Source organism: Streptomyces canus, from assembly GCF_030815415.1.
In the GTDB taxonomy this organism is placed as follows: Bacteria; Actinomycetota; Actinomycetes; order Streptomycetales; family Streptomycetaceae; genus Streptomyces; species Streptomyces canus_F.
Map to the genome: position 1 here is coordinate 6027695 of NZ_JAUSWW010000001.1, position 57671 is coordinate 6085365.

The following is a 57671-nucleotide window of genomic DNA, read 5'->3' on the forward strand; positions in this document are numbered from 1 at the left end:
TCCTCGATGTTCGGCATCGTCGTCATGGTGATCCGGTCCGCCGGCACCGACTTGAGCTGCTTGCTGAGGTCGTACAGCTTCTTCACGCTGCCGATCTCCTCGGAGACGTCCAGCGACTTCGTGGCCGCCTCGGCCAGGTCCATCAGGCGCCCGCCGTCGGTGAAGACGTTCTGTTTCTTCAGCGTGCGGATCATCGAGTTCATGTACATGTGCTGGGCCCGCGCCCGCAGCGGGTCACTGCCCCACGCGTGCCGGGTGCGCAGCCACTGGAGCGCCTGCTCGCCCTTGATCTCCTTGCGGCCGGCCTTCATCTTGAGGCCGGAGCCGCCGGACACACCCGGCAGCGGGCGGTCGTGGACGTTCTGGTTCACACAGACCTCGACGCCGCCGACGGCGTCCGCCATGCGCACCACACCGGCGAAGTCGATCGTCATCCAGTGGTCGATGTAGACCCCGGTGAGGTTCTGCCAGGTCGCCAGCGTGCAGCCGGCCCCGCCGCGGGCCAGCGTGGTGTTGATGATCTCTCTGGTCGTCGCCGGGTAGACGTCGTCCGTGTCCGGGTCGGTGCACTCGGGGATGGGCACCCGGGTGTCGCGCGGGATGGTCACCACGGCGGCGCTCTTGCGGTCCGCGGCCAGGTGGATGAGCATCTGCACATCCCCCAGCGGCGGGTTGCCGCGGTTGTCCTTGCTGCCGCCGAGCTTCACGTTCTCGGCGGAGGCACGGCTGTCGGAGCCGATCAGCAGGATGTTCAGCGGGGTCTGCCCGGCCGCGTTCGGCGCGTTCTTCTTCGCCTTGGAGTCGCCGCTGCTGCGCTCACCCGTGCCGAGGTTGCCGTTGAGGTGCTGGTAGTACAGGTATCCGGCGCCGGCCGTGCCGAGTATCAGCACCGACAGCGTCGTCGCGGACCACCTCAGCACGCGGTGTTTACGGCGCGGCCGTGCCCGGCGTCTGCCGTGTCTGCTCCCGCTCCCGCTCCCCTCCGCGGCCCCCTCCCGAGCCTGCGGGACGCCCCCTCGCGTCTGTTCCCCCTGCACACTGGTCTGGGTCATCTCCCCGTCCCCTCCCCACCCTGACAGCACTGAACAGGCCTGTCGTACGTCCTGTTAGACGTACGACAGGCCTGTCAGGTCACACACTTCACACGGTCAACTCGCGCACTTGACCTCGTTCGCCGTGGTCTTGTCGACGTTCGCCGGCGCCGCCGAGGAGTTCATCTTCACCCCGGCGCCCTTGAAGTCCTCGCCCAGCGTCAGCGTCATGGTCGGCAGCCCCTGCGCGTTGGTGACGCTCTCGCCCGGCTTCAGCGCCGACCCGGACAGCCCCATGATCGCGGCCAGCCGGCGGGCCTGGTCGGCCTGGTCGGGGGCGTACTCCAGGGTCGTCTTCGTCTGCGTCTTGTCGGCGTTGCCCGCGTTCTCGGACTTGGTCACCCCCGCCTCGGTCTGGAGGTAGGTGAGCTCCTCCTGGGCGCTGCCGCCCGGGGCGCCGCCGTTGAGGATGCGCACCCGCACCTCGTCGGCGGCCGACTTGGTGCCCTTCAGCCGGGCGGCGACGGCGGCCTTCTCCTTCTTCTCCTTGGCCTTGACCGCGGTGAAGGAGGTGTCACTCTTGATCATGTTGAAGACCTGCGAGGCGTTCGGCTCAAGGGGCACGACGGTCGCCTTGACCACCTCGGCCGGGTTGTCCTTGACCGGGACCGTGGTGAAGGTGAGGTTCTTCATCGGCACCTTCTTCAGCTCCAGCGCCACTTCCTTGAGCGTGCTGGCCTTGCCGATGCCCTTGTCGACGGTGAGCGCCTTGGTGGCGGCGTTGGCCAGCTTGATCAGCTTGGTGGGGCTGGTGAGGGTGTCGCCCGAGGTCATCTTCCGCATCAGCGAACTCATGAACTGCTGCTGGACCTTGATGCGGTCCAGGTCGCCCTGGTTGCCGAAGCTGTGCCGGGTGCGGACGAAGGCGAGTGCTTCCTCGCCCTCGATGGTGTGCTTGCCGGCCGACAGGTTCAGATGCGAGTCGGGGTCGTTGACGTCCTTGGCGAGACAGACCTCCACACCGCCCACCGCGCTCGTCAGCGTCTTCACCGCGTTGAAGTCGGCCATCGCGAAGTGGTTCACGTCGATGCCGGTGAGCTCCTCGACCGTCTTCATGGTGCAGCCGGGGTTGCGTCCGTACTGGCCGAGGCTGGTGTTGAAGCGCTTGTTCTGGGTGCCCGGGATGACCGCGCCGTCCTTGCCGTCACAGTCGGGCACGTCGACGATCAGGTCGCGCGGGATGCTCATCGCGGTCGCGTTCGTACGGTCCTTGGAGACGTGCAGCAGGATGTTGGTGTCGGCGTGCCCGACGCTCCCCTTGTCGCCGTAGCCCTCGTTGCCCCCGCCGGTCCGCTTGTCGGTGCCGATGATCAGGATGTTGAAGGCCTCGTCCTTGCTGAAGCCGCTGTCGGCCACGGAGCCGACGTCCTCGGTGGTGACGTTGCCCTCGAGGTGCTTGAGGTACAGATAGGCGGCGCCGGCCGTGCCGATCAGGACGAACGCCATGACGCCGCCGGTCCACACGACGGCCTTCTTGGCCTTCGACTTCTTCTTGACCGGCCGCCGGTTGCGCCGGCCCGGCAGCGGTTCCTCGGGCGCGCCACGGCGTCTGCGAGGCGGCGGCACGTCACGGCCGGGCGCCTCGGCGGGTGCCGTACGGCCCGGGGCCGCCGACCTGCTGCGCGTCGCTCCGCCCGCAGAGCCTCCTCCGCCGCCGGAGCGGGGAGCGGATCTACGAGGTCCTGGCACCGGCGATTGCGGTGCGGAAGGAGTCAGTCGCAGTTCGTATTCGCCAGTGGTCGGATTGAGCACCCACTGGTCTGCGGGGTCGATGTCGTCCGCCCGCCCACGGCCTTGCGCGTCCACGGTTGTCTGAATCCTCCGTCGGGGCCACGCGGCGCCTTCCCCCTCAAAGGCGCTCGGGTCTCGGTCACCCTGTGCCCGACCTCAGGAAGACCTGATGGCCGGATGCACAGGACCGCTCACACTATCCGGCCAGTTCATCGTCAAGCGACGACGGTGACAAATTCCACGTCCCTACAACTGGTCAATCCGCCCCATTTCCTTGAACACCTGTACGTCGCCTTGGCAATCGCTTTACTTGCAGGTGTCCTCGGCGGCGGTGTTTCCGCGGAACGTCGGCGCGGGCGAAACGGCCGCGACGGGCTCATCGGGCCGCTTCGTGCCGGATTTGCCGTCGTAGCGGTCTCCGTACTCGGAGTAGTCGTCGTCGTGCGACTCCTCGTAGAAATCCGCTTCTTCTTGCGAACCGGCGCTCGAATTGGGGCCTTTTGTCGCGGAATCCTGTGGAACTTCCTCGGCGACCGCCACCGGCTGATCCTTGCGGAGCCGTTCGAACAGCTTCTCGGCTTCGGCCTGTACGAGTTGGTCGCGATTGGCGTCGTGGGCGTACGACTCCCTGGGGACGGTCAGAAATTGCACACGTGCGGTGGGGATGTCGCGCATCCCGCGGACAAGGTCGTACAAACCGTGCAAGTGAGCCAGATCCGGATCGGTGGTGAGCGACGAGGTCGCCGCGTCCAGCAAGGGATAGAGCTTCACCGGATTCAGCAGGACGTCATTGCTCTGCACCTTGTTGACGAGCGCCGCGAGGAACCGCTGCTGGCGGTCCATCCGGTCGGTGTCGCTGCCGTCGCCGAGCGACTTGCGGGCCCGCACGTACCCGAGGGCCTGCTCGCCGCTGAGTGTCACCCTGCCCGCCGGCAGGTTCAGCTTGGCGGCCTTGTCGTGGATGGGCTCGTCCAGACAGATCCGTACGCCGTCGATCGCGTCGACCATGTCCTTGAAGCCGTGGAAGTCGACGACCACGTGATGGTCGATGCGAACTCCCGTGAGGTTCTCGACGGTTCGGATGGTGCAGGCCGAACCGCCCTTCTGGAAGGCGGAGTTGAGCATCGCGAACATCGGCTCGGAGCGGCCGCCGTCCCGCTGCCGGCAGGCCGGCACGTCCACCATCAGATCGCGGGGGAGCGAGACCGCGGTGGCGCTGCGCCGCCCGGCGGCGAGGTGCAGCAGGATGGTGGTGTCCGATCGCTCGGTCCCCGAGTCCCGCCCGTACCGCGCGTTCCTGTCCCCGGACCGTGAGTCCGACCCGATCAGCAGGATGTTCTGCGCGTCCTTGACGAGTGCGGTGGGCCGCTCCTTCTCGTAGCGGGCGAGTTCGGCGGCCGCCGCGTCGTCCGGCGTGATGTTGCCGTCCAGCTTCGCGTACACCGCCCACCCGGCCCCTACGGCGGCCACCACCGTGACGGCCACCGCGGCCGCCCCGTACCGCAGCCACCGCCGCCGACGCCGTCGTATCAGCCCGTTCCCGGTCGCGGACGCCCCCGCTCCCGGACCGAGGGTGCCTGCCGAGGGCGTACCAGCGGTGTCGGTCACGTCCGGATCCACCCCTCATGGCGTACGAGCGTCGACTGCGGCTGCTCCTACGACCATGGCGTGGATGGGAGGGCTGGGGCGGATGGTGGTGGGCCGGACGGGGGAGTGAGGGCACTTTCGAGCGGGCGGCGCGGATGACTGCGCGACCGGCCACGAGGTGCCCGCGGACGAACGACCGCCCCGCTCAGCGCGCGGTCGCCGTCACCCGCTCGCTCTCGATCCGCTGGGCCAGCGACTCCTCACCCAGCCGCTCCAGATGCCGGCACAGCACCACCGACCCGCCGGTGGCCAGCGGGGAGTAGAGCCCGGCGCTGAGCCCCTCCCAGGTGTCGTACGGCATCCCCGAGAGCAGTCGCGCCCCCGGACCCGTCAGCCCCAGGCCGGGGGCTTCCGCGGCCGCCCGCTCGACGACCTCGGCGCCGCTGAACTCCCGCCCGGCCACGATGAGCGCCGGCTCCTCGGGGTCCACCGGCGCGAACGGCGCGAAGCGGTCGCCCTGCCCCGGCACCTCGACGGCGTAGTCGGCGAAGCCGTCCGGCGCCTGGGGGAACCGGCCGCCCAGCGGGCGCAGCGCGAGGGCGATGCGCGAGCCGGAGCAGGCCCGGGCGGCGTCCAGTGTGTCCGGGCCGCTCACCACGATGTCGGCGGCCTTGGGATCGCCGGCCACGTCCGCGACCACGCCCACCGACGAGCAGGCCAGCAGCCACACCGCCGTCTGCCAGTGCGCGGGCAGCAGCAGCGCGACCCGGTCGCCGGGTTCCGCGGACAGCTCGCCCTGGAGCAGATTGGCGGTCTTGGCCACCCAATTGGCGAAGGTGGCCACGGACAGTTCGACGCGCTCGCCGGTGGCGTCGTCGTAGAAGGTCACCAGGGGGCGTCCGGCGTCCGCGGCGAGCGCGGAACGCAGCAGGTCGGCAGGGGTGCGGTCGGTGGTGGTCACCCGGGCAAGCGTACGCGGGGGCGGCGCCGCGCAACGAGGGGCGGGGTCGCCGGTTCGGGGGAACGCGACCCGACGGTCCGTCAATTCCCGAATGGCGGGAATGTCGGGCTGTGTCCACGATCGTTGGCATGCGTGGATTCCTTGCTTCCTCGATCGGTGTCACGTGCGCGGCCGCTCTGGCTCTTCCGCCGGGCCCACCCGCCGCCGCGACCGTCGCGCGCCCGGCGCCGAACGCGGAAGTGTTCGTCCCCGGCAGCACCCAGTCCCTGCCCCTCGCCCCCCTGGGTCGCGACCGAGCCCTCGGACCCGCCGCCGAACAGGGCCTGCCGGCCCGCGATGTGCGCCGCTTCTCGATGGTCGGCGTCGTCTGGGACGACCCGGACACCGCCCTGCACGGCAGCGTCCAGGTACGCACGCGTGCCGTCACGTCCGGCACCTGGTCCGGCTGGCAGGACGTGGAGACGCACTACGCCGACGACGGCGCCGACCCCGGCACGGCCGAGCGCACCTCGGGCCGGGTGCGCGGGGCGACGGCGCCGCTGTGGGTGGGGGACTCGGACGGCGTCGAGGTACGCGTGCGTGCGGGCGGCGAAGAGCGTGCCGCGTCGCCCGGCGTCCTGCCGCCGGGGCTGCGTCTGGAACTCGTGGATCCCGGGGAGGCCTCGGCTCCCGAGGGCCCGCCGGTGAGCGGCGCGCGCGCCGGCTCGCTCGGCACCGGGTCCGTCACCGCCTCCGCCGCCGACGCCGACCTCGTCCCCCTCGGCGCCCCGGAGATCCCCGCCCTCGACCGTGCGCGGACCGAACGGGAACTGCTCGCCCTGCGGGCCGGTGAACTGACGGGGCAGCAGCGGGTCAAGCCGTACATCGGCCCGCGCCCGCGTATCGTCACCCGGCGCGGCTGGGGCGCGAACGAGGGCCTGCGCGAGAAGACCTTCGTCTACACGAACAAGGTCAAGGCGGCCTTCGTCCACCACACCGCCACCGGGAACAGCTACAAGTGTTCGCAGGCGCCCTCCGTCATTCGCGGTATCTACCGCTACCACGTCCAGAGCATGGGATGGCGTGACATCGGCTACAACTTCCTCGTCGACAAGTGCGGAAAGATCTACGAGGGCCGTGCCGGGGGAGTGGCGAAGGCGGTCCTGGGCGCCCACACGCTCGGTTTCAACACCAACAGCATGGGGATCGCCGTTCTCGGCAGCTTCGGCTCCACCCGTCCCAAAGCCGCCGCCGTGAGGGGGATCGCCCGGCTGACGGCGTGGAAGCTCGGTCTCTACGGCGCCAATCCGAGCGGCAAGACATACCTGAAGTCGGGTGGTGGCAATCTCTACCGAAAAGGCAAGAAGGTACGCCTGAACGTGATCTCCGGCCACCGGGACGGGTTCTCCACCGCATGCCCCGGCAAGGAGCTCTACCGCAAGCTCGGTTCGGCCCGTTCGAGCGCGGCCGACTACCAGGGGCGTTAGGGGAACCGGGGGGACCGCGTTCAGCCATCTCCACCGCCGTCGGGGGCCTGGGGCGGAGTACCGCACTGCCGCCGAAAGCGCCGCACAACGGTCTGCATACACTGACCGGTCGAAAGACAGTTCGGCCGGTCACCGGCAGGAAGCGGAGACTACAGGTGACAGAAGCGATCCTCCTGGTCGGCGGCAAGGGCACGAGACTGCGCCCGCTCACCGTGCACACGCCGAAGCCCATGGTGCGCGCGGCCGGGGTCCCCTTCCTCACACACCAGCTGGCGAGAGCGAGAGCGGCGGGCGTGGACCACATCGTCCTCGCCACGTCCTATCTGGCGGAGGTCTTCGAGCCGTACTTCGGCGACGGCTCGGCACTCGGCCTCCACATCGAGTACGTGACCGAGGACGAGCCGCTGGGCACGGGCGGCGCGATCCGCAACGTGGCGTCCCGGCTGCACTCCGCACCGGACGACCCGGTCCTGATCTTCAACGGCGACATCCTGACGGGCCTGGACATCAGGGCGCTGGTCGCCACCCACGAGTCGACGAACGCGGACGTCTCCCTCCATCTGACGAAGGTGACGGACCCCAGGGCGTACGGCCTGGTCCCCACCGACCCGTCGGGCCGGGTGCTGGCCTTCCTGGAGAAGCCGCAGACCCCCGAGGAGATCGTCACCGACCAGATCAACGCGGGCGCCTACGTCTTCCGCCGCTCCCTGATCGACACGATCCCGGCGGGCCGCCCGGTCTCGGTGGAACGCGAGACGTTCCCCGGCCTCCTCGCGGCCGGAGCCCACCTCCAGGGCATGGTCGACTCGACGTACTGGCTGGACCTCGGCACCCCCGCCGCCTTCGTACGAGGCTCGGCGGACCTCGTCCTCGGCCGCGCCCCCTCCCCGGCGGTTCCCGGCCGCTGCGGCGACCGTCTCGTCCTGCCCACGGCACGGGTGGCCGCCGACGCCAAACTGACGGGCGGCACCGTGGTCGGCGAGGGCGCCTTCGTGGCCGAGGGCGCCCGCGTCTTCGGCAGCACGATCCTCCCCGGCGCGGTCATCGAACCGGGCGCCGTCATCACGGACTCCCTGATCGGGACCCGGGCACGCGTGGGCGAGCGCTCGGTCCTCACCGGCACGGTCATCGGCGACGGCGCGGTGGTCGGCGCCGACAACGAACTGCGCGAGGGCGCCCGGGTGTGGTGCGACGCGCGGATCCCGGCGGGCGCGGTGCGCTTCTCCTCGGACCAGTAGGGGCCCCTTTCAGCCCGTCTGGGGGTGCCCCCTCTGGGGGAGCTTGAGGACGAGGCCTTTCGGGCCGATGGGGGGGCTGGGGGCGCAGCCCCCAGGGACCGGGGCCGAAGGGGCGGCGCCCCTGGAGGATGGGACGGGTAGGGGCGGCGGGGGCGAAAAACGCCTGGGGCCGGCCACCCCCCACTCACAGTCGCCCGATGTCCCCGCGCGGCATCCGCGGAGCCCGCCGCGCCGGCGTCCGCCCGCTCAACAGGATCAACCGCGCCGCCCGATGCCGCTGCCCCGCGTACGGTTCCAGCAGCGACAGCATCACGGAGTCGTCCGCGTCCCGGTCCCCGGCCAGCGCCCACCCGACGATCCCCGGCAGATGCAGATCCCCCACGGTCACCGCGTCCGCCGCCCCATGGCTGCGCTGCACGACCTCCGCGGACGTCCATGGCCCGATCCCGGGCACGACCTCCAGCCGGACCTGCGCCTCGGCCGGATCCATCGCCATCGCCTGCTCCAGCCGGGCGGCGACCCGGACCGCCCGCAGAATCGTCGACGCCCGCTTGTTGTCGACCCCGGCCCGATGCCACTCCCAGGACGGGATCAACGCCCACGTCCGGGGAGCGGGCATCACGAACAGCCGTCCACCGGCCGCGGGCCCCGGCGCCGGCTCGCCGTACTTCCGGACCAGCGACCGCCACGCCCGGTACGCCTCGTCGGTCGTCACCTTCTGCTCGAGGATCGACGGGATCAGCGACTCCAGCACCAGCCCCGTCCGCGTCAGCCGCAGCCCCGGCCGCCGATGCTGCGCCGAGGCCAGCAGCCGGTGCCGGGGCGCGAACGCGGACGGGTCGTCGGCCGCCCCGAGCAACGACGGCAACCCGTCGAGCAGCCACTCCGCCCCCGGCCCCCACGCCTCCCCGCGCACCTGGCCACCGGCCGCCGTGACCCGCAGCGTCCCCGGCCCGGCAGGCGTGAGACTGGCCCGCCACACCGACCCGTCCGGCATCGCCCGGAACGTCGGATCGGCAGGCCCCCGCCGCAACGGCCCGAGCACAAGGCCCAGATCCAGCGGCCCTTCGGGCACCCACGTCCGCACCCGCCCCGGCGCCGCCACCTGCCGCGGCACACCCCCGGGCACGGCGACATGCCCGCCGCGCACGGTCGTACGCGTGGGCCGCGGAGTGAACCGTCCAGCCACGAATGAAGTCCCGGGAGAGATGGGGAGGGCCCGCGAGAGTCCTACGAGGGTCCCCTCGAGCCTAGAGGTACGGGGGCCGCCCTCACCGCACCTCGATGAACATCCCCGCGTCCCGGTCCGGACGCGGCCCCGGCTCCCGCGCCGGATGCCCGACCGCGACCGCCCCCATCGGATCCCAGTCGCCGGGCAGCCCGAGCACCTCGCGCACCACGTCCCGGCAGAACATCGTCGAGGACACCCACGCCGACCCCAGCCGCTCGCCGGTCAGTGCGACGAGGAAGTTCTGCACGCCGGCCCCGGTCGCGACGACGAACATCTCCCGCTCGGCGCCGTCCCGCCGCGGATCGCCGTAGTCGTGCGAGCCGTCCATCACGAGACACGGCACCACCAGGTACGGCGCGTTGCGCAGCACATCCCCGCGCTTCACCCGCTTGGCGATCGACTCCTCGCTCTTGCCGTCCCGCCGCAGGTCCGCGATCCAGGCGTCCCGCATGGCGTCCAGCAGCCGGGTCCGCGACTCCGCGGACTCCAGCAGCACGAAACGCCACGGCGTCGTGTGGTGCGGCGCCGGAGCCGTCACGGCCGCGGCGACCGCGCGGCGCACCGCGCCGGGGTCGACCGGCTCGTCCGTGAAGGCCCGCACCGTACGGCGCTGGGTCACCGCCTGCCGGATCGCCTCGGAGGTGCCCAGCCGGAACATGTCGTCGCGCGCGTCGCGCACCATGGCGCCCGCCCCCTCCCCGTGCTCCTCGGCCACCACGTGCGCCAGCCCCCGCACGACCGCGACGGGCAGCCCGGCGGCCTTGCCCTTCACCAGGTCGCCGGCCGCGGCGAGTTCATCGGCCGTGGCGACGACGGTCGCGCTGAGCGGATTGCCGTACGCGTCCGTGCCGCCACGCAGGTCGTCGAGCACCCGCACACCCGCCGCGCCGATCGCCACATCCGTGAGCCCGGCGCGCCACGGCCGCCCGAAGGTGTCGGTGACGAGGACCCCGACGTCGACGCCGAGCAGGTCGCGCAGGCCCTCGCGGATCGCGCGGGCGGAAGCGTCCGGGTCCTCTGGCAGCAGCAGGACCGTGCCGGCGGGGGTGTTGGAGGCGTCGACCCCGGCCGCCGCCATGATCAGGCCCTGCCGGTTCTCGACGATCCGCAGGGCGCCGCGTCTGGCCACCACGCGGACCGTCTCGGCGTCGATCGCCGCCTCCCGGTCGGCCGCCTCGACGACCCGGCCCTCCGCCTTGGAGACGATCTTCGAGGTGACGAGGAGGACGTCCCCGTCGGCGAGGCCGGGCTCGGCGGCGGCGATGAGCTTGGCGAGGTCGTCGCCGGGCGCTATCTCGGGGAGGCCGGGCACGGCCCAGGCGCGGAAACCGTCCGTGGTCACGACGCGCGTACCTCCTCCGCCAGCGCGAGTGCCTCGCGGGCCATCTCGGCGCTCGCGTCGAGGTCCGTCATCATCAGCGGTACGGCCCGGCAACGGATGCCCGCCGTCTCGATCCGCTCCACGGAGCCCGCGTCCACGGTGTCGACGAGCCAGCCGTCCAGCAGCCCCGAGCCGTAGTGCTCGGCCACCGCCGCGGCCGTCGACTCCACGCCCACCGCGGCGAGCACCTTGTCGGCCATCCCGCGCACGGGCGCGTCCCCGACGATGGGGGAGAGGCCGACCACCGGCACCCCGGCCTCGGCGATCGCCTCGCGGATGCCGGGCACCGCGAGGATCGTGCCGACCGAGACGACGGGGTTGGACGGCGGGAAGAGGATGACGTCCGCCTCGGCGATGGACTCCAGGACGCCCGGTGCGGGCTTGGCCTGCTCCGCACCCACCGGCACGATCGCCTCCGCCGGGACCGAGGCCCGCAGCCGCACCCAGTACTCCTGGAAGTGGATCGCCTTGCGCTCGCCGTCCACCTCGACGGCCACATGCGTCTCCACCCGGTCGTCGGACATCGGGATCAGCCGCACGCCCGGCTGCCAGCGGTCGCAGAGCGCCTCGGTGACCGCGCTGAGCGGAAACCCGGCGCCGATCATCTGCGTCCGCACGATGTGCGTGGCGAAGTCCCGGTCGCCCAGTCCGAACCACTCCGGCCCCACGCCGTACGCCGCGAGCTCCTCCTTGAGATGGAAGGTCTCGTCGGCCCGGCCCCAGCCCTGCTCCTCGTTGATGCCGCCGCCGAGCGTGTACATCACCGTGTCGAGGTCCGGGCAGACCTTCAGCCCGAAGAGGTGGATGTCGTCCCCGGTGTTGCCGATGACCGTGATGTCCGCGTCCGGCGCGGCCTGCTTCAGACCGCGCAGGAACCGGGCACCACCGATGCCGCCTGCCAGAACCACAATGCGCATGGGAGCAAGTCTTGCAGGCCGGTACGACAACGCGTCAGGCGGTTACGACGTCCGCCTCGTGGTACGCCGCGGGGGCCGTGCACGCGCTGTGCATAGGCATCTCCGTCAGGCCCGGGTAGTACACGTGCAGGGTGACCGCCGGCTCCAGTGCGTCGTTGACGACCTCGTGCACATAGCCCGGCGCGAACACCCGCTGCGAGCCCGTCCCCAGCGCGCGCGTGCCGCGCTCCGTCCGCTCGGTCAGCTCGCCGTCCAGGACGGTCAGCACCCCGGAGGACCGGCCGTGGTCGTGCAGACCGCTGCCCTGACCGGGCACCCAGGACAGCAGCCACACCTCGTACCCCGGGCCGGTGCGCAGCCGGTGGTACCAGCGCGACGTGGCGTCGTACCGCACCAGGTGCTCCCACTGGGAGCGGTCGGCGGCGATGGAGCGGGCGAGGCCGACGAACTCGGCGACGGTGGCCGGGTGCTCGCGCGGAGCCTGGAGCAGGTGCGGTACCTCGAGGATGTCGCCGGCGATCTGGAGGTCGTTGTCGCTGTTCATGGGATGCGCTGGTTCCTCAGTGAAAGAAGGTCAGAGGGGAACAGAAGAGCCGAGTCGCAGGGCGACTCGGCTTCAGCCGGAGCGGGTGTCGCTCAACAGCTGGGACAGCAACAGCTACAGCGCGCGCGGGCAGCACCGTGGGACCCGGCGGTGCGGGTCGAGGTGAGTGCCGAGTTCGCGAGCATGCCCACAAGGACAGCGGCTCACACCCGGCACTGTCAACTCGACACCGACAAGTGGGACATGTTTCACCTCATCCGGTCCATCTGTGAGGTGAAAGGTTTGTTCAGAGGTCTACCGGGACACATGGCGCACAACCGGGCGCACGGAACGGGATCGAAGTTCTGGGCGTCCTTCTCCGTACAGGTCCTGCGCGGGTCGGAAGTTCCCCCGGGCCCTATCTGCTTGTCAAGGTTTATGACGATTTGAACACTTTCTGCTAGGCCTTGGTTCCGCAGAGTGAATAAGGGGCCCAATAGCAGATCTCGGCTTGACTCGCCCGGAGCAGCACACTTGTAATTTCACTCGTGTCGTTCAGCCGACATCGGTAACGGCTAGATCACGGGGACGCGAAAGACAGACGAGGGGCGCACATGACCGAGCTGGTGCAGCAACTGCTGGTCGACGACGCGGACGAGGAACTCGGCTGGCAGGAGCGCGCGCTGTGCGCCCAGACCGACCCCGAGTCCTTCTTCCCCGAGAAGGGTGGCTCCACCCGCGAGGCCAAGAAGGTCTGCCTGTCCTGTGAAGTCCGCTCCGAGTGCCTCGAGTACGCCCTCGCAAACGACGAGCGGTTCGGCATCTGGGGCGGCCTGTCCGAGCGGGAGCGCCGCCGCCTGAAGAAGGCGGCCGTCTGACCGGTCGGTGCCACATCGCACGCACATACGGGACTTACGGCCCGTCGCAGGTGGGTTGTCCACAGGCGGCGGGCCGTCCTCATGCCCAGCCGATAGTGTGGGCGCTCGTCCGAGACGCCCCGCTGTCCCCTGGGGGCACAGGCGTCCACCGCAGTCCACCGAACCGGGGCCCGTACCTCGATGTCCGTGCACAGCCACACGGCAGCTCACGACGCTGCCACTCCCGAGTTTCCGCGTCATGTGGTGACCGCGGTCCTCGTCTCCCACGACGGCGCCCGCTGGCTGCCCGACGCGCTCGCCGGGCTGCTCGGCCAGGAGCGCCCCGTCCAGTTCGCCATGGCCGCCGACACCGGCAGCGCGGACGAGTCCGCGCAGCTGGTCACCCAGGCCCTCGGACCGGACCACGTGCTGCACCTCGCCCGCCGCACCGGCTTCGGCCAGGCCGTCGAGGAGGCCAACCGCAGCGCGCCCCTCCTCACCCCCGAGGAGCTGCCGTACCTGAAGCGGCCCAGCGGCTGGGACCCCGTCACGCGCACGTGGCGCGACGACGCCTACGACCTGCCCGAGCTCCCGCACGGAGAGCCGGTGCAGTGGCTGTGGCTGCTGCACGACGACTGCGCCCCCGAACCCGACGCCCTGGCCCAGCTGCTGAGGGTCGTGGAGAACGAGCTGGAGCTCGGCCGGGACGACGTCGCCGTCGTGGGCCCCAAGCTCCGCGGCTGGTACGACAAGCGGCAGCTGCTCGAGGTCGGCGTCACCATCGCCCACTCCGGGCGCCGCTGGACCGGCCTGGACCGCCGCGAACAGGACCAGGGCCAGCACGACCACGTCCGGCCCGTGCTGGCCGTCTCCACCGCCGGCATGCTCGTGCGCCGCGACATCTTCGACCAGCTCGGCGGCTTCGACCGACGGCTGCCCCTGATGCGCGACGACGTCGACCTGTGCTGGCGTGCCACGGCCGCCGGCCACCGCGTCCTCGTCGCCCCCGAGGCGGTCGTACGCCACGCGGAGGCGGCCTCCCGCGAGCGCCGCGCCGTCGACTGCGTGGGCCGCACCGCGGCCTCCCCGCACAAGGTCGACAAGGCGGGCGCCGCCTACACCCTGCTCGTCAACAGCCGTACGGCCGTGCTGCCCTGGGTCCTGCTGCGACTCGTCGTCGGCACGGTGCTGCGGACGGTCGCCAACCTCGTCGGCAAGGTCCCCGGACAGGCCCTCGACGAGATCCGCGGCCTGCTCGGCACACTGCTGCGGCCCGAGCGGATCATCGCCGGCCGCCGCAGGCGCGGCACACCGGTGGTCGACAAGGGTGAGATGCGGCCGCTGTTCCCGCCACCCGGCGCGACCGTGCGGGCCACCGTCGAACAGGTCGCCGGCGACCTGTTCGGCAGCTCCGACCCCGAAGCCACCTCAGGAGCGGGACGGCACGGCGGCGCGGTCGAGTCCGGACCCGGCGGCGACGACGCCGACTTCCTGGAGATCGAGCAGTTCGCCCGCGTCAAGCGCATCGCCCGCAAGCCGGGACCGGTGCTCTTCCTGGTGCTGCTGCTCGTCTCACTGGCCGCCTGCCGTGCACTCCTCGGCGCCGGCGCGCTCACGGGCGGCGCCCTGCTGCCCGCCCCGGCCGACTCCGGCGAACTGTGGTCGCGCTACCTCGACTCCTGGCACGCGGTCGGAGCCGGAGGAGCCACGTCGGCGCCGCCGTACCTGGCGTTCGTCGCGATGCTCTCCTCCCTGCTGTTCGGGTCGACGGGCCTCGCCATCACGGTCCTGCTCGTCTGCTCGGTGCCACTGGCCGGCGTCACCGCCTACTTCGCCTCCCGCCCGCTCGTCGAGTCGCGGCTCCTGCGCGCCTGGGCGGCCGTCGTCTACGCCTTCCTGCCCGCCGCCACCGGCGCGCTCGCCGGCGGCCGCCTCGGCACCGCCGTCCTCGCGATCCTGCTGCCGCTCATCGCCCGCGCGGGCATCGCGGCATCCGGCCTCGCGAACACCTCGGACGCGCGCGGCAGTTGGCGCGCCACCTGGGCGTACGCCCTGCTGCTGACGGTCACCACCGCGTTCACGCCGATCATCTGGCCCCTCGCGCTGCTCCTCGGCCTCGGCGTCCTGGCCGTGCGCCGCGCCGACATCACCGCCTACGGCCTGCGTTTCCTGGCCCAGCTCGGCACGCCCCTGCTGATCCTCGCGCCCTGGTCGCTCACGCTGCTCCCGTTCGGGTTCTTCGACGAGGCGGGCCTCGCGTACGGCTCCTCGGCCGCCTCCGCCCTCGACCTGCTCGGCGCCAGCCCCGGCGGCCCCGGCACGGTCAGCGGGCTGATGCTCATCGGCGTCGTGCTGGCCGCGCTGGCCGCCCTGCTGCGCTCGGAGCGTCAGTTCGGCATCTGGACGGCCTGGACGGTCGCCCTGGCGGGCCTCGTCTTCGCGGTCCTGTCCAACGGCTCGGCCTGGGCGGGCCCGGCCACCCTCGTCTACGGCCTCGCCCTGCTGGCGGCCGCCGTGCTCGGCGCCGACGGCGCACGCGCGCGTGTCGCCGAACAGAGCTTCGGCTGGCGCCAGCCGGTCGCCGCGCTGATCGCCTTCGCCGCCGCAGCGGGCCCGCTGCTCGTCGCCGCCGGCTGGATGCTCGGCGGCGCCGACGGCCCCATCAAGCGACGCGACCCGGTCCAGGTGCCCGCGTTCGTCGCCGAGGACAGCAACAACCGCGACCGGGCCCGCACCCTCGTCCTGGACAGCGACTCCACCGCCCACGTCGGCTACATGCTGGTCCGCGGTTCCGGCGCCCGGCTCGGCGACGCCGAACTCACCGCCGCCGACGGCGAGAACAGCCGCCTCGACAAGGTCGTCGCCAACCTCGTCGCCGGTTCCGGCGCCGACCAGTCCGACCAGCTCGGCAAGTTCGCGGTGCGCTATGTCCTGGTCCACAAGGGCGCCCCGCGCGAGGTCACCCGCGTCCTGGACGCCACCCCGGGCCTGACCCGGCTCAGCGAGCAGAACCGCAGCGCGCTGTGGCGCGTCGACCAGGACGTCGCCCGCGCCACCATCGTCAGCGGCTCCGGCGCCCCGACGCTCGTCGCCGCGGGACCCGTCGAGATCCACACCACGATCCCGGCCGGCGCCGACGGCCGCACCCTGCGCCTCGCCGACACCGCCGCCGAGGGCTGGACGGCCACCCTGGACGGCAGGCCGCTGACCGCCAAGACGGTCGACGGCTGGGCCCAGGGCTTCGAACTACCGGCTTCCGGCGGCAGGCTGGACGTCGTCTACGACGACCCGATCACCCACACCGCCTGGCTGTGGGTGCAGGGTTCCCTCGCGGTCGTCCTCGTGGTGCTCGCCCTGCCGGGCCGGCGCCGCGACATCGACGACGACCTCCCCGAGGAGGAGCGCGCGATCCCCGCCCAGGCGGTGGAGGGCGAGGGCCGCCGCGCCCGCCGTCTGCGCGCCCAGGCCGAGGCCGAGGAGGCCGCCCAGGGCGACGAGCCCGTCTCTCCTCCTTCGGAGGAGACCCCGGTGCCCGTTCCGCAGCAGCAGGCCTACGGGATGGACCAGGCGAGTTACCAGGGCGCCGAGTACCACGCCTACGGCGGTGACCAGTACCAGGCCGCCCAGCAGTACCCGGCGGGCGGCTACGACCAGCAGAGCTACGCGGACCCCTACCAGGGCGGCCAGTACGACCCGTACGCGTACGGCGGACAGGCGCAGCAGCCGTCGTACGACCAGTACGGGCAGCCGTACGACCAGGGTTACGACGCGACGTACGACCCGGCGCAGCCGCAGCAGCACGGCGGCGAGCACCCCGACGGGAGCCAGCAGTGAACCGCACCACCGTGTCCCTGTTCGCCTGTGTGACCGCCCTCGCCGCCGTCACCGGGTTCGCCACGCTCACCTCGCCCGACGCGTCCGGCACGGACACCGCCACGACCGCCACCGAGCTGCCCGTGGAGCGCACGAGCCTGTTGTGCCCGAGCCCGAGCATCTCCGACCTCGCCGAGACGTCGTACACGTCCTTCACGCCCGTCACCAAGGGCGCGGGCAGCGACGGTGAGGCCGAACTCGTCTCCGCCGCGCAGGAGTCGCAGGACGGGAAGAAGTCCGGCAAGAAGAAGGCCGACAAGCCGGTCCTCACCCCGAAGGAACCCGGCACCCCGGTGACGGGCGACACCTCCGGCGGTGACTCCCCGGCGCTCATCGGGACCGCCGAGGGCCAGTTCGCGCCCGGTTGGACCGTGCAGGAGACCACCGAGGTCGCCGCCGGCACCGGACGCGGCCTGCAAGGCGTCAACTGCACCGCGGCCGACACGGAGTTCTGGTTCCCCGGTGCCAGCACCGACGCGGACCGCACCGACTACGTCCACCTGACCAACCCCGACGACTCGGCGGCCGTCGTCGACGTCGAGCTGTACGGCAAGGACGGTGCGCTGGAGGCCCCGGCCGGCGAGGACATCACCGTCCCGCCGCACTCCAGCGAGCCGATCCTGCTGTCCACGCTCGTCAGCGACAAGCAGACCAACCTGACCGTGCACGTCAACGTCCGCAGCGGCCGGGTCGGGGCCGCCGTACAGGCCCTCGACGACAAGATCGGCGGCGACTGGCTGGCGGCGTCCACGGACCCGGCGGGCAGTCTCGTGCTGCCGGGCATCCCCAAGGACGCCACCGATGTGCGCCTGGTCGTCTTCACGCCGGGTGACGCCGACGCCGACCTGAAGGTGCAGCTCGCCTCGCCGTCCGGGCTGATCACGCCCGCCGGGAACGAGACCCTGCACGTCAAGGCGGGCATGACGACCGCGGTCGACCTGGGCGACGTCATGCGCGGGGAGGCCGGTTCGCTGGTGCTGACGCCGACCGACGAGTCCGTGCCGGTCGTCGCGGCGGTCCGGGTCACCCGTGGCAAGGGTGACCAGAAGGAGACCGCTTTCATTCCGGCCACGCGCGCGGTGGGCACGCGCGCGACGGTCGTCGACAACAGTGCCAAGGGCACCACGCTGTCCCTCGTGGCCCCCGGCCGCGGCGCGCAGGTCGAGGTGACCGCGTCGGCGGGCAGCGGCGGTGGCAAGGCGGCCTCGAAGACGTACACGATCAAGGGCGGCACCACGCAGGACATCGAACTGCCGGTCCCGAGCGGTCTGAAGGGCACGTACGCGCTGACCGTCGAGCCGGTGTCGGGCGGCCCGGTCTACGCGGCCCGGACCCTGACGGACACGCAGGACGGTGTCCCGGGCTTCACGGTGCAGACGCTGCCGGACGACCGGGGCATGGTCGAGGTGCCGCAGGCCGATCAGGACGTGTCGGTGCTGCAGAGGTAGGGCCGGTCAGTCCTCGCCGTAGCGCGGGTCGACGGTCTCGGGCGTGAGGCCCAGCAGCTCGGCGACCTGTTCGACGACGATCTCGTGCACCAGGGCCGCGCGTTCGTCGCGGCCCTTGGTCCGGATCTCCACGGGGCGCCGGTACACCACCACGCGCCCGGGACGTCCCTCGCGCGCGGGAATCGTGCCGCCGAGGGGGACCGCCTCGTCGTTCCAGGTCTCGCCCTCCAGCCGGGGTACTTCCAGCACGAGGAAATCGATGTCGGCGAGCTGCGGCCACCGTCGTTCCAGGCGCTCCACGGAGTCCTGCACCAAGTCCGCGAACGCGTCGGCACGGCTTGCCGCGAGCGGTACCTGGGGCGGGGCGATCGGGCCACGCATGCCCCTGCCGTGGCGATCACGTCGGCGGGGCCCGGGGGCGGCGGCACGGGGCGGTACGGGGTTGTCCATCACTGGTGAAGCGTAGTCCCCGGCGGGGCCGGGTGCCCGGGGCCCACGCGGTGCCCGGACGGTGTTCGGCCGCCACATACGGCATGTCGCGGGATGACCATTCCGGCCAAGGTTGGGCTCGATTCCGTATCTCTCCGAGACCGGTGATCTCAAGGCAATTGACCGTGTTTGTACCGGCTGATGATCGGACCGCAGCTCGTCCGAGATCTTGGAAAGCGGTGTCTATGCAGGTCAGTGAGGTGTGACCGGAGAGGCGTGTGGGGCGTTTCACACCACGACACGGTGGAGTGACCTGGTGGAGAGTCGTCGCGGCCCGCTCAGGAGTGCGGTACCGTCCAACATCGTGAGCCCTGTACGTCGCTGTTCGCGCACCGCTTGCGGCCGCCCCGCCGTCGCGACGCTGACGTACGTCTACGCCGACTCGACCGCGGTCCTCGGCCCGCTCGCCACCTACGCGGAACCCCACTGCTACGACCTGTGCGCCGAGCACTCCGAGCGTCTCACCGCCCCCCGTGGCTGGGAGGTCGTCCGGCTCCTCGACAGTTCGACCCCCGCCCGTCCCAGCGGTGACGACCTGGAAGCGCTTGCCAACGCGGTCCGCGAGGCGGCACGTCCGCAGGAGCGCGCCGCACAGGCCGGCGGAGGACGTGCGGCGGACCCGATGGAGGTCGCTCGCCGCGGCCATCTGCGGGTGCTGCGCTCGCCCGACAGCTGAGCCGGTTCTCCCAGGCTCGCCCGACTGCCCCGTTCTTGTGTGCGTTCGGTGCACATTCCGCTCAGTGACGCACGCCCATTGACGACCGCTTGGCGCGGACACGACCATTCCGGAAGCCGAAACGAGAAATCGCTTTCCGTATAACGGAATCGGAATCGGAATCGGGGAGGCGCCCGTGTACGTCCAGGAACTGGAACCCGTCGCCGACTCACTGGGCCTGTCCGCCCTCGTCGCCACGCTGCCCCTGGTGATCGTCCTCGTCCTGCTCGGCGGCGTCCGCCTCAAAGCCCATCTCGCGGGCCTCACCGGCCTTCTGGCGGCCGTTCTGGTCGCCTGGCTCGCGTACGGCATGCCCCTGGGACAGACGCTCTCCAGCGGCGCCCAGGGAGCCGTCTTCGGCCTCTTCCCCATCCTGTGGATCGTCGTCAACGCCCTGTGGGTGTACCGGATGACGGTCCGCACCCGGCACTTCGACATGCTGCGCCGCTCCTTCGGGCGGCTCTCCGACGACCCGCGCATCCAGGCCCTCGTCGTCGCCTTCTGCTTCGGCGCCCTCCTGGAAGCCCTCGCCGGCTTCGGGGCGCCCGTCGCGATCTGCTCGGTCATGCTCGTCGCGCTCGGCTTCGACCCGGTGCGCGCGGCGGTCGTCGCGCTGGTCGCCAACACCGCGCCGGTCGCCTTCGGCGCGATGGGCACACCGGTCGTGACGCTCGCCCAGGTGACGGAACTGCCCCTGGACACCGTCGCGTCCGTGGTCGGGCGGCAAACCCCGCTGCTGGCCCTCGTGGTGCCGCTCGTGCTGGTCTACCTCGTCGACGGGCGGCGCGGCCTCAGGCAGACCTGGGTGCCCGCCCTGGCCTGCGGAACCGCCTTCGCCGTCGGCCAGTTCGTCGCCTCCAACTACGTCTCCGCCCAACTCGCCGACATCGGCGCCGCCTTGCTCGGCGCGGCCGCCCTCGTCGCCGTCCCCCGCGGCCGCGTGCCCGCCACCGAGTCCGTACGCGCGTCCGTGCTGACTGGCGTCCGCAGCGAGGAGTTGGACGAGAAGGAGGGCCTGTGCCGCTCATCACCCCTGACGGGAGGACGAGCGGCACAGGCCCCGGTGCTACGACTGGCCCTTCGTCAACCACCCGTCCAGAGTGGAGCGGGCTTGCTGCTCGGACCACTGATGGCTTCGGTGGGGCCAGGCTGCGTCCAACTGCTCGGCGAGCAGTAGGGACACGATTGACTGCGCCCCCCCACCTAGCGCGGTCGACACCCCGTACAACCGGGTCCACCGGACGTATCCGGAGTTGTGCCTTCAGGGGCTCGCGCGCTGGGACGGTCAACGTAGCATCGGCGCACCGGGGTTGAGCCCACTCCAACTCGATCGAGTGAACGGCGCCGATAGGGCTGGCCTTCCTGTCCCCGGTGCTGGGCTGGTTCGGCGTGGCCGTCTCCGGCTCCGACACCTCGGCCAACGCCCTGTTCGGAGCGCTCCAGGTGACCGCGGCCCGCGAGTCGGGGCTGTCGCCGGAGCTCCTGGCCGCCGCGAACAGCTCGGGCGGCGTCCTCGGCAAGATGATCTCCCCGCAGAACCTCACCATCGCCTGCGCCGCCGTCGGTCTGGCCGGCCGCGAGGGGGACCTGCTGCGCAAGGTGCTGCCCTGGAGCCTGGGGCTGCTGCTGGTGATGTGCCTCATCGTCGTCGGGCAGAGCTCGCCGGTTCTGGCGTGGATGCTGCCCTGACCTGAGGTTACGTCCAGGTTCCACTCAGGGGACGCACGGCACCGCTGTCGGTGGGGGCGGGTAGTTTGGGGCGACCGACCGACTTTGAGAAGGGTTAGGCCGTGGCTGCTGATCTGTCACAGCTCGTGAAGGCGTACGACGTGCGCGGTGTCGTTCCCGACCAGTGGGACGAGACGCTGGCCGAGCTCTTCGGGGTCGCCTTCGTCCGGGTGACCGCGGCGACCGCGATCGTGGTCGGGCACGACATGCGGCCCTCGTCCCCCGGCCTGTCGCGTGCCTTCGCGCGCGGGGCGGCCGCGCAGGGCGTCGACGTCACCGAGATCGGCCTGTGCTCCACCGACCAGCTGTACTACGCCTCGGGCGCGCTGAACCTGCCGGGCGCGATGTTCACGGCCTCGCACAATCCGGCCCAGTACAACGGCATCAAGATGTGCCGCGCGGGCGCCGCCCCGGTCGGCCAGGACACGGGTCTCGCCGAGATCCGCGAACTGGCCGAGGGCTGGATCGACTCGGGCGCCCCGGCCCCGGCGGCCACGCAGGGCACGGTCAGCCGGCGCGACACGCTGGAGGACTACGCGGCCCACCTGCGGGGCCTGGTGGACCTGACCTCCATCCGCCCCCTGAAGGTCGTCGTGGACGCGGGCAACGGCATGGGCGGCCACACGGTCCCCACGGTCTTCGCGGGCCTGCCCCTGACCCTCGTCCCGATGTACTTCGAACTGGACGGCACCTTCCCGAACCACGAGGCCAACCCCCTCGACCCGGCGAACATCGTCGACCTGCAGAAGCGGGTGCGCGAAGAGTCCGCCGACCTGGGCATCGCCTTCGACGGCGACGCCGACCGCTGCTTCGTCGTCGACGAGAACGGCGACCCGGTCTCCCCGTCCGCGATCACCGCCCTGGTCGCTGCGCGCGAGCTCGCCAGGAACGGCGGCAGCGGCGTGATCATCCACAACCTGATCACCTCCTGGTCGGTGCCCGAGGTCGTCGAGGAGCACGGCGGCACGCCGGTACGCACGCGGGTGGGCCACTCCTTCATCAAGGCCGAGATGGCGAAGTCCGGCGCGATCTTCGGCGGCGAGCACTCCGCCCACTACTACTTCAAGGACTTCTGGAACGCCGACACCGGCATGCTCGCCGCCCTGCACGTCCTCGCCGCCCTCGGCGGCCAGGAGGGCACCTTGTCCGCCCTCGTGGCCGAGTACGACCGCTACACCGGCTCCGGCGAGATCAACTCCACGGTCGCCGACCAGACCGGCCGCCTGGCAGCGATCCGCGCCGCGTACGAGTCCCGGGAAGACGTCACCCTGGACGAGCTCGACGGCCTCACGGTCAGCGCCTCCGACTGGTGGTTCAACGTCCGCCCGTCCAACACCGAGCCCCTCCTGCGCCTCAACGCGGAGGCACGGGACGCGACGACGATGGCGAAGATCCGGGACGAGGTACTGGCGATCATCCGCGCCTGACGCCACGCGCGTGGACGATGCCCTTCGGGCCGACGGGGGTCCAGGGGCGGAGCCCCCTGGAGCGGGGTCGAAGGGGCAGCGCCCCTGGGGATGGGAACGGGTAAGGGCGGCGGGCACGAAAACCCACCAGCTGCCCCACCCACCACCCACCCTGTCCCCAACCCCCACCCCCACCCCGCCACCGGCGGTACCCTGACCAGGCACATCCGCACAGGCACTTGCCCGCCCCCGAAGGGACACCCCATGCCGCTCGAAGCCGGCCTCCTGGAGATCCTCGCCTGCCCGGCCTGTCACGCCCCCCTCGAGGAGCAGGACACCGAGCTGATCTGCACCGGCCAGGACTGCGGCCTGGCATACCCCGTCCGCGACGGCATCCCCGTCCTCCTCGTCGACGAGGCCCGCCGCCCCGCGTAAGCCACCCCCGGCGACCAGCCGCAGGGAGCGCCGGCAACGGCGACCCGAGTGACCGACGAACCCGGCGATCGCAGGAGGCTGCCGCCCATGCTCGACGAATCGCTGCTCGACACCCCCGAGGCCCTCTCGGCGGCCGACCGCCGAGGCCTGCTCCGCGGCGCCGCCGAAGCAGGCGCCCGAGTCCGCACCGCGGCGAGGCACACCGCCGAGGCCGGCGTCAACGAACTGAAGCCCGACGGCCGTCCCCGCGCGGTCCTGATCGCGGGCCCCGGCGCCGCCGCCATCTGCGTCGCCGACCTCCTCGGCACCCTCGCCGGCGCCGGCAGCCCCGTCATCCGCCTGGCCCCCACCGGCGTGGCCCCCGCGGCCGGCGCCCTGCGCTGGGAACTCCCGGGCTGGACGGGCTCGGTCGACGTGCTCCTGATCGCCACCTCCGACGGCACCGAACCGGGCCTGTCCCTCCTCGCTGACCAGGCCTACCGCCGCGGCTGCACGGTCGTCGCCGTGGCCCCCGCGAGCACCCCGCTCACCGAGGCCGTACAAGGCGCCCACGGACTCTTCGTACCCCTGGCGACGGCCCCCTACGACGAGGGCGAAGCCCTCGCCGCGTCCGCCCCCGGCATCCTGTGGGCCCTGCTCACCCCGCTGCTCGCGATCCTCGACCGCACCGGTCTGGTCACCGCCCCGCCGGACGTCCTGGAGAAGGTCGCCAACCGCCTGGACCACATCGCCGAACGCTGCGGCCCGGCCATCGCGACGTACAGCAATCCCGCCAAGACCCTGGCCACCGAACTCGCCGACGCGCTCCCGGTGATCTGGACGGAGGGCGTCTCGGCCGGTCCGGCGGGCCGCCGGTTCGCCGCCGCCCTCGCCGAACTCGCCGGCCGCCCCGCCGTCGTCGCCGAACTGCCCGAGGCGCTCGCCGCGCACAACGCCCTGCTCGCCGGACCGCTCGCCGCCAGCGCCGACCCGGACGACTTCTTCCGCGACCGCGTGGAGGAAGCACCGGTGATGCACGCGCGCGCGGTGCTGCTGCGCGACCGTCCCCTCGGCGGTCTCTCCGCCGCGCCCGCCGCCCGTGAGCTGGCCCTGAGCCACGACACCCCCATCAGCGAGCTGGAACCGGAGGAGGGCGGCGAACTGGAGACCCTCGCGGAACTGATCGCCATCACGGATTTCACCGCGGTTTACCTGGCGCTCGCTTCCGGCACCTGATCATGCCCAGGCCGTTCTGACCGTCGTACAGAAAGAACCCCATGGACCGCCTCGACAACACGATCCGCCCCTACGCCTGGGGTTCCACCACCGCCATCCCCGCACTGCTCGGCGTCGCCCCGAGCGGCGAGCCGCAGGCGGAGATGTGGATGGGCGCCCACCCGGGCGCACCCTCGCGCACCGGACGCGGCACGCTGGTCGAGGTCATCGAGGCCGACCCGGAGCGCGAGCTGGGCGCGGACGCCGTCACCAAGTTCGGCCCCCGCCTGCCCTTCCTCCTCAAGATCCTCGCTGCCGGAGCCCCGCTCTCCCTCCAGGTGCACCCCGACCTGACGCAGGCCAAGGAGGGTTACGAGGACGAGGAGCGCCGCGGGATCCCCGTGGACGCCGGTCACCGCAACTACAAGGACGCCAACCACAAGCCCGAACTCATCTGCGCGCTCACCGAGTTCGACGGCCTGTGCGGCTTCCGCGCCCCTCTCGAGGCCGCCGGCCTGCTCGCCGGCCTCGGCGTGGACTCCCTCAAGCCGTACGTCGACCTGCTGCACGCCCACCCCGAGGAAGCGGCGCTGCGCGAGGTCCTGACGGCCGTACTCAGCGCGGACCGCGAGGAGATGGCCCGTACGGTGACGGAGGCCGCGGCCGCCTGCGCCCGCCTCGGCGGCGGGTACGCCCCGTACGCGGACATCGCCCACCACTACCCGGGCGACCCGGGCGTCATCGCCGCGATGCTCCTCAACCACGTCCGGCTCCAGCCCGGCGAGGCCCTGTTCCTCGGCGCCGGCATCCCGCACGCCTACCTGAACGGCCTCGGCGTCGAGATCATGGCCAACTCCGACAACGTCCTGCGCTGCGGCCTGACCCCCAAGCACGTCGACGTCCCCGAACTCCTGCGCATCGTCCGCTTCGAGGCCGCCGACGCGGGGGTGCTGCGCCCCGAGGCGTCGCCGGACGGCGAAGAGGTCTACGAGACGCCGATCGACGAGTTCCGGCTGTCTCGGTACGTCCTCCCCGAGGGCGGCGCCGCCCACGACCTCACCCGTGCCACCCCGCAGATCCTGCTGTGCACGGCGGGTTCCGTCCGGGCGGGGGAGCACGAGCTGAACCCCGGTCAGTCCGTCTTCGTTCCCGCAGGTGGGAAGGCCGAAGTGACCGGGGCGGGCACCGTCTTCAGGGCCACTGTGATCGTATGACCGGGGCTGTGGACACCTGACACACCTCTGCCCGGAAGGGCTGCAACAATGGCCCACTGGCAAAGGACGGGCAAAGGCCTGGACTGCGTGGACATACGAAGGGACAACGCGAACACATGAGCGCGTCAGGCGGAACCAAGGCGATCGTGGCGGCACTTGGCGCCAACCTCGCGATCGCGGCATCGAAGTTCGTGGCGTTCCTCTTCAGCGGCTCGTCGTCGATGCTCGCCGAGTCCGTCCACTCCCTCGCCGACTCCGGGAACCAGGGCCTGCTGCTGCTCGGCGGCAAGAAGGCCCAGCGCGAGGCCACCCCGCAACACCCGTTCGGGTACGGCCGCGAGCGCTACATCTACGCCTTCCTCGTCTCCATCGTGCTCTTCTCGGTCGGCGGCATGTTCGCGGTCTACGAGGGCTACGAGAAGATCAAGCACCCGCACGAGATCGAGCACTGGTACTGGCCGGTGGGCGTCCTCGTCTTCGCGATCATCGCCGAGGCCTTCTCCTTCCGGACGGCCATCAAGGAGTCCAACGGCCTGCGCGGCCGGCAGTCCTGGAAGCAGTTCGTCCGCCACGCCAAGGCGCCCGAGCTGCCGGTCGTCCTCCTGGAGGACCTGGGCGCGCTGATCGGCCTGATCCTCGCCCTCGGCGGCGTCGGCCTGGCCCTGGCCACCGGCGACGGCGTCTGGGACGGCATCGGCACCCTCTGCATCGGCATCCTGCTCATCCTCATCGCGCTCGTCCTGGCCGTGGAGACCAAGTCGCTGCTCCTTGGTGAGTCCGCGGGCATCGAAGCGGTCCAGAAGATCGAGGCCGCGATCGTCGACGGCGACGTCGTCACCGGCATCATCCACATGCGCACGCTCCACCTCGGCCCCGAGGAGCTCCTGGTCGCCGCCAAGATCGCCGTCCAGCACGACGACACGGCCACCGAGGTCGCCAACGCGATCAACGCCGCCGAGGCCCGTATCCGCGAAGCCGTTCCGATCGCCCGCGTGATCTACCTCGAGCCGGACATCTTCAGCGCGTCCGAGGCCGCCAAGGGCGCTGACCGAGAAGCGACACCCGGAGGACCGGCGCAGCACGACGCCGGCCACTGACACCCACCGAGGGGCCCACCGGGATTCCGGTGGGCCCCTCGGCTCTCAGACCCGCGCCGCCCAGGGCGGCGGTGGCGGCACCACGGCCCGCGCCCTCCGTCGTACGACCATCGCGGCGATCCCCAGCCCAGCAGCGACCAGCACGAGCACCACGCCGGCGATCATCGCCACCCCGAGGACCACCGGCACGGTGTAGTCGTCGATCACCCGCCCCCGGATCGCCGACGTCGGCAGCGTCCCGCCGCGATCGTCGAGAAAGGCCCGCGAGTCACGGGCGTTCGCACGGTGGTCGCCCAGCAGGAACAGCCGCCCCTCGGGCACCCGCACGTCGTAGGCGGGATATCCGCCGCCGGCCTCCGCGCCCTTGAGATACGGCTCCCGCAGCGGCTCCCCGTTCAAGGTGACCCGCGCGTCCCGCGCCTCCCCGGTGCAGCACGCCACCCGGTCCCCGCCCACCCCGACGACCCGCTCGATCACCAGCGCGTCAAACCCGTACCGGTCCGGCGCCGAGAACACCACGACGTCCCCGCGCCGCACCTCGCTCCCGTCGATCCGCTCGAAGACAACCCGATCCCCCCGCCCGAACGTCGGCGCCATGCTCTCGCCCGACACGACGGAACCCCCGAAGGCATACCGCCCGTAGACGACGCCGCCCAGTCCCGCCAGCAACCCCACCAGCCCCACCACGACGGCCGCGATCCCCAGCCCCCGAGCCCTGCCCATCAGGCCACTCCCTCCCCACACGGAACATCCGCGGCGGCAGAGAGTAGCGCCCCGCTGCGAACGGGGCGTGCGGGCCGCACCCCGGTGGCCGCGGCCCGCACTCACCCGACCCCGCCCTACCGGATCTCGCCCAGCACCTCGAGCACCGCCCGCTCGTCCGGCGCCGCGGTGAGCCGCTCCCGGATCCCGGCGTCCATCAACTTCCGCGACAGCAGCGCCAGAATCCGCAGATGCTCGTCACCCGCGGCCGCCTCCGGTACGGCGATCATAAACACCAACCTCGCCCGCGTACCGTCCAGCGACCCCCACTCGATGCCCTCGGCGGATCGGGCGAACCCGACGACCGGCGCGCTCACCGCGTCCGTCTTGGCGTGCGGAATCGCGATCTCCTCACCGAGTCCGGTCGTGCCCTGCTCCTCACGCCGCAGCGCGGTCGCCACCAGCTCGTCCATGTCCGCGACCTTGCCGGTCCGCGCCAGCAGCCCGGCCATCTCGCGGACGGCGGCCTCCTTGTCGACCGCGTCGAGCTCGGTCTTCACGGTCTGCTCGGTGACATACCCGGAGAGAACCTCCGCGCTCGCGACGGGTGCCGCCACGGAATCGCGTACGACCTTCTGCGCTACGACGGTCCCGCCGCCACCCGGCGCCCCGCCCGCACCCGCTCCGACCAGCACCGGCTCGGGCCCGGCCGCCGGCGCCCCGACGACGGCCTCGCCGCGCCGCCTCCGCTCGCTGATGTCGACAAGGGCGACCGTCGTGAGCGCGGTGACGACCGTTCCGATCACCACGGCCACGAAGAACATCGGCACACCGCTCACCGCACCCAGCACCGCCACGATCGGCCCGCCGTGCGGCACCGCGTCCTCGACCCCGGCGACCCCGGCGATCGCACCGGCCACCGCGCCGCCCAGCATGTTCGCCGGGATGACCTGCGCGGGCCGCGCCGCCGCGAACGGGATCGCTCCCTCGGATATACCGAAGCAGCCCATGAACAGGGCGGCGAGCCCGGTCTCCCTCTCCTGCTCGGTGTAGAGCCGCTTGCGTATCAGCGTGGCCAGGCCCTGACCCAACGGCATGACCGGGATCGCGGCCGCGCACATGCCCATGACCGTCTGATTGCCGGTCGCGATGAGCCCCGTGCCGAACAGGAACGCCGTCTTGTTGACCGGCCCGCCCATGTCGAAGGCGATCATCAGCCCGAGAATCGCGCCGAGCAGGATCGCGCTCGTGCCCGTCATCCCGCTCAGCCAGCTGGTCAGGTGCTCGAACACCCAGGAGATCGGCTTCCCGATGACGTAGATGAAGAACAGCCCCAGCACCGTGGTCGCCACGATCGGGATGACGATGATCGGCATGATCGGCTGCACGAACTTGGGGACCTTGACCTTCTTGATCCACAACACCAGATACCCGGCGAGGAACCCGGTCACGATCGCCCCGATGAACCCGGCACCCGCCTTGGAGTCGTACAGCGAACCGGTGTTGGCGATCCAGCCGCCGATCATGCCGGGTACGAGGGCGGGGCGGTCGCCGATGGCGTACGCGATGTACCCCGACAGGATCGGCACCATCAGCGTGAAGCCGATGACGCCGATGTTGTTCACGTCCATCCAGAAGGAGCCCTTCGGGATGACCAGACCCCCCGACGGGTCCGTGTGTCCGCCGAGCGAGAGCGAGATCGCGATCAGCAACCCGCCGACCACCACGAACGGGATCATGTAACTGACCCCGTTCATCAGCGCCTTGTACCCGACGCTGCGCTCCTTGCCACCGCCCGCGGCGGCCGCGTGCGCGCTCGCTCCGTCCGGCTGGTGCACGGGTGCCGACCGCACCCGCTCGATCAACTGCTCGGGACGGTGGATCCCCTCCGCCACCCCGACCGTCAGGACCCGCTTGCCCACGAAACGGCTCAGGTCCACATCCTTGTCCGCGGCGACAATGACGCCGTCCGCGGTGCTGACATCGTTGTCATCGAGTATGTTTTCGGCCCCGATCGACCCTTGCGTCTCCACCTTCATGTCGATGCCGCGGCTCTCGGCAGCCTGCGCGAGCTTCTCGGCCGCCATGTACGTGTGCGCGATGCCGGTCGGGCAGGCGGTCACCGCGAGCAGCCTCAACCGCTGCTGCTCGCCACTGCCGCCGCCCGTGGGGGGAGGGCCGGCCGGACTGGTCACGTCGATCTCCTAACGCCATTGTTCGCACGGAACGCCGTCCCGGACGCCCCGCAAGATCGATCAGCTGTTCCCGATCCCTTGCATCCTGCAGCACGTGCCGCCCCGCTCAAAGGTGCAAAAGTCCCTGATTGTCACGGCCTGTTGGCTCCTGGTCCGGCGATCGTGGGTGTCCTGTTATCGATGGCGCGGCCACCTCGACCCCCTCTCGTGGCTGCCTCGTGATCGGCTCGATGTGTTCGGAGGTGGACTGGGGGCGCCCGGGTGTACCGGTGTAGCTTGGGACGGAGCCAGACGTCGCTGCTGATGGCGGTCGGGCGATCCCGATGCGGATCGACCGAGGGAGAGAGGGCCTCCGACGGACTGCGCTGCGCGCACCGGGCATGCCTGTGTCCTCTTTCGGGCACCCCTGTGTCCGCCGCCGCGCAGACCAGCCGTGTCCACCTCGCCCCAACCTTGAGGAGCAGCCCGTAATGACGACTGTCGACAACCGACAGGACTTCAAGGTCGCCGATCTCTCCCTGGCCGAGTTCGGCCGCAAGGAGATCACTCTCGCCGAGCACGAGATGCCCGGCCTGATGGCGATCCGCAAGGAATTCGCCGCCACCCAGCCGCTGGCCGGCGCCCGCATCATGGGCTCCCTGCACATGACCGTGCAGACCGCCGTCCTGATCGAGACCCTGGTCGCTCTGGGCGCCGAGGTCCGCTGGGTGTCCTGCAACATCTTCTCCACCCAGGACCACGCGGCCGCCGCCGTCGCGGTAGGCCCGAACGGCACGCCCGAGAACCCGCAGGGCATCCCCGTCTTCGCCTGGAAGGGCGAGACCCTGGAGGAGTACTGGTGGTGCACGGAGCAGGCTCTGACCTGGCCGAACACCCCCACCGGCGGCCCGAACATGATCCTCGACGACGGCGGTGACGCCACCCTCCTCGTCCACAAGGGCGTCGAGTACGAGAAGGCCGGCAAGGTCCCCTCGGTCGACACCGCCGAGAACGACGAGCACCGCGTCGTCCTCGAACTCCTGAACCGCACCATCACCGACGGCTCCCAGAAGTGGACCCAGCTCGCCTCCGAGATCCGCGGCGTGACCGAGGAGACCACGACCGGCGTCCACCGCCTGTACGAGATGATGCGCGACGGCCTCCTCCTCTTCCCGGCGATCAACGTGAACGACGCCGTCACGAAGTCGAAGTTCGACAACAAGTACGGCTGCCGCCACTCCCTGATCGACGGCATCAACCGCGCCACCGACGTCCTCATCGGCGGCAAGACCGCGGTCGTCTGCGGCTACGGCGACGTCGGCAAGGGCTGTGCGGAGTCTCTGCGCGGTCAGGGCGCGCGCGTCATCATCACCGAGATCGACCCGATCTGCGCCCTCCAGGCGGCGATGGACGGCTACCAGGTCACGACCCTCGACGAGGTCGTCGACAAGGCCGACATCTTCATCACCACGACCGGCAACAAGGACATCATCATGGCCAGCGACATGGCCAAGATGAAGCACCAGGCCATCGTCGGGAACATCGGCCACTTCGACAACGAGATCGACATGGCCGGTCTCGCCAAGATCCCCGGCATCGTCAAGGACGAGGTCAAGCCCCAGGTCCACACCTGGAAGTTCCCCGACGGCAAGGTCCTGATCGTCCTGTCCGAGGGCCGTCTGCTGAACCTGGGCAACGCCACCGGTCACCCGTCGTTCGTGATGTCCAACTCGTTCGCGGACCAGACGCTGGCCCAGATCGAGCTGTACACCAAGCAGTCGGAGTACCCGATCGGCGTCTACACGCTGCCCAAGCACCTGGACGAGAAGGTCGCCCGCCTCCACCTCGACGCGCTCGGTGTGAAGCTGACGACGCTGCGCCCGGAGCAGGCCTCGTACATCGGCGTCGACGTCGACGGGCCGTACAAGCCGGACCACTACCGCTACTGAGCACTCTCCTCAGCAGCAGGACCTTCGAGGCAGGCCCCCGCACCCCCGTGCCGGGGGCCTGCCCCTTTGGCCGCTCCGGCCCGACCAGCCCGTGCCGCTATGCCCGGACCAGCCCGTCAAGACCCAGGACCCCCATGCCCCGCGGCCGCTATTCGCTCCATGATCCGCACGATCACACCTCCCTCGCAGAAGAGCACTTCCACTGCGCCCCCGGCCCCTCCGGCTGGCGCTACGTCGCCCAGCTGACGAACCCCGCGGGCGACCACTCCGGCTCCGTCGACCTGGCCCTCGACGAGCTCGGCCGCCCCATCCGTCTGGAACTCCACTCAGCGGGCTGGCAGGTACGCGGCGCCGCTCTCGACGGCGTCACCTGGGTCCGTACAGACCCCACCGGAGCTCACCGCCACGGAAGGCAATGTCCCCGCCCACGCCTTCACCGGCACATCCCCCGCATTCCTCATCGCCACCACCCGTCTCCTACGCCTCACCCCTTCCGCATCTGCCACCCGCGTACGACTCGTCGCCTTCACGGATCCGGTCCTCGCCCCGCGCACCGTGGACCAGTCCTGGGCGCTGATGAAAAGCGAAGCACACGCCACTGACAACGGCCCCCTGACCGTGGACGAATACCAGGTCACAGCCCTGGACACGGGAGAGCAGCACACCGTGCACATCGCCGGGGACGTGGTCCTGTCGGCTCCCGGCATCGAGTTGGAGGACCTCGAATCACCGCCGTCCGTCTTCGTGTGAGCAGGGGGCGGTACGGCGGTACGGCTTACGCAGGAGGCGCGAACCCGGTACCAGGACGCTCAGGCGACGGCGTCTCCCGCGTCCCCGCGGGCCCGGCGCCGGGTGCCGGAGGCGCTGCGACGGGACCGTAGTAGGGAGGCGGAGCAGGGGTAGCCGCAGCCGGTGAGAGCGAAGGTGGCTGAGCAGGCTGCGTTCCGTACGCCGCCGCCGATCCGTTCCCGAAAGCCCGCCGAGCCTCCCGGGCCTGGCGCTCCTGCACCACCGCCGCGAGATACGCCGCCGGCGGAACGCCCTGCGGCGCCGGGGTCCCCGTACGTGCCGAGACGTCCGCGGCGAGCCGCTCGGCCATCGCCCAGCCGACCTGCGGGTCCAACTGCTGCATCCGCCCCAGGTACTGCCGGATGGCGAGCCACAACCCGTCCGGAACGGCGGACAGGTCCAGCCCGGAGAAACGTCCGGCCAGCCAGGGCGGCGGCGGAGGCAGGAATCCCGTGTGCGCGACCGGAACCCGCTCCCGTACGACCAGAGTCCCCGCGAACACGTCCCCGAGCCGTCGCCCCCGCGCCGAGACGAGCGACGCGACACAGGCGACGACCCCGAGCGTCAGCAGGATCTCGATGACACCGATCCCGCCGCGCACCAACGCATGCCGGAACCGGATCGGTCCGCCGTCGTCCCGCACCACCCGCAGCCCGCACGCCAACTTCCCGAGCGAGCGACCGTGGCTGAGCGTCTCGACCGCGATGGGACCGCCCACCATGACCAGCACGAACGCCGCCAGAGACACCGCGAACTGAGCCGCCTCGTCCAGGGAAGCCGTGGAAGCCACCAGCGCGATGGTCACGACCACGTAGACGATCACGCCCACCAGGAGATCGAGCAGCACGGCCAACGCCCTGCTCGGCAGCCGCGCAGGACGCAACTCCAGCGCCACCGCCTCGCCCGTCACCAGCTCATTCACGTCCGCCGTCCTTCCCCTGACCCGCCCCGAGAACGGCCAGTCTGCCAAGCTGAGGGCGCATCGCACCGCAGTACGACAAGCTGACACCCACGACGAGTCGCCGACGAGCAGCCGAGGAGCAGCCGAACCGATGGACCTCGACGTCTTCGTCTCCGCTCACCGAGCGGAGTGGGATCGCCTCGACGCCTTGCTCCGACGCCAGCGGCGGCTGACCGGCACCGAGGCCGACGAACTCGTCACTCTCTATCAACGCACGGCCACCCACCTCTCCCTGATCCAGTCCAGTGCCCCCGACCCACAGCTGACGGGCCGGCTCAGCCAACTCGTGGCACGCGCGCGTAGTGCCGTGACAGGCACCCGTCGCGCATCCTGGCGCGACGTCACGCGCTTCCTGGCGTACGGCTTTCCCGCGGCGGTCTACAGAGCACGCCATTGGTGGGTCCCCACCGCGCTTCTCTCCACAGCCGTGGCAGCCCTCCTGGGCTGGTGGATCGGCACCCACCCGGAAGTGCAGGCCACCATCGCGGCCCCCAGCGAACTCCGCGAGCTCACCCGCCCGGGCGGGCAGTACGAGTCGTACTACTCGAGCCACCCCGCGGCCTCCTTCGCCGCCCAGGTCTGGACGAACAACGCGTGGGCCGCTGCGCAGTGCCTGATCCTCGGGGTCTTCCTCGGCCTCCCGGTCCTCTGGATCCTCTTCCAGAACATGCTCAACCTCGGAGTCGGCTTCGGCCTGATGTCCTCGGCAGGCCGCCTCGACACCTTCCTCGGCCTGGTCCTGCCCCACGGTCTGCTGGAGCTGACCGCGGTGTTCGTCGCCGCGGGAACAGGCATGCGCCTCGGCTGGACCGTCATCGACCCGGGCCCACGCACGCGTCGAGCCGCGCTCGCAGAGGAAGGCCGAGCGGCGATCGGCATGGCCATCGGCCTCGCCCTGATCCTCTTCATCTCCGGAGCCATCGAAGGCTTCGTCACCCCGTCCGGCCTGCCCACCTGGGCGCGCATCAGCATCGGGGTCGTCGCCGAACTGGCCTTCCTCGCGTACGTCTACATCCTCGGCGGGCGCGCTGCCCGCGCCGGAGAATCGGGCGACGTCGCGGAGGCCGAACGCAGCGCCACGGTCCCCATGGCGGCCTGATGTGCGTACGGGGCGGCTGAGCTGCTAGTGTCCTCTTCGCCCCGCAGGAACCGTTGACACGGAGAGAGCGGGGAGGTAGATTTAAACAGTTGCCTAGAACTGGATCTAGTCCGGTCGGCAGCAGTGAGTGTCTGTCTGCTTCTTGAAACATCGTTTCGAAGAAGCCCCTCCCGATAATTCGGAAATGAGCGGCCGGTCAGTCCGGCCCGGAACTTCTGATAAAGTCGGAGCCGCCGGAAAGGGAAACGCGAAAGCGGGAACCTGGAAAGCACCGAGGAAATCGGAGCCGGAAACGGTCTGATAGAGTCGGAAACGCAAGACCGAAGGGAAAAGCCCGGAGGAAAGCCCGAGAGGGTGAGTACAAAGGAAGCGTCCGTTCCTTGAGAACTCAACAGCGTGCCAAAAATCAACGCCAGATTAGTTGATACCCCGTCTCCGGCCGTCATGGTCGTAGATGAGGTTCCTTTGAAGAAAAACACAGCGAGGACGCTGTGAACCATCGGCTTATTCCGCCGGTGGTTCCGCTCTCGTGTGTGTGCACCCGATTACGGGTAAACATTCACGGAGAGTTTGATCCTGGCTCAGGACGAACGCTGGCGGCGTGCTTAACACATGCAAGTCGAACGATGAACCACTTCGGTGGGGATTAGTGGCGAACGGGTGAGTAACACGTGGGCAATCTGCCCTTCACTCTGGGACAAGCCCTGGAAACGGGGTCTAATACCGGATACCACTACCGCAGGCATCTGTGGTGGTTGAAAGCTCCGGCGGTGAAGGATGAGCCCGCGGCCTATCAGCTTGTTGGTGAGGTAATGGCTCACCAAGGCGACGACGGGTAGCCGGCCTGAGAGGGCGACCGGCCACACTGGGACTGAGACACGGCCCAGACTCCTACGGGAGGCAGCAGTGGGGAATATTGCACAATGGGCGAAAGCCTGATGCAGCGACGCCGCGTGAGGGATGACGGCCTTCGGGTTGTAAACCTCTTTCAGCAGGGAAGAAGCGAAAGTGACGGTACCTGCAGAAGAAGCGCCGGCTAACTACGTGCCAGCAGCCGCGGTAATACGTAGGGCGCAAGCGTTGTCCGGAATTATTGGGCGTAAAGAGCTCGTAGGCGGCTTGTCACGTCGGGTGTGAAAGCCCGGGGCTTAACCCCGGGTCTGCATTCGATACGGGCTAGCTAGAGTGTGGTAGGGGAGATCGGAATTCCTGGTGTAGCGGTGAAATGCGCAGATATCAGGAGGAACACCGGTGGCGAAGGCGGATCTCTGGGCCATTACTGACGCTGAGGAGCGAAAGCGTGGGGAGCGAACAGGATTAGATACCCTGGTAGTCCACGCCGTAAACGGTGGGAACTAGGTGTTGGCGACATTCCACGTCGTCGGTGCCGCAGCTAACGCATTAAGTTCCCCGCCTGGGGAGTACGGCCGCAAGGCTAAAACTCAAAGGAATTGACGGGGGCCCGCACAAGCAGCGGAGCATGTGGCTTAATTCGACGCAACGCGAAGAACCTTACCAAGGCTTGACATACGCCGGAAAGCATCAGAGATGGTGCCCCCCTTGTGGTCGGTGTACAGGTGGTGCATGGCTGTCGTCAGCTCGTGTCGTGAGATGTTGGGTTAAGTCCCGCAACGAGCGCAACCCTTGTCCTGTGTTGCCAGCATGCCCTTCGGGGTGATGGGGACTCACAGGAGACCGCCGGGGTCAACTCGGAGGAAGGTGGGGACGACGTCAAGTCATCATGCCCCTTATGTCTTGGGCTGCACACGTGCTACAATGGCAGGTACAATGAGCTGCGAAACCGTGAGGTGGAGCGAATCTCAAAAAGCCTGTCTCAGTTCGGATTGGGGTCTGCAACTCGACCCCATGAAGTCGGAGTTGCTAGTAATCGCAGATCAGCATTGCTGCGGTGAATACGTTCCCGGGCCTTGTACACACCGCCCGTCACGTCACGAAAGTCGGTAACACCCGAAGCCGGTGGCCCAACCCCTTGTGGGAGGGAGCTGTCGAAGGTGGGACTGGCGATTGGGACGAAGTCGTAACAAGGTAGCCGTACCGGAAGGTGCGGCTGGATCACCTCCTTTCTAAGGAGCATCTAGGCCGCCAAGCTTGCTTGGTGGTCCAGGGCCATTACGCAGGCAAACGTTCTGCGGTGGTTGCTCAAGGGTGGAACGTTGATTATTCGGCACTCTCAGTCATCTCGGGCTGCCAGTACTGCTCTTCGGAGCGTGGAAAGCTGATCACGAGTGGCGAGGGTGCCGGGCACGCTGTTGGGTGTCTGAGGGAATGAACCCCCTCGACGCCGGCCCCAGTGCACTCGAACCGGATGGTTCGGGGTGATGGGTGGCTGGTCGTTGTTTGAGAACTGCACAGTGGACGCGAGCATCTGTGGCCAAGTTTTTAAGGGCGCACGGTGGATGCCTTGGCACCAGGAACCGATGAAGGACGTGGGAGGCCACGATAGTCCCCGGGGAGCCGTCAACCAGGCTTTGATCCGGGGGTTTCCGAATGGGGAAACCCGGCAGTCGTCATGGGCTGTCACCCATACCTGAACACATAGGGTATGTGGAGGGAACGCGGGGAAGTGAAACATCTCAGTACCCGCAGGAAGAGAAAACAACCGTGATTCCGGGAGTAGTGGCGAGCGAAACCGGATGAGGCCAAACCGTATGCGTGTGAGACCCGGCAGGGGTTGCGCATTCGGGGTTGTGGGATCTCTCTTTTACAGTCTGCCGGCTGTGAGACGAGTCAGAAACCGTATGGATAGGCGAAGGACATGCGAAAGGTCCGGCGTAGAGGGTAAGACCCCCGTAGCTGAAATCTGTACGGCTCGTTTGAGAGACACCCAAGTAGCACGGGGCCCGAGAAATCCCGTGTGAATCTGGCGGGACCACCCGCTAAGCCTAAATATTCCCTGGTGACCGATAGCGGATAGTACCGTGAGGGAATGGTGAAAAGTACCGCGGGAGCGGAGTGAAATAGTACCTGAAACCGTGTGCCTACAAGCCGTGGGAGCGTCGCGCATTGAGTTTACTCAATGCGTCGTGACTGCGTGCCTTTTGAAGAATGAGCCTGCGAGTTTGCGGTGTGTTGCGAGGTTAACCCGTGTGGGGAAGCCGTAGCGAAAGCGAGTCCGAATAGGGCGATATAGTAGCGCGCTCAAGACCCGAAGCGGAGTGATCTAGCCATGGGCAGGTTGAAGCGGAGGTAAGACTTCGTGGAGGACCGAACCCACCAGGGTTGAAAACCTGGGGGATGACCTGTGGTTAGGGGTGAAAGGCCAATCAAACTCCGTGATAGCTGGTTCTCCCCGAAATGCATTTAGGTGCAGCGTCGTGTGTTTCTTGCCGGAGGTAGAGCACTGGATAGGCGATGGGCCCTACCGGGTTACTGACCTTAGCCAAACTCCGAATGCCGGTAAGTGAGAGCACGGCAGTGAGACTGTGGGGGATAAGCTCCATGGTCGAGAGGGAAACAGCCCAGAGCATCGACTAAGGCCCCTAAGCGTACGCTAAGTGGGAAAGGATGTGGAGTCGCACAGACAACCAGGAGGTTGGCTTAGAAGCAGCCACCCTTGAAAGAGTGCGTAATAGCTCACTGGTCTAGTGATTCCGCGCCGACAATGTAGCGGGGCTCAAGCGTACCGCCGAAGTCGTGTCATTTCAGCATGAGGGCCAACGCCCGCTGGGATGGGTAGGGGAGCGTCGTGTGCCGGGTGAAGCCGCGCCGGAAGGCAGTGGTGGACGGTTCACGAGTGAGAATGCAGGCATGAGTAGCGATACACACGTGAGAAACGTGTGCGCCGATTGACTAAGGGTTCCTGGGTCAAGCTGATCTGCCCAGGGTAAGTCGGGACCTAAGGCGAGGCCGACAGGCGTAGTCGATGGATAACCGGTTGATATTCCGGTACCCGCTGTGAAGCGTCAAACATCGAACCCATTAATGCTAAGGCCGTGAAGCCGTTCCGGACCCTTCGGGGAATGGAAAGTGGTGGAGCCGCCGAACCACGGTGGTAGTAGGTGAGTGATGGGGTGACGCAGGAAGGTAGTCCAGCCCGGGCGGTGGTTGTCCCGGGGTAAGGGTGTAGGCCGAGTGGTAGGTAAATCCGCCATTCATTAAGGCTGAGACCTGATGCCGAGCCGATTGTGGTGAAGTGGATGATCCTATGCTGTCGAGAAAAGCCTCTAGCGAGTTTCATGGCGGCCCGTACCCTAAACCGACTCAGGTGGTCAGGTAGAGAATACCGAGGCGTTCGGGTGAACTATGGTTAAGGAACTCGGCAAAATGCCCCCGTAACTTCGGGAGAAGGGGGGCCATCACTGGTGATCCGATTTACTCGGTGAGCTGGGGGTGGCCGCAGAGACCAGCGAGAAGCGACTGTTTACTAAAAACACAGGTCCGTGCGAAGCCGTAAGGCGATGTATACGGACTGACGCCTGCCCGGTGCTGGAACGTTAAGGGGACCGGTTAGTCCGACTTCGGTTGGGCGAAGCTGAGAACTTAAGCGCCAGTAAACGGCGGTGGTAACTATAACCATCCTAAGGTAGCGAAATTCCTTGTCGGGTAAGTTCCGACCTGCACGAATGGCGTAACGACTTCTCGACTGTCTCAACCATAGGCCCGGTGAAATTGCACTACGAGTAAAGATGCTCGTTTCGCGCAGCAGGACGGAAAGACCCCGGGACCTTTACTACAGTTTGATATTGGTGTTCGGTTCGGCTTGTGTAGGATAGCTGGGAGACTGTGAACTCTGGACGCCAGTTCAGGGGGAGTCGTCGTTGAAATACCAGTCTGGTCGTGCTGGATGTCTAACCTGGGTCCGTGATCCGGATCAGGGACAGTGTCTGATGGGTAGTTTAACTGGGGCGGTTGCCTCCTAAAGAGTAACGGAGGCGCCCAAAGGTTCCCTCAGCCTGGTTGGCAATCAGGTGTTGAGTGTAAGTGCACAAGGGAGCTTGACTGTGAGACCGACGGGTCGAGCAGGGACGAAAGTCGGGACTAGTGATCCGGCGGTGGCTTGTGGAAGCGCCGTCGCTCAACGGATAAAAGGTACCCCGGGGATAACAGGCTGATCTTCCCCAAGAGTCCATATCGACGGGATGGTTTGGCACCTCGATGTCGGCTCGTCGCATCCTGGGGCTGGAGTCGGTCCCAAGGGTTGGGCTGTTCGCCCATTAAAGCGGTACGCGAGCTGGGTTTAGAACGTCGTGAGACAGTTCGGTCCCTATCCGCTGCGCGCGCAGGAATATTGAGAAGGGCTGTCCCTAGTACGAGAGGACCGGGACGGACGAACCTCTGGTGTGCCAGTTGTTCTGCCAAGGGCATGGCTGGTTGGCTACGTTCGGGAGGGATAACCGCTGAAAGCATCTAAGCGGGAAGCCTGCTTCGAGATGAGTATTCCCACCCCCTTTGAGGGGTTAAGGCTCCCAGTAGACGACTGGGTTGATAGGCCGGATCTGGAAGCACGGTAACGTGCGGAGGTGACCGGTACTAATAGGCCGAGGGCTTGTCCTCAGTTGCTCGCGTCCACTGTGTTGGTTCTGAAACCACGAACAGCCCCATACCCGTAATCGGGTGTGGTGTGGCATGGTTCGACAGTTTCATAGTGTTTCGGTGGTCATAGCGTGAGGGAAACGCCCGGTTACATTCCGAACCCGGAAGCTAAGCCTTACAGCGCCGATGGTACTGCAGGGGGGACCCTGTGGGAGAGTAGGACACCGCCGAACAAATTTTAGAAAAGGCCCACGCCATCAGGCGTGGGCCTTTTTCTATTTCAAGCCCTTGCTCTTCTTTCCGATTTTCTTTCCGAGCGCTGGATTACAGACGGCCCGCCGTCTTCAGGGCCAGATACGCATCCGCCAGTGTCGGCGCCAGCTCATCCGGTGTTGCGTCGACGACGGTGACACCGTGCCGTCGGAGCTGTTCCGCGGTGCGATGACGTTCGCTCTGTGCTTGTGCGGCTGATGCGGCCTCGTAGACGGCTTCGGTGTTTCCGCGGGCCTTGGCCATGCGGGTGACGTGGGGGTCGGCCACGGATGCCACGAGGACGGTGTGGCGCTGGGTGAGCTGGGAAAGGACGGGAAGCAGTCCTTCTTCGACCGGGGCGGCGTCGAGTGTTGTCAGCAGCACGATCAGGGAGCGGCGTGGGGCCGTCCTGAGTGCAGTGGCCGTAAGACCGCGTGCGTCTGTTTCGACGAGTTCCGGTTCGAGTGTCGCCATTGCGTTGACCAGGGACGGTAGGACGTCGCTTGCTGTGCGGCCCTGGACCAGGGCGCGTAGTCGGCGGTCGTAGGCGAGGAGGTCGACGCGGTCGCCGGCGCGGGAGGCGAGTGCTGCCAGGAGTAGTGCCGCGTCCATGGAGGCGTCGAGGCGTGGGGCGTCGTCCACACGGCCGGCTGACGTTCGGCCGGTGTCGAGGACGACGAGGATGTGGCGGTCGCGTTCGGGGCGCCAGGTGCGTACGGCGACCGCGGACTGGCGGGCTGTGGCGCGCCAGTCGATGGAGCGGGTGTCGTCGCCGGGGACGTATTCGCGAAGGCTGTCGAATTCTGTGCCCTCGCCGCGGGTGAGCACGCTGGTGCGGCCGTCGAGTTCGCGTAGTCGGGCGAGCTTCGAGGGGAGGTGCTTGCGGCTGGTGAACGGGGGCAGGACGCGTACCGTCCAGGGGGCGTTGTGGGTGCCTTGGCGGTTGAAGAGGCCGAGAGGGCCGTAGGAGCGGATCGTCACGCGGTCGGCCTGGCGGTCGCCTCGGCGAGTGGGGCGCAGGCGGGTGGTGAGGCGGCGGCGTTCACCTGCGGGGACCGTGAGGCGGTGGCGGGAGGCCGTTGTCTCAGTGCCGGGGAGCCAGCTGCTGGGGGGCCAGGCGTCGCGGAGGTGGGCCCGGAGCGGGAGGTTGGACGGGTTGGTGACCGTCAGGGTGACGTCGGCCGTCTCTCCCAGGCGTACGGAGGTGTCGCCGGAGCGGGTCAGGCGCAGGCGGCGTACGGGGGCCGCGAGGGCGAAGTCGCAGGCGCAGGCCAGGGCCAGGGGGGCGTTCACGGCGAGGAGCCCCGTCAGGCCGGGTTCCCAGATGCCGACGGGGATCGAGCCCAGGGCCGCGAGCAGTGCGGCGCGTCCGGTGAGCGCCATCAGCGGGGGACGGGGACGTGGGCGAGGATCGCGTGGATGACGGAGTCGGCTGTCACGCCCTCCATTTCGGCCTCCGGACGGAGTTGTACGCGGTGCCGGAGGGTGGGGAGCGCGAGGGCCTTCACGTCGTCGGGGATGACGTAGTCGCGGCCTGTCAGCCAGGCCCAGGCGCGGGAGGTCGCGAGGAGGGCCGTGGCGCCTCGGGGGGACACGCCGAGGGTCAGGGACGGGGATTCGCGGGTGGCGCGGCAGATGTCGACGACGTAGGCCGTGATCTCGGGGGAGATGGTCGTCTTCGCGACCGCTGCTCGGGCGGCTTCCAGGTCTGCGGGGCCCGCTACCGGGCGGATGCCGGCGGCGTGCAGGTCGCGGGGGTTGAAGCCTTCGGCGTGGCGGGTGAGGACGTCGATCTCGTCCTGGCGGGAGGGGAGGGGGATGGTGAGTTTGAGGAGGAAGCGGTCCAGCTGCGCTTCGGGGAGGGGGTAGGTGCCCTCGTACTCCACCGGGTTCTGGGTCGCGGCGACCAGGAAGGGGTCCGGGAGCGGGCGGGGGGTGCCGTCGACCGTGACCTGGCGTTCCTCCATCGCTTCGAGGAGGGACGACTGGGTCTTGGGAGGTGTGCGGTTGATCTCGTCCGCGAGGAGGAGGTTGGTGAAGACCGGGCCGGGCTGGAAGGAGAACTCGGCGGATCGGGTGTCGTAGACGAGGGAGCCCGTCACGTCGCTCGGCATGAGGTCCGGGGTGAACTGGATGCGCTTGGTGTCGAGTTCGAGTGCGGATGCGAGGGCGCGGACGAGCAACGTTTTGGCGACCCCGGGGACTCCTTCTAGGAGAACGTGTCCGCGGCAGAGGAGGGCGACGACAAGGCCGGTCACGGCGGGGTCCTGGCCGACCACGGCTTTGGCGATCTCGGCGCGCAGGGCTTCCAGGGAGGCCCGGGCGGTGTCCGGGTCCCCGGGGTACCCGGCGTTGTCAGTGGTCGGGGCCATCATGAACGGCGTACCTCTCTTTCGAGGGCGTCGAGTTGGTCGGCGAGAGAGACGAGGGCTGCGTCGTCTCCGGGCGGCGGGCCGAAGAGCAGGGCGGGCAGGGTCTGTCCGTCGTTGTGGAGATGCGCGGACAGGGCGGGGAGCAGGGCTTCGGGCGCGTGTGCCTGGGAGACGGGGACGCCTACGAGGGGGGCGAGGCGGGTGCGGGTGGTGGAGCGGAGAGCGGCGGCCGCGCGGTCACGGGCGTTGGCCTTGCGGTAGAGGCGGGCTCGGCCTTCGACGGTTTCGGAGGCGCGGATCGCCACGGGGAGTCTTTCGGGTACGAGGGGGCCGAGTCGGCGTGCCCGCCAGAGGGCGGCCAGGGCTGCGGCGACGAAGAGTTGCAGGGTGCCCCAGCGCCAGCCCGAGGGGAGCAGGTCGAAGAAGCTGCGTTCGTCGTCGTCGGCGGCCGACGCGTCGGAGAGCGAGGGGAGGTACCAGACCAGATGGGGGCGGGAGCCGAGGAGTTGGAGGGCGAGGGAGGCGTTGCCCTGCTCGTCGAGGCGGTCGTTGCGGAGGATGTCGGGCGCGCCGAGTACGACGGTGTCGCCGCTCCCGGTCGTCGGGACGCGCAGCAGGGTGGCCAGGCGCTGGCTGGGGTAGCAGGAGTCGGCGTCGAGGTGGGTGGTGGTGTAGCGGATGCCGCCGGTGTCGGCGGCGCCCGCGCGCCGGGCGGCGGGCAGGTCGCAGCCGGGCTCGAGCGTGGAGTCGGCGCTGGTGGCGGGGTCTGCCGTGACGTCGGGGGCGAGCCGTTCCACGGACGCGCTGCCGGGGGCGACGAGGACCGTGCGGCCGCCGGATTCGACGGTCGTGGAGTGCAGACGGGTCTGTTGACGGTGCGTCAGCAGGTCGGGGAGGGCGACCAGGAGGGTCGTGTCCGGGTCGGCGGCGGCGCGTGCTTCGTCCAGGGTGGCGACCACGCGGGTGGACACCCCGCGGTCGGCGAGGAGTTCGGCGACGGCGCGGCTGCCGTAGGGGTCGGCGGAGCGCGGGTCGAGGTTGCCGTGCCGGGCGTCGGAGCGCATCACGGCGATCGTGACGGCGGCGGCCAGGAGGGCGACGAGGGCGAGCGCGATGCCTCGCGTGCGGGTCCATACCTGGCGTGCTGTGGGCGAGGCCGAGGTGGACGGGAGGGTGGCCTCGGTGGTCATTCGGCGGCTCCCTGGCGGGGGTTGGGGGCCGCATTGTGGGTGCTGGTCGCGAGTTGGGGCTTGGTGCGTTCCAGGTCGCGGTCGAGGTCGGCGATGCGCTGGTACGACTGCCGGCTCGCCCTGCGGCCGCCGTATGTGACGTCGTCGAAGTCGCGGGCTGCGGTGTGCAGCCGGTCCGCGCGGGTGGGCAGGGCGCGGGCGGCTTCCGCGGCGGCCTCGTCTGCGGTGCGGCCGGGGCGGATGTCGAGGAGGGCGCGTTCCTCCAGGGAGCGGACGATGGCTCGCATGCGTTCCTGGACGGCCTGGTTCCAGTGGCCCTGGGCGGCGTGTGCCTCGGCGGTCGCGCGGTGTTCGGCGGCGCTGCGGGGGCGGTCGTCGAACAGGGTGGCGGAGGAGGCGGGTTCGCGGCGCGGGGTGCCGAGGCGCCACCACAGGGCGCCCAGGACCGCGACGACGGCCAGGATGATGACGACCAGGCCGAGCGCTCCGCCGGGGGTCGCGGTCGCGGCTGTACTGAACAGTTTGTCGACCCAGTCCCAGAAGGCGTCGAGGGCACGCTGGAACCAGCTGGGGTCGTTCTCGTGGTACAGGCGCTTGGACAGTTCGCGTTGCGCCGCCTCGCGCGCGGGATCACGCGGGATGGTGATCGGCGGCTCGCCGTCGGAGCGTGACAGTGGCAGCACGAAGGTGTCGCCGGCGCGCACGACTGCGCTCGGCATCGTCGGCAGCGATGCCGGAACTCCCCCCGTCAGGCTCACCGCATCAGCCTCCGGGCGTGGGGCCGGCGGTGCCGGAGCCGGAGTCCTGGATGCCTGCCGCGCGGGCGAGGTCGATGTCGAGGGCCTCGCGGCGGATGCGCTGGTCGATGTAGAGGAGCACGGTGACGCCCGCGGTGATCGGGAAGGTGATCATGGCGCCGATCACCGAGCCGACGCCGCTGACGATGAGGTACGTCCAGCCGAAATCGCTTCCGCTGTTCACGAGGCCGGTGAAGCCCTCTCCGTCCAGGGCGGAGGCGATGAAGGCGAAGGGAAGGACGACGATCGAGGCGACGATGTTGGCGATGAGCGTGGCGAGCAGCTGGATGCCGAAGACGCGCCACCAGGAGCCGCGGACCAGCTTCGCGGAGCGGCTCAGCGATTTGAGGATGCCCTGCTTCTCCAGCATCAGCGCGGGCGAGGCGAGGGAGAAGCGGACCATCAGCCACAGGGCGACGACGCCGGTGGCGAGGCTGCCGAGGACGGCGAGGGCTGCTCCCCCGTCGCCGGCTCCCGCGACGACGGCGAGGATGCCCGGCAGGGCTCCGACCGCGACGACGGCGACGGCGATGAGGATCAGCAGGAAGATCAGGCCGAAGAGCTTGGCCACCTGAGGTCGGGCGTCGCGCCAGGCCTCGCCGGTGGTCACCGACTTGCCGAGGACCGCGCGGCTGGTGACCGTCGTGAGCAGGGCGGTCGCCACGATCGTGCCGATCAGCGAGATCAGGAAGACGACACCGGTGCTGAGCATGGCGTCGCCCAAGGCGCGGGTCAGTTCGTCGACGCTGGCGCTGGGGTCGTCGAGTGCCGCGGTGCTGGCGTCGTTGAGGACCAGGCCTTCGAGGAGGATGACGACGATCTGCGTGACGACCGCGACGGTCAGGGAGATGCCCAGGACCGTGCGCCAGTAGGTGCGCATGGTGGAGACCGCGCCGTCGAGGATCTCGCCCACGCCGAGCGGGCGCAGCGGGATCACACCGGGTTTGGCCGCCGGCGGGGGGCCGCCCCAGCCGCTTCCCCAGCCGCCGTATCCGCCTTGACCGTTGCCGGGACCGCCGGGGCTGGCCGGGGGACGGGCGCCCCAGCCGGGGCCGGGTGGTGGGGGCGGCGGGGCCTGGCCGGGGTTCGCCGGTCCGGTCGGTGCGGACCACTGGGCGGGTGGCGGCTGCTCCTTGGACCACTTCGAGCCGGGGCCCTGCGGGTCCGCGCCGGGCTGGTCCGAGGAGCCGGGACGGTCTGCGGGCTCGGCAGGGCCGGACGCACCGGGTTCCTGCCCGTCGGACGGGGCAGATCCGGGCGAGGCCCAGCCCGGAGTGTCTTTCATCGTCGCTCCTTCACGGTGCCCGTCCGCGGTCGCGGTGGCAGGTTGGCAGCCATCGTGCCATGGGGTGGTCGCCGGGGGACCGGGCACGGTATCGGCTGCACACCTTCAATTGTCCGCCGGATACGGGGCAGACTGACCGCATGGCTGATCAGTACGCGCAATCCGGCGAGGACAGCAGGCCGACCGACATACCGACGATCCGCTGGGAAGAGCCACCCGAAGGCCCTGTCGTGGTCCTTCTGGACCAGACGAGGCTGCCGGCCGAGGAGGTCGAGCTGGTCTGTACGGACGCACCCGCGCTGGTGGAGGCGATCCGTTCGCTCGCCGTGCGCGGGGCCCCTGTGCTCGGCATCGCGGGGGCGTACGGCGTCGCGCTCGCCGCCGCGCGCGGCTTCGACGTGGACGAGGCCGCGACGGGGCTCGCGGGTGCCCGTCCCACCGCGGTGAACCTCTCTGTCGGGGTGCGGCGGGCACTGTCCGCGTACCGGGCGGCGCTCGCCAAGAGCGGGGACGCGGGGCAGGCCGCGATCGCGGCGCTGGTCGCGGCACGGGCGTTGCACCGGGAGGACGCCGAGGCCAGTGCTCGGATGGCGGAGCGCGGGCTGGCGCTGCTGGACGAGTTGCTGCCCGGCGGCGGGCATCGGATCCTCACGCACTGCAACACCGGTTCGCTGGTGTCGGGTGGCGAGGGGACGGCGTTCGCGGTCGCGCTCGCGGCGCATCGGGTGGGGCGGCTGAGGCGCCTGTGGGTGGACGAGACGCGACCGCTTCTGCAGGGTGCCCGTCTGACGGCGTACGAGGCGGCGCGCAGCGGGATGGCGTACACCCTGCTCACCGACAACGCGGCGGGCTCGCTGTTCGCTGCGGGGGAGGTGGACGCGGTGCTGATCGGGGCGGACCGGATCGCGGCCGACGGGTCGGTGGCGAACAAGGTGGGGAGTTATCCGCTCGCGGTGCTCGCGCGGTACCACCATGTGCCGTTCATCGTGGTGGCGCCGGTGACGACGGTGGATCCGGACACGCCGGACGGGGCCTCCATCGAGGTCGAGCAGCGCCCCGGGTTCGAGGTGACGGAGGTCGCCGCGCCGCAGGTACCGGTGACGGGAGTGGGGGGCGGGATGCCGGTGGCGCCGCTGGGGACGACGGCGTACAACCCGGCGTTCGATGTGACGCCGCCCGAGCTGGTCACGGCGATCGTCACGGAGGAGGGCGTTGTTTCGCCGGTGACGGCGGAGGCGCTGGAGGAGCTGTGCGCCAGGTCGCGCGAGGTGACGATCGGCTAGTGGTCCCATGGCGGGCGAGGCCTGGCCGAAAGCCGTAGGGCCGACCATGGTGTGAGGGTGCGCCTACGCTGGGTCGATGTCAGTAGTAGCTGACATCCGTTACTGACATCGACGTCGCCGGACGGGGGCAGACAGTGACGACCTGGTACGACTATCGTCACGGGCCAGTGACCCTGCTCACCAGCGCCTCTGTCACTGTTATGAGAATGGGATGATGGCGTTTATGAAGGGACGAGTCCTTGTCGTCGACGACGACACCGCACTGGCCGAGATGCTCGGCATTGTGCTGCGTGGTGAAGGTTTTGAGCCGTCTTTCGTAGCCGACGGCGACAAGGCGCTGGCCGCATTCCGTGAGACCAAACCCGACCTGGTGCTCCTGGACCTGATGCTGCCCGGTCGGGACGGCATCGAGGTGTGCCGCCTGATCAGGGCGGAGTCCGGGGTGCCGATCGTGATGCTCACGGCGAAGAGCGACACCGTCGACGTCGTCGTGGGCCTGGAGTCGGGTGCCGATGACTACATCGTGAAGCCGTTCAAGCCGAAGGAGCTCGTCGCCCGTATCCGGGCGCGGCTGCGGAGGTCGGAGGAGCCGGCCCCCGAGCAGCTCTCCATCGGCGACCTCGTCATCGACGTGGCCGGTCACTCCGTGAAGCGGGACGGGCAGTCGATCGCGCTGACGCCGCTGGAGTTCGACCTGCTGGTCGCACTGGCGCGCAAGCCGTGGCAGGTGTTCACCCGTGAGGTGCTGCTCGAGCAGGTGTGGGGTTACCGGCACGCCGCCGACACCCGTCTGGTCAACGTGCATGTGCAGCGGCTGCGCTCCAAGGTCGAGAAGGACCCGGAGCGGCCCGAGATCGTGGTGACCGTTCGTGGCGTGGGATACAAGGCAGGACCCAGCTGACATGTCCGGAGACAGTGCCGCTTCGTCGCCCGGGCGGACCGGGGCCCGTGCGGAGCGGCCTGTCGGTCGGAAGACCTCGGGCTCCCGCTGGGGACGCTTCTTCGAGGGCGGGCTGCTGCAGGGCGGAGTCCAGGGCAGCCCGGTCCTGAGGCTGTTCATGCGCTGGGTGCGCCGGCCGCTGCTGCCCGTCATGCGGCTGTGGCGGCGCAACATCCAGCTCAAGGTCGTCGTCACCACGCTGCTGATGTCGCTGGGCGTGGTGCTGCTGCTCGGCTTCGTCGTCATCGGACAGGTGCGGAACGGGTTGCTCGACGCCAAGGTGAAGGCGTCGCAGAGCCAGGCCGCGGGTGGTTTCTCGGTGGCCAAGCAGAAGGCCGACGCGGCGGTGAGTGCGGGCGGCGAGGACGCCGCGGACGGGCGTGCCAACCAGAACGTCAGCCAGTGGATGGGCGACCTCGTGGAGTCCCTCTCCAGTGGCGGCCAGGGCGCCTTCGACGTCGTCACGCTGCCGGCGGGTGGAGACAGCGGGGGGCCCGGTCCGCGTGCCTCCGGCTACGTCTTTCCGCCGACGAGTGTGCCCCAGGACCTGCGGGACCGCGTCGATAGCAGCCTGCTCCCGGCCCAGAGCTACACCCGGATCGTGTACACCAACGGCCAGGAGTCGCAGCCCGCGCTGATCATCGGCAAGCAGGTCAACGACCCGAACAATGAGCCGTACCAGCTGTACTACCTCTTCCCGCTCACCCAGGAGGAGAAGTCGCTGAGCCTGGTCAAGGGGACGCTGGCGACGGCCGGGCTCTTCGTCGTCGTACTCCTCGGGGCCATTGCCTGGCTGGTGGTGCGTCAGGTCGTCACGCCGGTGCGGATGGCGGCCGGGATCGCCGAGCGGCTGTCCGCGGGGCGTCTGCAGGAACGTATGAAGGTCACCGGTGAGGACGACATCGCCCGGCTCGGTGAGGCCTTCAACAAGATGGCGCAGAACCTTCAGTTGAAGATCCAGCAGCTGGAGGACCTGTCGCGGATGCAGCGGCGGTTCGTGTCCGACGTGTCGCACGAGCTGCGGACGCCGCTGACGACCGTACGCATGGCCGCTGACGTGATCCATGACGCGCGGGAGGACTTCGATCCGGTGACCGCGCGGTCGGCGGAGCTGCTGGCCGACCAGTTGGACCGGTTCGAGTCGCTGCTCGCCGACCTGCTGGAGATCAGCCGGTTCGACGCGGGTGCGGCGGCGCTGGAGGCGGAGCCGATCGATCTGCGCGTGGTCGTGCAGCGGGTCGTCAGCGGGGCCGCGCCGCTCGCCGAGCGCAAGGGCACGCGGATACGGCTGGTGGGCGACCAGCAGCCCGTCGTCGCCGAGGCCGACGCTCGGCGGGTGGAGCGGGTGCTGCGCAATCTCGTCGTCAACGCCGTGGAGCACAGCGAGGGCAAGGATGTCGTGGTCAAGCTGGCCTCGGCGGGCGGGGCGGTCGCGGTCGCGGTGCGCGACTACGGCGTAGGGCTCAAGCCCGGTGAGGCGACCCGCGTCTTCAGCCGCTTCTGGCGGGCCGACCCGGCACGCGCGCGTACCACCGGTGGTACGGGCCTGGGGCTGTCCATCGCCCTGGAGGACGCGCGGCTGCACGGCGGCTGGCTGCAGACGTGGGGTGAGCCGGGTGGTGGCTCGCAGTTCCGGCTGACGCTGCCCAGGACGGCGGACGAGCCGTTGCGGGGCTCGCCGATACCGCTGGAGCCTAAGGACTCGCGCCGCAATCGTGGACTTAATGACGCCGGCTTGCCGCGCGCGGGGGACGGGGAGAAGCGCGCCACCGTGCCGGTGCAGACTTCGAGCGAGCCGGCGCCCCTCGCGCCGAGGCCGTCCGCCGCCCCCACCGCGGATCCGACGGCGCTGCCCGGCAATGGCGCGCGCGTGGTCCCGCGGCCCACCGGGGGAGCGAGGCAGGCGGACGACACGGGCGCCGCGGACGCGCAGTCCTCGGATGCCCGGAACGTCGGTCCTGAGGACCGGAACAAGCAAGGGGAGGCAAGTCGTGGGCGCTGACCGCGTGGGGGGCGGCCGGCGGGGACCGGTGCGCACGGTGGTGTCGGTCGCCTGTGGCGCCGTACTGCTGGCGGGGTGCGCCTCGATGCCGGACAGCGGGGACCTGCGCGGGGTGGAGTCCACGCCGCGGCAGGACCCGCAGGTACGGGTCTACGCACAGCCGCCCCGGGAGAACGCCGAGGCGCCGGAGATCGTGGACGGCTTTCTCGAAGCGCTGACCAGTGACGACTCCGATTTCGAGACGGCGCGAAAGTATCTGACCGCCAACGTCGCGCGCACCTGGAAGCCCGAGGCGTCGCTCACGGTGCTCGCGGACGGGCCGGACTCGTCCGAGAAGCTTTCGAGCGGCGGGAAGGACTCGTCCGACGCCGTGTTCTCGCTGACCGGCGAGAAGGTCGCCACCGTCGACGGACAGCAGGTGTACTCGCCCGCCGGCGGCCAGTACGACAAGACGCTGCACCTCGTGCGTGAGAAGAAGTCCAAGCAGTGGCGCATCGACTCGCCGCCGCGGGGCGTGGTCATGGGCAAGTCGGACTTCCTGCGCAACTACACGTCGGTCAACAGGTACTACTTCGCCTCGAACTCCTCGACCGAGTCGGACGGCCAGCCGGTGGCCGTCGCCGACCCCGTCTATGTGCGCAAGAAGGTCGACCCGATGACACAGACCGTGAGTCTGCTGCTCGCCGGGCCCTCTCGCTGGCTGAACCCGGTCGTCAGGTCGAGCTTCCCCACCGGTACGGCGCTGAAGAAGGACGTCACCCAGCTGACGCCCGACGATCAGAACCGGCTGACGGTGCCGTTGAATGCCAAGGCGGACCGGGTCGGTTCGAAGAAGTGCCAGGAGATGGCCGCACAACTCCTGTTCACGCTGCGGGACCTGACCCCCACGGGGGTGAACTCGGTCGAACTGCAGCGCTCCGACGGCACCCAGCTGTGCGGCCCCCTCGACGAGAGCGACGCCGAGACCGCGGTGGTGCACGAGGTCGCGAAGGACGGCTACCAGTACTTCATCGACAGCAAGCACCGCCTCGTCAGGCTGGCGAGCGCGAGCACCAACCCGGAGTCCTTCGCGGCGGTGCCGGGTGCGCTCGGTGAGGGTGAGAAGGAGCTGCGGTCGGCCGCGGTCTCCCGGGACGAGCGCAAGGCGGCCGGGGTGTCCCTGGACGGCAGCGACCTGTACGTCGGGTCGCTGGTGTCGGGGGCGTCGCTCGGCGAGCCGGTCCTGCACAGCGACGGCAAGACCCAGAACGACCGTCTCACCACGCCCAGTTGGGACGGCGAGGGCGACCTATGGGTGGCCGACCGCGATCCCGACCACCCTCGGCTGCTGCTCCTGAAGAACGGCGCGGGCGAGCCCATCGAAGTCGACACCACGGGGCTCGACGGACGCATCGACGCGGTGCGCATGGCCGCCGACGGAGTGCGGATCGCGCTCATCGTGGAGAAGGGCAGCAAGAAGTCCCTCTACGTCGGGCGGATCGAGCGGGGTGACAAGGCGAGCGGGCAGAAGCCCATCGCGGTCGTCGAACCTCGCTCGGTGGCACCGCAGTTGGTGGAGGTCACCGCCATGTCGTGGGCTGGGGACAGCCGGCTCGTGGTGGTGGGACGCGAGGACGGCGGCGTGCAGCAGATGGCGTACGTCCAGGTCGACGGCTCCACTCCGGTGGGGTCGGCGCCTGCCGCGCTGACAGGTGTGAAGGTCCTGGCCTCGTCCGAGGACGAGCAACTGCCGTTGATGGCGTACTCGGAGGAGGACGGCATCGTCCGGCTCCTGTCCGGGGCGAAGTGGCAGCAGGTGGTGAAGGACGGGACGGCGCCGGTCTATCCCGGGTAGGCGCGGCGCGGCGTGGATCGGCGAGGCCTGGTCGGTGTGGTGGGCGGTTTCGGACCGGGGCGCGAGCCGTGCGGGGAGTTGTCCACAGGGGGTTGTCCACAGGGCTGGCCGGGTGGCGCGGGCGTTGGCACAGTGGTGGGCATGCGGGGGTGGTGGCAGGACCTGACCGACCTGGTGCTGCCGGCCGAGTGCGGAGGCTGCGGGAGGGTTCGCACGGTGCTCTGTCCGGAGTGCCGTGCCGCCCTGAGCGGGACCGTGCCGTGCCGGGTGCGACCGGAGCCGGAGCCGACGGGGCTGCCGGCGGTGCATGCGGCCGCGCCGTACGCCGACGAGGTGCGGGCGGTGCTGCTGGCACACAAGGAACGCGGCGCACTGACCTTGGCGGCACCCCTGGGCGCGGCTCTGGCGGGGGCCGTGCGGGCGGGGCTGTGGGAGGCGTGGGCCGGGGGTGCGGCGGACGGCTGTGGTGCGGTGACCGGAGCTGGTGCGGGGCCGATGGGAGCTGGCTGGGGCTCTGAGGGGCCTGCGTGGGGCTCTGAGAGGGCGGAGCGGGGGCGTCGTGTCGTTGGGCCGGGGTGCTCCGGCGAGGGGCCTGTGGGGGCCGGTGGCGCGTTCGGAGGCCTGACAGGGGGTGGGCGCCGAGGGCCCGTGGGAGCTGGGTGGGCCGGAGGTGTTGCCGGGGCCGAGGGCCGGGGGTCGGCGGATGCCGCGGAGGAACGGGCGGGCGATTCCGCGGCGGGTGCCTTGATGGGGCACGAGGGCGGCCTGGCGGGGGCGCGTGGTCGAGGCTCCTTGAGTGCTGGCCCGGGGCGTGAGGGCTGCTCGGCGGGAGCCCGGGCGGGGTCTGAGGGTGGTGTTGCGGGGTTTGCCGGGGCGGCTGTGGGGCCTGGGGTGGGGTCGGCGGGAGCCGCTTCTGGGGTCGGGGCGGCAGCGGGAGTCGGGGGTTCAGGAGCGGGGGACCGGGTCGTATTGCTTGTTCCTGTGCCTTCTGCGCGGCGGGTGGTGGGGGCTCGGGGGCATGATCCGGCGCGGCGGATCGCACTGGCGGCGGCGAGGGAGCTGCGGCGCGGTGGGGTGGCGGCGCGGGTGGTCGGTGTGTTGCGGCAGCGGCGGCCCGTGGCTGATCAGTCGGGGCTCGATTCGCGGGAGCGGCTGAAGAATCTCTCGGGTGCGCTCGAGGTCGTTCCCGGTGGTGGGCGGTTGCTTCTCGGCGGTCCGGTCGTGCTCGTCGACGACCTGATGACGACCGGCGCGTCCCTGACAGAGGCGGCGCGTGCCGTGCGGGTGGCGACGGCTGTGGCCGCGGAGGCGGTCGCGCGGGGGCGGGGGCGGGGGAGTGGCGCGGTCGTGTACGGCTCAGCCGTAACACCTGTGTACGGCACGGCTGCTCGGGAAGGCACAGGGGGACGGAGGAATCGATCGGCGGAGGCAGACGTGGGCGGTGGGCCCGGAATGGTGCGGACCTACCGTGCCGGTGACGTCATCTGCGCGGCTGTGGTCGCGGCATCGCCAAGTTCTTTCGAAATAAACCGGAACTGACTGCGAAGTCGCATCGTTGCAGGTAATAAGAGGGCCAATTCACCTGAACGGAGGTACGCCGCGGTAGAGGGTGACGACATCCGTCCGGGCGAGATATGTTCGGTTGTGAGGAAAGGCCCAGGCCACACCTCTCATATCCGATTGCCGTGCCGCGGGTTTTTCACCATCACCCGTCCCGGTGGAGTGGAGATCTTGCCCACGGGGGAGGAGGTGGACGTCACCGAGTCCGAGGTTCCGGGGCTCACCGGGACCTGGTGCAAAAGGGAGATGCTCCGCCAGTGGCGCGGAGTGATCCGGGAACGGAGTTCTGCGTGGACATCGTCGTCAAGGGCCGCAAGACCGAGGTGCCCGAGCGGTTCCGCAAGCACGTGGCCGAGAAGCTGAAGCTGGAGAAGATCCAGAAGCTCGACGGCAAGGTGATCAGCCTCGACGTCGAGGTGTCCAAGGAGCCGAACCCCCGACAGGCCGACCGCTGTGACCGAGTGGAGATCACGCTCCGCTCCCGCGGTCCGGTGATCCGGGCGGAGGCGGCAGCAAGTGATCCGTACGCGGCGCTCGACCTGGCGGCGGAAAAGCTCGACGCCCGGCTGCGCAAGCAGCACGACAAGCGTTACTCCCGTCGCGGCTCCCGCCGGCTCACGGCGGCCGAGGTTCCCGACCACGTCCCGGGTGCGGCGACGCTCAACGGGAACGGCGACCCGGTCCATGAGCAGGAGCCGGACGGCGTACCCACCAAGAAGATCGGCTCGCTGGAAGTGAAGGGCGAAGGCCCCCTCATCGTCCGCGAGAAGACCCACGTCGCCTCCCCGATGACCCTTGACCAGGCTCTTTACGAGATGGAGCTGGTCGGGCACGACTTCTATCTGTTCGTCGACTCCGAGACCAAGGAACCGAGTGTCGTCTACCGGCGGCACGCCTACGACTACGGCGTCATCCACCTCAGCACGGACCCCATGGTCGCCCAGGCGCCGCCTCCCGCGGCCGGCGGCACGCTGGGTGGCTGACACGCGCCCGGCTGACGGCTGAGCGGTGCCCCTGGAGCGCCTGTGCGCCCCCAGGGGCACCGGTGTGCGACCACTTCGCGCCCGGCTCTGTCACCGCAGTGTCGTCCGGGCATGAAATCATGGCCGCATCGGCCCAATCGGTGGGCCGTTGCCTTGGGTTGGCGATGGCACATGACCAGCCACAGCCTTCAGGGGGAGGAACGATGGCGGACAGCTTCGGACCGATGCATGCCGAGGGCGCCGGCGACGGCGTCGTCGGCGTCGGATCGGACGCGGGCTCACCACGCAAGGAGCCCATCCGTGTCCTGGTCGTCGACGACCATGCCCTCTTCCGACGGGGACTCGAGATCGTGCTCGCGGCCGAGGAGGACATCCAGGTCGTGGGCGAGGCGGGCGACGGCGCCGAGGCCGTCGACAAGGCCGCCGATCTGCTGCCCGACATCGTCCTGATGGACGTACGGATGCCCAAGCGGGGCGGTATCGAGGCGTGCACCTCCATCAAGGAGGTGGCACCCAGCGCCAAGATCATCATGTTGACGATCAGCGATGAGGAAGCCGACCTCTACGAGGCGATCAAGGCCGGCGCGACCGGATATCTTCTCAAGGAGATCTCCACGGACGAGGTGGCCACCGCCATTCGCGCGGTGGCCGACGGGCAGTCGCAGATCAGCCCGTCCATGGCGTCGAAACTGCTCACCGAGTTCAAATCGATGATCCAGCGGACGGACGAACGCCGACTTGTGCCCGCGCCGCGGCTGACGGACCGGGAGCTCGAGGTTCTCAAACTCGTCGCCACCGGTATGAACAACCGCGATATCGCCAAGGAGTTGTTCATCTCCGAGAACACCGTGAAGAACCATGTGCGCAACATCCTGGAGAAGCTGCAGCTGCACTCCAGGATGGAGGCTGTCGTCTATGCGATGCGGGAGAAGATCCTCGAGATCCGCTGAGGTCCGTTGAGGTCCGGCGCTTCCGTCAAGCCAGTGCTCGGGTGAGTTCACTGGTCAGGGGCTCCCGGAGGTCCGGTGCGTCCACTCTTTCGACGCGTACGTCCGTGCAGTCCACCCAGCTCGCCGCCTCGACCAGTGCCTGGGCCACCGCCGGGACCGCCTTCGGGCCGTCCAGGGTGACCTGCCTGGCGACGAGGGTGCGGCCCTCGCGTGCCGGGTCGACGCGGCCGACGAGACGGCCGCCGGCCAGGACCGGCATCGCGAAGTAGCCGTACACCCGCTTCGGCTTGGGGACGTAGGCCTCCAGGCGGTGGGTGAAGCCGAAGATCCGCTCCGTGCGCGCGCGTTCCCAGATCAGGGAGTCGAAGGGCGACAGGAGCGTCGTACGGTGGCGGCCGCGCGGGGGTGTCTCCAGGGCCGCGGGGTCCGCCCAGGCCGGCTTGGACCAGCCCTCGACCGTGACCGGGACCAGGCCCGAGTCGTCGATCACCGCGTCGACCTGGTCGCCCTTGAGGCGGTGGTAGTCGGCGATGTCCGCGCGGGTGCCGACGCCGAGGGACTTGCCGGCGAGGCGGACGAGGGTGCGCAGGCACTCGGTGTCGTCCAGGTCGTCGTGCAGCAGGGCCGTGGGGACGGCGCGTTCTGCCAGGTCGTACACGCGTTTCCAGCCGCGGCGCTCCACGCAGACCACCTCGCCGTACATCAGCGCGCGCTCCACGGCGACCTTTGTGCCGGACCAGTCCCACCACTCGCTGGTCTTCTTCGCGCCGCCCAACTCTGTGGCGGTGAGGGGGCCTTCGGAGCGGAGTTGCTTGATGACCTGGTCGTAGGTGCCGTCCGGGAGGGTGTGGTTCCAGTGGGGGCGGTTGCGGTAGGCGCGGCGGCGGAAGGCGAAGTGGGGCCATTCCTCGATGGGGAGGATGCAGGCGGCGTGGGACCAGTACTCGAAGGCGTGTGTGTCCGTCCAATAGGCGTCCTCGACCGTTTTGCGGCCTACGGCTCCCAGGCGTGCGTACGGGATGAGTTCGTGGGAGCGGGCCAGGACCGAGATGGTGTCGAGTTGGACCGCGCCGAGGTGGCGGAGGGTGCCGCGGACGCCGGCCTTGCGGTTGGGGGTGCCGAGGAAGCCCTGGGCGTGGAGGGCGATGCGGCGGGCCTCGTCTGCGGAGAGCGCTGCGGTGGGGCGCGGGGTCGTCATGCTTCCGCACGATAGGAGGTGGGACTGACAGCGGGGGATGACCTCGGGGTTCTTCGGGGAGTGCGCTGTGTTCGGGTGCCGGTGAGGTTTTCGCCCCCGCCGCCCCTACCCGTCCCGTCCTCCAGGGGCTCCGCCCCTTCGACCCCGTCCCTGGGGGCTGCGCCCCCAGACCCCGTCGGCCACTGAGGGCCTTGTCCTCAAACGCCGGACGGGCTGGGAGCAGCGGGCCGGCGATGGAGGGGTGGAGTCCACGGCGGGGTGGGCTGGGGTGAGTGGGTCAGGGGGTGGGTGCGCTGGGGTGTGGTCGTGCCGGGAGGTAGGGGGCTGTTGAGGGGAGGCCCAGGTCCGAGGGCAGTAGGGAACCCACCCAGCAGTCGCGTCGTACGCCCTTGTTGTTGACCGCGGAGCGGAGGGTGCCTTCGAGGGTGAAACCGGCGTGTTCCGCCACCGCGCGGGAGGGGGTGTTGCCTACTTCCGCGCGCCATTCGATGCGGTCGATGGAGAGGGCGGTGAAGGCCCAGCGGGCGGTTGTGGTGGTGGCCTCGGTGATGTAGCCGTTGCCGCGGTGCTCCTTGGTGGCCCAGAAGCCGATCTCGGCGACGCCGAGGGAGCGCATGGTGATGCCGAGCATGCCGACGAGTTCGCCGGAGGGGAGGAAGACGCCGAAGGTGAACATGGAGTCGTTGGCCCAGCCGTCGGGGGCGAACTGTTCCGTGAAGGCCCGCGCGTGCTCGTGGAGGTAGGGCGAGGGGAACTGGGAGAGCCAGCGCTGCATCTCGGGGTCCTGGGCGGCGGCGTGCACGGCGTCGGTGTCGTCGGGACCGACGGTGCGCAGAACCAGGCGGCCGGTGGTGAGCGTGACGGGTTCCATCGGCCGATTCTGCTCGGGATTCGGGCGTGGACGCCATCCTTTCGCTCTGTGTGAGCGGGTGATCACAGTTCGCGCAAAACGTCGAGAGGACGCGGCACCATCCGCAACCTCCGTCCGTTGTCCCCTTTGACGGAGATTTGAAGCAGCGGACGGTCGGCGCCCTCGGCAGGCTCCCGGCGTGGCCGGGTCCTCGCATACGATGGCCGTTGCTCAGTCAAGTCAAATGGAAAACGACCGTCCCAGGCCCGACCGGCAAGGAGACTTACCCCCGTGTCCGTCCTCTCGAAGATCATGCGTGCAGGCGAAGGCAAGATCCTGCGCAAGCTGCACCGCATCGCGGACCAGGTCAACTCCATCGAAGAGGACTTCGTCGACCTCTCCGACGCCGAGCTGCGGGCCCTCACT

General features: G+C 69.7%; 39 protein-coding genes, 3 rRNA genes and 4 pseudogenes (2 of these 46 running past the window's edge). 27 read left to right on the forward strand and 19 right to left on the reverse strand.

The genetic code is table 11. From position 1 onward, the window contains the following. The 4 genes from QF037_RS28030 to QF037_RS28045 form a co-directional block, all read right to left on the reverse strand. Window positions 1-1052, reverse strand: partial view of an LCP family protein gene (locus tag QF037_RS28030; RefSeq protein WP_307029837.1) — the 5' portion only. Its footprint begins 565 nt before the window's first position; 1052 of the gene's 1617 nt are visible here — the first part of the coding sequence; it begins with the start codon at window positions 1050-1052; its stop codon lies off the left edge, out of view. Window positions 1053-1148: 96 nt separating this feature from the next. Beyond that, complete coding sequence (locus QF037_RS28035; RefSeq protein WP_307029839.1) at window positions 1149-2897, reverse strand: LCP family protein; 1749 nt, start codon at window positions 2895-2897, stop codon at window positions 1149-1151. Between the two features lie 231 nt (window positions 2898-3128). Then, entirely contained in the window at window positions 3129-4430 is a 1302-nt protein-coding gene (locus QF037_RS28040; RefSeq protein WP_307029841.1) for an LCP family protein, read from the reverse strand. Window positions 4431-4614: 184 nt separating this feature from the next. Next, complete coding sequence (locus tag QF037_RS28045; protein ID WP_307029843.1) at window positions 4615-5370, reverse strand: TIGR03089 family protein; 756 nt, start codon at window positions 5368-5370, stop codon at window positions 4615-4617. Between the two features lie 128 nt (window positions 5371-5498). On the opposite strand from QF037_RS28045, the gene QF037_RS28050 reads away from it, so the two are divergent. Continuing rightward, complete coding sequence (locus QF037_RS28050; protein WP_307029845.1) at window positions 5499-6836, forward strand: peptidoglycan recognition protein family protein; 1338 nt, start codon at window positions 5499-5501, stop codon at window positions 6834-6836. Between the two features lie 155 nt (window positions 6837-6991). Beyond that, window positions 6992-8074: an NDP-sugar synthase gene (locus QF037_RS28055; protein WP_307029847.1), complete on the forward strand. Its 1083-nt coding sequence runs from the start codon at window positions 6992-6994 to the stop codon at window positions 8072-8074. 184 nt (window positions 8075-8258) lie between these two features. Here the strand turns inward: QF037_RS28055 and QF037_RS28060 are convergent, their stop codons facing one another. The 4 genes from QF037_RS28060 to QF037_RS28075 form a co-directional block, all read right to left on the reverse strand. After that, window positions 8259-9263, reverse strand: a complete 1005-nt coding sequence (locus tag QF037_RS28060) for a DNA-3-methyladenine glycosylase family protein (protein ID WP_307029849.1) — start codon at window positions 9261-9263, stop codon at window positions 8259-8261. A gap of 82 nt (window positions 9264-9345) precedes the next feature. Next, window positions 9346-10647, reverse strand: coding sequence for a coenzyme F420-0:L-glutamate ligase (locus QF037_RS28065; protein WP_307029851.1), 1302 nt, complete (start codon window positions 10645-10647; stop codon window positions 9346-9348). Then, window positions 10644-11603 carry a 2-phospho-L-lactate transferase gene (cofD, locus tag QF037_RS28070; protein WP_307029852.1) on the reverse strand — a complete coding sequence of 320 codons (960 nt, stop codon included), beginning with the start codon at window positions 11601-11603 and terminating at the stop codon, window positions 10644-10646. Before cofD ends, QF037_RS28065 begins: the two co-directional genes overlap by 4 nt. Window positions 11604-11637: 34 nt before the next feature. Further along, window positions 11638-12147: a cysteine dioxygenase gene (locus QF037_RS28075; protein ID WP_307029854.1), complete on the reverse strand. Its 510-nt coding sequence runs from the start codon at window positions 12145-12147 to the stop codon at window positions 11638-11640. Window positions 12148-12740: 593 nt separating this feature from the next. Here QF037_RS28075 and QF037_RS28080 point away from each other — a divergent pair. The 3 genes from QF037_RS28080 to QF037_RS28090 all read left to right on the forward strand — a co-directional run bounded on the left by QF037_RS28080 (window position 12741) and on the right by QF037_RS28090 (window position 18304). After that, window positions 12741-13004, forward strand: coding sequence for a WhiB family transcriptional regulator (locus QF037_RS28080; RefSeq protein WP_003990679.1), 264 nt, complete (start codon window positions 12741-12743; stop codon window positions 13002-13004). A gap of 180 nt (window positions 13005-13184) precedes the next feature. Next, on the forward strand, window positions 13185-16817 hold the full coding sequence (locus QF037_RS28085; protein WP_307029857.1) for a glycosyltransferase family 2 protein: 3633 nt from the start codon (window positions 13185-13187) through the stop codon (window positions 16815-16817). Further along, window positions 16814-18304, forward strand: coding sequence for a DUF5719 family protein (locus QF037_RS28090; RefSeq protein ID WP_307029859.1), 1491 nt, complete (start codon window positions 16814-16816; stop codon window positions 18302-18304). Before QF037_RS28085 ends, QF037_RS28090 begins: the two co-directional genes overlap by 4 nt. A 6-nt stretch (window positions 18305-18310) precedes the next feature. Here the strand turns inward: QF037_RS28090 and QF037_RS28095 are convergent, their stop codons facing one another. Further along, window positions 18311-18754: a metallopeptidase family protein gene (locus QF037_RS28095; RefSeq protein WP_307037397.1), complete on the reverse strand. Its 444-nt coding sequence runs from the start codon at window positions 18752-18754 to the stop codon at window positions 18311-18313. A gap of 295 nt (window positions 18755-19049) precedes the next feature. Here QF037_RS28095 and QF037_RS28100 point away from each other — a divergent pair, with 295 nt between their 5' ends. The 8 genes and pseudogenes from QF037_RS28100 to QF037_RS28135 all read left to right on the forward strand — a co-directional run bounded on the left by QF037_RS28100 (window position 19050) and on the right by QF037_RS28135 (window position 26582). Further along, on the forward strand, window positions 19050-19469 hold the full coding sequence (locus QF037_RS28100) for a DUF3499 domain-containing protein (RefSeq protein WP_307029861.1): 420 nt from the start codon (window positions 19050-19052) through the stop codon (window positions 19467-19469). Window positions 19470-19644: 175 nt separating this feature from the next. Continuing rightward, a pseudogene (locus QF037_RS51480) lies at window positions 19645-20518 on the forward strand (L-lactate permease); the annotation flags it as partial. 331 nt (window positions 20519-20849) lie between these two features. Beyond that, a pseudogene (locus QF037_RS51485) lies at window positions 20850-21197 on the forward strand (L-lactate permease); the annotation flags it as partial. Between the two features lie 101 nt (window positions 21198-21298). Further along, entirely contained in the window at window positions 21299-22663 is a 1365-nt protein-coding gene (locus QF037_RS28115) for a phosphomannomutase/phosphoglucomutase (RefSeq protein ID WP_307029863.1), read from the forward strand. Between the two features lie 243 nt (window positions 22664-22906). Continuing rightward, window positions 22907-23077, forward strand: coding sequence for a Trm112 family protein (locus QF037_RS28120; RefSeq protein ID WP_078936097.1), 171 nt, complete (start codon window positions 22907-22909; stop codon window positions 23075-23077). Window positions 23078-23164: 87 nt separating this feature from the next. Next, entirely contained in the window at window positions 23165-24292 is a 1128-nt protein-coding gene (locus QF037_RS28125) for an SIS domain-containing protein (RefSeq protein ID WP_307029865.1), read from the forward strand. Window positions 24293-24333: 41 nt separating this feature from the next. Then, window positions 24334-25485: a mannose-6-phosphate isomerase, class I gene (gene manA, locus QF037_RS28130; RefSeq protein ID WP_307029867.1), complete on the forward strand. Its 1152-nt coding sequence runs from the start codon at window positions 24334-24336 to the stop codon at window positions 25483-25485. A gap of 116 nt (window positions 25486-25601) precedes the next feature. Then, window positions 25602-26582 carry a cation diffusion facilitator family transporter gene (locus tag QF037_RS28135; RefSeq protein ID WP_307029869.1) on the forward strand — a complete coding sequence of 327 codons (981 nt, stop codon included), beginning with the start codon at window positions 25602-25604 and terminating at the stop codon, window positions 26580-26582. A gap of 45 nt (window positions 26583-26627) precedes the next feature. Here QF037_RS28135 and lepB read toward each other — a convergent pair whose 3' ends face one another. After that, on the reverse strand, window positions 26628-27305 hold the full coding sequence (gene lepB / locus QF037_RS28140; protein ID WP_307029871.1) for a signal peptidase I: 678 nt from the start codon (window positions 27303-27305) through the stop codon (window positions 26628-26630). 116 nt (window positions 27306-27421) lie between these two features. Beyond that, window positions 27422-29479: a fructose-specific PTS transporter subunit EIIC gene (locus tag QF037_RS28145; protein WP_307029873.1), complete on the reverse strand. Its 2058-nt coding sequence runs from the start codon at window positions 29477-29479 to the stop codon at window positions 27422-27424. 470 nt (window positions 29480-29949) lie between these two features. Here QF037_RS28145 and ahcY point away from each other — a divergent pair, with 470 nt between their 5' ends. Next, on the forward strand, window positions 29950-31407 hold the full coding sequence (ahcY, locus tag QF037_RS28150; protein WP_307029875.1) for an adenosylhomocysteinase: 1458 nt from the start codon (window positions 29950-29952) through the stop codon (window positions 31405-31407). 134 nt (window positions 31408-31541) lie between these two features. After that, window positions 31542-32157 (forward strand): annotated as a pseudogene (locus tag QF037_RS28155) (hypothetical protein). Window positions 32158-32182: 25 nt separating this feature from the next. Here QF037_RS28155 and QF037_RS28160 read toward each other — a convergent pair. Continuing rightward, complete coding sequence (locus QF037_RS28160; protein WP_307029876.1) at window positions 32183-33118, reverse strand: RDD family protein; 936 nt, start codon at window positions 33116-33118, stop codon at window positions 32183-32185. Window positions 33119-33248: 130 nt separating this feature from the next. Between QF037_RS28160 and QF037_RS28165 the strand changes: the two genes are divergently transcribed. From QF037_RS28165 to rrf, 4 genes are all read left to right on the forward strand, one after another. Next, on the forward strand, window positions 33249-34256 hold the full coding sequence (locus QF037_RS28165) for a stage II sporulation protein M (protein WP_307029878.1): 1008 nt from the start codon (window positions 33249-33251) through the stop codon (window positions 34254-34256). A gap of 558 nt (window positions 34257-34814) precedes the next feature. Continuing rightward, window positions 34815-36340: ribosomal RNA gene (locus tag QF037_RS28170) — 16S ribosomal RNA — on the forward strand. Window positions 36341-36646: 306 nt separating this feature from the next. Next, window positions 36647-39770 (forward strand): 23S ribosomal RNA (locus tag QF037_RS28175). Window positions 39771-39865: 95 nt separating this feature from the next. Beyond that, a 5S ribosomal RNA gene (gene rrf / locus QF037_RS28180) occupies window positions 39866-39982 on the forward strand. The 16S, 23S and 5S rRNA genes sit together here, the layout of an rRNA operon. A 91-nt stretch (window positions 39983-40073) precedes the next feature. Here rrf and QF037_RS28185 read toward each other — a convergent pair. The 5 genes from QF037_RS28185 to QF037_RS28205 are packed head-to-tail and all read right to left on the reverse strand — an operon-like array spanning window position 40074 to window position 45645. Then, on the reverse strand, window positions 40074-41384 hold the full coding sequence (locus tag QF037_RS28185) for a DUF58 domain-containing protein (protein ID WP_307029880.1): 1311 nt from the start codon (window positions 41382-41384) through the stop codon (window positions 40074-40076). Further along, complete coding sequence (locus QF037_RS28190; protein ID WP_373463823.1) at window positions 41384-42373, reverse strand: AAA family ATPase; 990 nt, start codon at window positions 42371-42373, stop codon at window positions 41384-41386. Before QF037_RS28190 ends, QF037_RS28185 begins: the two co-directional genes overlap by 1 nt. Beyond that, entirely contained in the window at window positions 42373-43563 is a 1191-nt protein-coding gene (locus QF037_RS28195; RefSeq protein WP_307029884.1) for a DUF4350 domain-containing protein, read from the reverse strand. Before QF037_RS28195 ends, QF037_RS28190 begins: the two co-directional genes overlap by 1 nt. Further along, entirely contained in the window at window positions 43560-44282 is a 723-nt protein-coding gene (locus QF037_RS28200; protein ID WP_307029886.1) for a DUF4129 domain-containing protein, read from the reverse strand. Before QF037_RS28200 ends, QF037_RS28195 begins: the two co-directional genes overlap by 4 nt. A 43-nt stretch (window positions 44283-44325) precedes the next feature. Beyond that, complete coding sequence (locus tag QF037_RS28205; protein WP_307029888.1) at window positions 44326-45645, reverse strand: hypothetical protein; 1320 nt, start codon at window positions 45643-45645, stop codon at window positions 44326-44328. A gap of 140 nt (window positions 45646-45785) precedes the next feature. Between QF037_RS28205 and mtnA the strand changes: the two genes are divergently transcribed. The 7 genes and pseudogenes from mtnA to QF037_RS28245 all read left to right on the forward strand — a co-directional run bounded on the left by mtnA (window position 45786) and on the right by QF037_RS28245 (window position 55197). Further along, window positions 45786-46928: an S-methyl-5-thioribose-1-phosphate isomerase gene (mtnA, locus tag QF037_RS28210; RefSeq protein ID WP_307029890.1), complete on the forward strand. Its 1143-nt coding sequence runs from the start codon at window positions 45786-45788 to the stop codon at window positions 46926-46928. A gap of 211 nt (window positions 46929-47139) precedes the next feature. Beyond that, entirely contained in the window at window positions 47140-47829 is a 690-nt protein-coding gene (gene mtrA, locus QF037_RS28215; RefSeq protein ID WP_199924729.1) for a two-component system response regulator MtrA, read from the forward strand. A 1-nt stretch (window position 47830) separates the two neighbouring features. Next, window positions 47831-49870 (forward strand): MtrAB system histidine kinase MtrB, encoded by a 2040-nt coding sequence (gene mtrB, locus QF037_RS28220; RefSeq protein ID WP_307029893.1) that lies wholly within the window; start codon window positions 47831-47833, stop codon window positions 49868-49870. Then, window positions 49860-51704, forward strand: a complete 1845-nt coding sequence (locus QF037_RS28225; RefSeq protein WP_307029895.1) for an LpqB family beta-propeller domain-containing protein — start codon at window positions 49860-49862, stop codon at window positions 51702-51704. Before mtrB ends, QF037_RS28225 begins: the two co-directional genes overlap by 11 nt. Before the next feature lie 141 nt (window positions 51705-51845). Continuing rightward, window positions 51846-52151 (forward strand): annotated as a pseudogene (locus QF037_RS51490) (ComF family protein); the annotation flags it as partial. A gap of 1403 nt (window positions 52152-53554) precedes the next feature. After that, a complete protein-coding gene (gene hpf, locus QF037_RS28240; protein WP_373463824.1) occupies window positions 53555-54247 on the forward strand; it encodes a ribosome hibernation-promoting factor, HPF/YfiA family in 693 nt (230 codons plus the stop codon). 203 nt (window positions 54248-54450) lie between these two features. After that, window positions 54451-55197 carry a response regulator gene (locus tag QF037_RS28245; RefSeq protein ID WP_307029899.1) on the forward strand — a complete coding sequence of 249 codons (747 nt, stop codon included), beginning with the start codon at window positions 54451-54453 and terminating at the stop codon, window positions 55195-55197. A gap of 25 nt (window positions 55198-55222) precedes the next feature. Here the strand turns inward: QF037_RS28245 and QF037_RS28250 are convergent, their stop codons facing one another. Both QF037_RS28250 and QF037_RS28255 read right to left on the reverse strand, forming a co-directional pair. Further along, window positions 55223-56395, reverse strand: coding sequence for a winged helix-turn-helix domain-containing protein (locus QF037_RS28250; RefSeq protein WP_307029903.1), 1173 nt, complete (start codon window positions 56393-56395; stop codon window positions 55223-55225). 277 nt (window positions 56396-56672) lie between these two features. Next, on the reverse strand, window positions 56673-57266 hold the full coding sequence (locus tag QF037_RS28255) for a GNAT family N-acetyltransferase (protein ID WP_307029905.1): 594 nt from the start codon (window positions 57264-57266) through the stop codon (window positions 56673-56675). Between the two features lie 270 nt (window positions 57267-57536). Between QF037_RS28255 and secA the strand changes: the two genes are divergently transcribed. Next, window positions 57537-57671: the start of a preprotein translocase subunit SecA gene (gene secA, locus QF037_RS28260; protein WP_307029907.1), read on the forward strand. The gene runs 2703 nt beyond the window's last position; only the first 135 of its 2838 coding nucleotides appear in the window; it begins with the start codon at window positions 57537-57539; the stop codon falls past the right edge of the window.

What these genes read in the sequence shown, in the direction of transcription:
- QF037_RS28050 (WP_307029845.1), top strand. Translation starts at nt 5,499, where the DNA reads ATGCGTGGATTCCTTGCTTCCTCGATCGGTGTCACGTGCGCGGCCGCT.
- cofD (WP_307029852.1), bottom strand. Translation starts at nt 11,603, where the DNA reads ATGCGCATTGTGGTTCTGGCAGGCGGCATCGGTGGTGCCCGGTTCCTG.
- QF037_RS28075 (WP_307029854.1), bottom strand. Translation starts at nt 12,147, where the DNA reads ATGAACAGCGACAACGACCTCCAGATCGCCGGCGACATCCTCGAGGTA.
- QF037_RS28080 (WP_003990679.1), top strand. Translation starts at nt 12,741, where the DNA reads ATGACCGAGCTGGTGCAGCAACTGCTGGTCGACGACGCGGACGAGGAA.
- QF037_RS28085 (WP_307029857.1), top strand. Translation starts at nt 13,185, where the DNA reads ATGTCCGTGCACAGCCACACGGCAGCTCACGACGCTGCCACTCCCGAG.
- QF037_RS28095 (WP_307037397.1), bottom strand. Translation starts at nt 18,754, where the DNA reads ATGGACAACCCCGTACCGCCCCGTGCCGCCGCCCCCGGGCCCCGCCGA.
- QF037_RS28120 (WP_078936097.1), top strand. Translation starts at nt 22,907, where the DNA reads ATGCCGCTCGAAGCCGGCCTCCTGGAGATCCTCGCCTGCCCGGCCTGT.
- QF037_RS28125 (WP_307029865.1), top strand. Translation starts at nt 23,165, where the DNA reads ATGCTCGACGAATCGCTGCTCGACACCCCCGAGGCCCTCTCGGCGGCC.
- manA (WP_307029867.1), top strand. Translation starts at nt 24,334, where the DNA reads ATGGACCGCCTCGACAACACGATCCGCCCCTACGCCTGGGGTTCCACC.
- QF037_RS28135 (WP_307029869.1), top strand. Translation starts at nt 25,602, where the DNA reads ATGAGCGCGTCAGGCGGAACCAAGGCGATCGTGGCGGCACTTGGCGCC.
- lepB (WP_307029871.1), bottom strand. Translation starts at nt 27,305, where the DNA reads ATGGGCAGGGCTCGGGGGCTGGGGATCGCGGCCGTCGTGGTGGGGCTG.
- ahcY (WP_307029875.1), top strand. Translation starts at nt 29,950, where the DNA reads ATGACGACTGTCGACAACCGACAGGACTTCAAGGTCGCCGATCTCTCC.
- QF037_RS28165 (WP_307029878.1), top strand. Translation starts at nt 33,249, where the DNA reads ATGGACCTCGACGTCTTCGTCTCCGCTCACCGAGCGGAGTGGGATCGC.
- QF037_RS28185 (WP_307029880.1), bottom strand. Translation starts at nt 41,384, where the DNA reads ATGGCGCTCACCGGACGCGCCGCACTGCTCGCGGCCCTGGGCTCGATC.
- QF037_RS28190 (WP_373463823.1), bottom strand. Translation starts at nt 42,373, where the DNA reads ATGGCCCCGACCACTGACAACGCCGGGTACCCCGGGGACCCGGACACC.
- QF037_RS28195 (WP_307029884.1), bottom strand. Translation starts at nt 43,563, where the DNA reads ATGACCACCGAGGCCACCCTCCCGTCCACCTCGGCCTCGCCCACAGCA.
- QF037_RS28200 (WP_307029886.1), bottom strand. Translation starts at nt 44,282, where the DNA reads ATGCCGAGCGCAGTCGTGCGCGCCGGCGACACCTTCGTGCTGCCACTG.
- QF037_RS28205 (WP_307029888.1), bottom strand. Translation starts at nt 45,645, where the DNA reads ATGAAAGACACTCCGGGCTGGGCCTCGCCCGGATCTGCCCCGTCCGAC.
- mtnA (WP_307029890.1), top strand. Translation starts at nt 45,786, where the DNA reads ATGGCTGATCAGTACGCGCAATCCGGCGAGGACAGCAGGCCGACCGAC.
- mtrA (WP_199924729.1), top strand. Translation starts at nt 47,140, where the DNA reads ATGATGGCGTTTATGAAGGGACGAGTCCTTGTCGTCGACGACGACACC.
- mtrB (WP_307029893.1), top strand. Translation starts at nt 47,831, where the DNA reads ATGTCCGGAGACAGTGCCGCTTCGTCGCCCGGGCGGACCGGGGCCCGT.
- QF037_RS28245 (WP_307029899.1), top strand. Translation starts at nt 54,451, where the DNA reads ATGGCGGACAGCTTCGGACCGATGCATGCCGAGGGCGCCGGCGACGGC.
- QF037_RS28250 (WP_307029903.1), bottom strand. Translation starts at nt 56,395, where the DNA reads ATGACGACCCCGCGCCCCACCGCAGCGCTCTCCGCAGACGAGGCCCGC.
- QF037_RS28255 (WP_307029905.1), bottom strand. Translation starts at nt 57,266, where the DNA reads ATGGAACCCGTCACGCTCACCACCGGCCGCCTGGTTCTGCGCACCGTC.